At 69.0% G+C, this 57,352-nt stretch carries 56 protein-coding genes (2 of these 56 only partly in view); 14 read left to right on the top strand and 42 right to left on the bottom strand.

Features of this window, described 5'->3' with window-relative positions; all coding sequences use genetic code 11:
- Positions 1-275 carry the 5' portion of a malate dehydrogenase (quinone) gene (gene mqo, locus Q9R39_RS06740; protein WP_058250116.1) on the bottom strand. It extends 1,252 nt beyond the left edge of the window, so only the first 275 of its 1,527 coding nucleotides appear in the window; its start codon is at positions 273-275; its stop codon lies off the left edge, out of view.
- Positions 276-472: 197 nt separating this feature from the next.
- Here mqo and Q9R39_RS06735 point away from each other — a divergent pair, with 197 nt between their 5' ends.
- Together Q9R39_RS06735 and mtr are read left to right on the top strand one after the other, a co-directional pair.
- The gene (locus Q9R39_RS06735; protein WP_058250115.1) at positions 473-1,501 is read left to right on the top strand and encodes an alpha/beta hydrolase; all 1,029 of its coding nucleotides are present in this window, start codon (positions 473-475) and stop codon (positions 1,499-1,501) included.
- Positions 1,498-2,895, top strand: coding sequence for a mycothione reductase (gene mtr, locus Q9R39_RS06730; RefSeq protein WP_058250114.1), 1,398 nt, complete (start codon positions 1,498-1,500; stop codon positions 2,893-2,895). The genes Q9R39_RS06735 and mtr overlap by 4 nt, the downstream gene beginning before the upstream one ends.
- A 57-nt stretch (positions 2,896-2,952) precedes the next feature.
- Here the strand turns inward: mtr and Q9R39_RS06725 are convergent, their stop codons facing one another.
- A complete protein-coding gene (locus Q9R39_RS06725) occupies positions 2,953-3,756 on the bottom strand; it encodes an alpha/beta fold hydrolase (RefSeq protein WP_078112257.1) in 804 nt (267 codons plus the stop codon).
- Between the two features lie 75 nt (positions 3,757-3,831).
- A complete protein-coding gene (locus Q9R39_RS06720; RefSeq protein ID WP_058250300.1) occupies positions 3,832-5,427 on the bottom strand; it encodes a cobyric acid synthase in 1,596 nt (531 codons plus the stop codon).
- 163 nt (positions 5,428-5,590) lie between these two features.
- Between Q9R39_RS06720 and Q9R39_RS06715 the strand changes: the two genes are divergently transcribed.
- Positions 5,591-7,387, top strand: a complete 1,797-nt coding sequence (locus tag Q9R39_RS06715; protein WP_311277219.1) for a protein kinase domain-containing protein — start codon at positions 5,591-5,593, stop codon at positions 7,385-7,387.
- 43 nt (positions 7,388-7,430) lie between these two features.
- Here the strand turns inward: Q9R39_RS06715 and map are convergent, their stop codons facing one another.
- A complete protein-coding gene (map, locus tag Q9R39_RS06710) occupies positions 7,431-8,294 on the bottom strand; it encodes a type I methionyl aminopeptidase (RefSeq protein WP_058250111.1) in 864 nt (287 codons plus the stop codon).
- A gap of 120 nt (positions 8,295-8,414) precedes the next feature.
- On the opposite strand from map, the gene Q9R39_RS06705 reads away from it, so the two are divergent.
- Genes Q9R39_RS06705 through Q9R39_RS06695 form a run of 3 tightly spaced genes read left to right on the top strand, consistent with a single transcriptional unit; the run spans position 8,415 to position 11,370 of the window.
- On the top strand, positions 8,415-9,437 hold the full coding sequence (locus Q9R39_RS06705) for a hemin ABC transporter substrate-binding protein (RefSeq protein ID WP_058250110.1): 1,023 nt from the start codon (positions 8,415-8,417) through the stop codon (positions 9,435-9,437).
- A complete protein-coding gene (locus Q9R39_RS06700) occupies positions 9,434-10,570 on the top strand; it encodes an iron ABC transporter permease (protein ID WP_058250109.1) in 1,137 nt (378 codons plus the stop codon). Before Q9R39_RS06705 ends, Q9R39_RS06700 begins: the two co-directional genes overlap by 4 nt.
- A complete protein-coding gene (locus Q9R39_RS06695) occupies positions 10,564-11,370 on the top strand; it encodes a heme ABC transporter ATP-binding protein (RefSeq protein ID WP_058250108.1) in 807 nt (268 codons plus the stop codon). Before Q9R39_RS06700 ends, Q9R39_RS06695 begins: the two co-directional genes overlap by 7 nt.
- A 27-nt stretch (positions 11,371-11,397) precedes the next feature.
- Here the strand turns inward: Q9R39_RS06695 and Q9R39_RS06690 are convergent, their stop codons facing one another.
- From Q9R39_RS06690 to dxr, 5 genes are all read right to left on the bottom strand, one after another.
- Positions 11,398-13,239 (bottom strand): penicillin-binding transpeptidase domain-containing protein, encoded by a 1,842-nt coding sequence (locus tag Q9R39_RS06690; RefSeq protein WP_058250107.1) that lies wholly within the window; start codon positions 13,237-13,239, stop codon positions 11,398-11,400.
- Positions 13,240-13,297: 58 nt separating this feature from the next.
- Positions 13,298-14,134, bottom strand: coding sequence for a GNAT family N-acetyltransferase (locus Q9R39_RS06685; RefSeq protein ID WP_058250106.1), 837 nt, complete (start codon positions 14,132-14,134; stop codon positions 13,298-13,300).
- Between the two features lie 32 nt (positions 14,135-14,166).
- On the bottom strand, positions 14,167-15,354 hold the full coding sequence (ispG, locus tag Q9R39_RS06680; RefSeq protein ID WP_078112440.1) for a flavodoxin-dependent (E)-4-hydroxy-3-methylbut-2-enyl-diphosphate synthase: 1,188 nt from the start codon (positions 15,352-15,354) through the stop codon (positions 14,167-14,169).
- A gap of 70 nt (positions 15,355-15,424) precedes the next feature.
- Entirely contained in the window at positions 15,425-16,657 is a 1,233-nt protein-coding gene (locus Q9R39_RS06675; protein ID WP_078112253.1) for an RIP metalloprotease, read from the bottom strand.
- Positions 16,658-16,708: 51 nt separating this feature from the next.
- On the bottom strand, positions 16,709-17,884 hold the full coding sequence (gene dxr / locus Q9R39_RS06670) for a 1-deoxy-D-xylulose-5-phosphate reductoisomerase (protein ID WP_078112252.1): 1,176 nt from the start codon (positions 17,882-17,884) through the stop codon (positions 16,709-16,711).
- Between the two features lie 143 nt (positions 17,885-18,027).
- Between dxr and Q9R39_RS06665 the strand changes: the two genes are divergently transcribed.
- Positions 18,028-18,330 (top strand): DUF2631 domain-containing protein, encoded by a 303-nt coding sequence (locus Q9R39_RS06665; protein WP_078112251.1) that lies wholly within the window; start codon positions 18,028-18,030, stop codon positions 18,328-18,330.
- Positions 18,331-18,428: 98 nt separating this feature from the next.
- Here Q9R39_RS06665 and rlmN read toward each other — a convergent pair whose 3' ends face one another.
- On the bottom strand, positions 18,429-19,535 hold the full coding sequence (rlmN, locus tag Q9R39_RS06660; protein WP_211538796.1) for a 23S rRNA (adenine(2503)-C(2))-methyltransferase RlmN: 1,107 nt from the start codon (positions 19,533-19,535) through the stop codon (positions 18,429-18,431).
- Between the two features lie 30 nt (positions 19,536-19,565).
- Here rlmN and Q9R39_RS06655 point away from each other — a divergent pair, with 30 nt between their 5' ends.
- Entirely contained in the window at positions 19,566-19,979 is a 414-nt protein-coding gene (locus tag Q9R39_RS06655; RefSeq protein ID WP_211538788.1) for a lipopolysaccharide assembly LapA domain-containing protein, read from the top strand.
- Between the two features lie 25 nt (positions 19,980-20,004).
- Here the strand turns inward: Q9R39_RS06655 and Q9R39_RS06650 are convergent, their stop codons facing one another.
- From Q9R39_RS06650 to Q9R39_RS06635, 4 genes are all read right to left on the bottom strand, one after another.
- On the bottom strand, positions 20,005-20,856 hold the full coding sequence (locus tag Q9R39_RS06650; RefSeq protein ID WP_159370638.1) for a phosphatidate cytidylyltransferase: 852 nt from the start codon (positions 20,854-20,856) through the stop codon (positions 20,005-20,007).
- Positions 20,853-21,410, bottom strand: a complete 558-nt coding sequence (frr, locus tag Q9R39_RS06645) for a ribosome recycling factor (protein WP_058250099.1) — start codon at positions 21,408-21,410, stop codon at positions 20,853-20,855. Before frr ends, Q9R39_RS06650 begins: the two co-directional genes overlap by 4 nt.
- 57 nt (positions 21,411-21,467) lie before the next feature.
- Entirely contained in the window at positions 21,468-22,202 is a 735-nt protein-coding gene (pyrH, locus tag Q9R39_RS06640; RefSeq protein WP_058250098.1) for a UMP kinase, read from the bottom strand.
- A 99-nt stretch (positions 22,203-22,301) separates the two neighbouring features.
- Positions 22,302-23,333, bottom strand: coding sequence for an alpha/beta hydrolase family protein (locus tag Q9R39_RS06635; protein WP_211538786.1), 1,032 nt, complete (start codon positions 23,331-23,333; stop codon positions 22,302-22,304).
- 80 nt (positions 23,334-23,413) lie between these two features.
- Here Q9R39_RS06635 and Q9R39_RS06630 point away from each other — a divergent pair, with 80 nt between their 5' ends.
- The gene (locus tag Q9R39_RS06630) at positions 23,414-25,057 is read left to right on the top strand and encodes a condensation domain-containing protein (protein WP_374193903.1); all 1,644 of its coding nucleotides are present in this window, start codon (positions 23,414-23,416) and stop codon (positions 25,055-25,057) included.
- A gap of 95 nt (positions 25,058-25,152) precedes the next feature.
- The gene (locus Q9R39_RS06625) at positions 25,153-26,739 is read left to right on the top strand and encodes an MFS transporter (protein ID WP_211538887.1); all 1,587 of its coding nucleotides are present in this window, start codon (positions 25,153-25,155) and stop codon (positions 26,737-26,739) included.
- A 54-nt stretch (positions 26,740-26,793) separates the two neighbouring features.
- Here the strand turns inward: Q9R39_RS06625 and tsf are convergent, their stop codons facing one another.
- Together tsf and rpsB are read right to left on the bottom strand one after the other, a co-directional pair.
- Positions 26,794-27,618: a translation elongation factor Ts gene (tsf, locus tag Q9R39_RS06620; protein ID WP_211538783.1), complete on the bottom strand. Its 825-nt coding sequence runs from the start codon at positions 27,616-27,618 to the stop codon at positions 26,794-26,796.
- A gap of 54 nt (positions 27,619-27,672) precedes the next feature.
- Positions 27,673-28,494 carry a 30S ribosomal protein S2 gene (gene rpsB / locus Q9R39_RS06615; RefSeq protein ID WP_058250093.1) on the bottom strand — a complete coding sequence of 274 codons (822 nt, stop codon included), beginning with the start codon at positions 28,492-28,494 and terminating at the stop codon, positions 27,673-27,675.
- A 361-nt stretch (positions 28,495-28,855) separates the two neighbouring features.
- Between rpsB and Q9R39_RS06610 the strand changes: the two genes are divergently transcribed.
- Positions 28,856-29,365 carry a M23 family metallopeptidase gene (locus Q9R39_RS06610; protein ID WP_374193902.1) on the top strand — a complete coding sequence of 170 codons (510 nt, stop codon included), beginning with the start codon at positions 28,856-28,858 and terminating at the stop codon, positions 29,363-29,365.
- Positions 29,366-29,371: 6 nt separating this feature from the next.
- Here the strand turns inward: Q9R39_RS06610 and Q9R39_RS06605 are convergent, their stop codons facing one another.
- Together Q9R39_RS06605 and Q9R39_RS06600 are read right to left on the bottom strand one after the other, a co-directional pair.
- Positions 29,372-30,256, bottom strand: a complete 885-nt coding sequence (locus Q9R39_RS06605) for a tyrosine recombinase XerC (protein WP_211538883.1) — start codon at positions 30,254-30,256, stop codon at positions 29,372-29,374.
- 85 nt (positions 30,257-30,341) lie between these two features.
- Entirely contained in the window at positions 30,342-31,208 is an 867-nt protein-coding gene (locus Q9R39_RS06600) for a siderophore-interacting protein (protein WP_058250092.1), read from the bottom strand.
- A gap of 172 nt (positions 31,209-31,380) precedes the next feature.
- Between Q9R39_RS06600 and Q9R39_RS06595 the strand changes: the two genes are divergently transcribed.
- The gene (locus Q9R39_RS06595; RefSeq protein WP_058250091.1) at positions 31,381-31,959 is read left to right on the top strand and encodes a TetR/AcrR family transcriptional regulator; all 579 of its coding nucleotides are present in this window, start codon (positions 31,381-31,383) and stop codon (positions 31,957-31,959) included.
- A 2-nt stretch (positions 31,960-31,961) separates the two neighbouring features.
- Here Q9R39_RS06595 and dprA read toward each other — a convergent pair whose 3' ends face one another.
- From dprA to Q9R39_RS06580, 3 genes are all read right to left on the bottom strand, one after another.
- A complete protein-coding gene (gene dprA / locus Q9R39_RS06590; RefSeq protein WP_211538881.1) occupies positions 31,962-33,104 on the bottom strand; it encodes a DNA-processing protein DprA in 1,143 nt (380 codons plus the stop codon).
- Positions 33,104-34,612: a YifB family Mg chelatase-like AAA ATPase gene (locus tag Q9R39_RS06585; RefSeq protein ID WP_311277218.1), complete on the bottom strand. Its 1,509-nt coding sequence runs from the start codon at positions 34,610-34,612 to the stop codon at positions 33,104-33,106. The genes dprA and Q9R39_RS06585 overlap by 1 nt, the downstream gene beginning before the upstream one ends.
- A 131-nt stretch (positions 34,613-34,743) precedes the next feature.
- Positions 34,744-35,115: a hypothetical protein gene (locus Q9R39_RS06580; RefSeq protein ID WP_311277217.1), complete on the bottom strand. Its 372-nt coding sequence runs from the start codon at positions 35,113-35,115 to the stop codon at positions 34,744-34,746.
- Positions 35,116-35,306: 191 nt separating this feature from the next.
- On the opposite strand from Q9R39_RS06580, the gene bluB reads away from it, so the two are divergent.
- Together bluB and Q9R39_RS06570 are read left to right on the top strand one after the other, a co-directional pair.
- Positions 35,307-35,945, top strand: a complete 639-nt coding sequence (bluB, locus tag Q9R39_RS06575; protein ID WP_058250088.1) for a 5,6-dimethylbenzimidazole synthase — start codon at positions 35,307-35,309, stop codon at positions 35,943-35,945.
- 99 nt (positions 35,946-36,044) lie between these two features.
- Entirely contained in the window at positions 36,045-37,394 is a 1,350-nt protein-coding gene (locus Q9R39_RS06570; RefSeq protein ID WP_311277216.1) for a DUF4185 domain-containing protein, read from the top strand.
- Between the two features lie 9 nt (positions 37,395-37,403).
- Here Q9R39_RS06570 and Q9R39_RS06565 read toward each other — a convergent pair whose 3' ends face one another.
- The 21 genes from Q9R39_RS06565 to Q9R39_RS06465 all read right to left on the bottom strand — a co-directional run.
- A complete protein-coding gene (locus Q9R39_RS06565; RefSeq protein ID WP_058250086.1) occupies positions 37,404-37,808 on the bottom strand; it encodes a YraN family protein in 405 nt (134 codons plus the stop codon).
- Positions 37,809-37,908: 100 nt separating this feature from the next.
- Entirely contained in the window at positions 37,909-38,220 is a 312-nt protein-coding gene (locus tag Q9R39_RS06560; protein ID WP_004572292.1) for a DUF2469 domain-containing protein, read from the bottom strand.
- Complete coding sequence (locus tag Q9R39_RS06555; protein WP_058250085.1) at positions 38,217-38,906, bottom strand: ribonuclease HII; 690 nt, start codon at positions 38,904-38,906, stop codon at positions 38,217-38,219. Before Q9R39_RS06555 ends, Q9R39_RS06560 begins: the two co-directional genes overlap by 4 nt.
- Positions 38,907-38,913: 7 nt before the next feature.
- Positions 38,914-39,774 carry a signal peptidase I gene (gene lepB / locus Q9R39_RS06550; RefSeq protein ID WP_211538777.1) on the bottom strand — a complete coding sequence of 287 codons (861 nt, stop codon included), beginning with the start codon at positions 39,772-39,774 and terminating at the stop codon, positions 38,914-38,916.
- Positions 39,775-39,792: 18 nt separating this feature from the next.
- Entirely contained in the window at positions 39,793-40,134 is a 342-nt protein-coding gene (gene rplS, locus Q9R39_RS06545) for a 50S ribosomal protein L19 (protein ID WP_004572295.1), read from the bottom strand.
- A 195-nt stretch (positions 40,135-40,329) separates the two neighbouring features.
- Entirely contained in the window at positions 40,330-41,304 is a 975-nt protein-coding gene (locus Q9R39_RS06540; protein ID WP_311277215.1) for a hypothetical protein, read from the bottom strand.
- Positions 41,301-41,651, bottom strand: coding sequence for a hypothetical protein (locus Q9R39_RS06535; RefSeq protein WP_311277214.1), 351 nt, complete (start codon positions 41,649-41,651; stop codon positions 41,301-41,303). The genes Q9R39_RS06540 and Q9R39_RS06535 overlap by 4 nt, the downstream gene beginning before the upstream one ends.
- Positions 41,638-41,982, bottom strand: coding sequence for a YbaB/EbfC family nucleoid-associated protein (locus Q9R39_RS06530; protein ID WP_065628989.1), 345 nt, complete (start codon positions 41,980-41,982; stop codon positions 41,638-41,640). Before Q9R39_RS06530 ends, Q9R39_RS06535 begins: the two co-directional genes overlap by 14 nt.
- Positions 41,983-42,023: 41 nt before the next feature.
- Positions 42,024-42,743: a tRNA (guanosine(37)-N1)-methyltransferase TrmD gene (gene trmD / locus Q9R39_RS06525; RefSeq protein ID WP_065628990.1), complete on the bottom strand. Its 720-nt coding sequence runs from the start codon at positions 42,741-42,743 to the stop codon at positions 42,024-42,026.
- Positions 42,743-43,276, bottom strand: a complete 534-nt coding sequence (gene rimM / locus Q9R39_RS06520; RefSeq protein WP_065628991.1) for a ribosome maturation factor RimM — start codon at positions 43,274-43,276, stop codon at positions 42,743-42,745. Before rimM ends, trmD begins: the two co-directional genes overlap by 1 nt.
- A gap of 26 nt (positions 43,277-43,302) precedes the next feature.
- Entirely contained in the window at positions 43,303-43,545 is a 243-nt protein-coding gene (locus Q9R39_RS06515; protein ID WP_004572301.1) for an RNA-binding protein, read from the bottom strand.
- A complete protein-coding gene (gene rpsP / locus Q9R39_RS06510) occupies positions 43,542-43,979 on the bottom strand; it encodes a 30S ribosomal protein S16 (RefSeq protein WP_058250078.1) in 438 nt (145 codons plus the stop codon). Before rpsP ends, Q9R39_RS06515 begins: the two co-directional genes overlap by 4 nt.
- A gap of 457 nt (positions 43,980-44,436) precedes the next feature.
- Entirely contained in the window at positions 44,437-45,507 is a 1,071-nt protein-coding gene (locus tag Q9R39_RS06505; protein ID WP_065629085.1) for an amidohydrolase family protein, read from the bottom strand.
- A 26-nt stretch (positions 45,508-45,533) separates the two neighbouring features.
- Positions 45,534-47,096 carry a signal recognition particle protein gene (ffh, locus tag Q9R39_RS06500; RefSeq protein WP_311277213.1) on the bottom strand — a complete coding sequence of 521 codons (1,563 nt, stop codon included), beginning with the start codon at positions 47,094-47,096 and terminating at the stop codon, positions 45,534-45,536.
- Between the two features lie 37 nt (positions 47,097-47,133).
- Positions 47,134-49,674 carry a [protein-PII] uridylyltransferase gene (locus Q9R39_RS06495; RefSeq protein ID WP_265964521.1) on the bottom strand — a complete coding sequence of 847 codons (2,541 nt, stop codon included), beginning with the start codon at positions 49,672-49,674 and terminating at the stop codon, positions 47,134-47,136.
- A gap of 113 nt (positions 49,675-49,787) precedes the next feature.
- Positions 49,788-50,126: a P-II family nitrogen regulator gene (locus Q9R39_RS06490; RefSeq protein WP_004572306.1), complete on the bottom strand. Its 339-nt coding sequence runs from the start codon at positions 50,124-50,126 to the stop codon at positions 49,788-49,790.
- A 50-nt stretch (positions 50,127-50,176) separates the two neighbouring features.
- Positions 50,177-51,529, bottom strand: a complete 1,353-nt coding sequence (locus Q9R39_RS06485) for an ammonium transporter (RefSeq protein ID WP_189340149.1) — start codon at positions 51,527-51,529, stop codon at positions 50,177-50,179.
- 231 nt (positions 51,530-51,760) lie between these two features.
- The gene (ftsY, locus tag Q9R39_RS06480; RefSeq protein ID WP_068972343.1) at positions 51,761-53,332 is read right to left on the bottom strand and encodes a signal recognition particle-docking protein FtsY; all 1,572 of its coding nucleotides are present in this window, start codon (positions 53,330-53,332) and stop codon (positions 51,761-51,763) included.
- Positions 53,329-56,937 (bottom strand): chromosome segregation protein SMC, encoded by a 3,609-nt coding sequence (gene smc / locus Q9R39_RS06475; RefSeq protein ID WP_068972344.1) that lies wholly within the window; start codon positions 56,935-56,937, stop codon positions 53,329-53,331. Before smc ends, ftsY begins: the two co-directional genes overlap by 4 nt.
- Positions 56,938-56,980: 43 nt before the next feature.
- A complete protein-coding gene (locus Q9R39_RS06470) occupies positions 56,981-57,271 on the bottom strand; it encodes an acylphosphatase (RefSeq protein ID WP_137809334.1) in 291 nt (96 codons plus the stop codon).
- 4 nt (positions 57,272-57,275) lie between these two features.
- Positions 57,276-57,352, bottom strand: the end of a protein-coding gene (locus Q9R39_RS06465) for an OsmC family protein (RefSeq protein ID WP_058250071.1). It continues 382 nt past the right edge of the window; only the last 77 of its 459 coding nucleotides appear in the window; the start codon falls outside the window, past its right edge; its stop codon occupies positions 57,276-57,278.

Genomic DNA, 57,352 nt, shown 5'->3' with positions numbered 1-57,352 from the left:
CGCGACACCTGGAACTGCTCGTTGATGGTGAGCGCCTTGTCGATGTTGACGTCGCCGTCGGCGGTCTTCGGCGTGTAGTTCAGCTCGCAGAGTGCCGAGTGTCCGGTGCCGGCGTTGTTCCACGGGTCGCTGCTCTCGGCGGCGGCGGCGTCGAGCTGCTCGAACAGGCTGATCGACCAGTCGGGCTGAAGCTGTCGGAGCAGCGCTCCGAGGGTCGCACTCATGATTCCCGCACCCACCAACGCGACGTCGGTCGTGATCACCGTTTTCGACACCTGGACTCCACTTCACCTGGAGGGACACTGTGACCGGTGTTCGTCGCGGCACGTCGTCCCGGATGGCAACTTCTCGACCGGGCACTTCTCACCCGGTCCTTGTCGATCGTCATTGTCCAGCATGGCACGTCCAGCACGAGAATCGACCTTCGCAACTGTGTGCTGCACGACATCCGGGCAGTCGGTGACCTGTCACTATGCTGGTCGCCGTGAGCGCATCCGCAGCCGCCGACTGGCAGCCCGACCGATTTCTCGAGGACTACCGGCAACGCGTGCTCCCCCTGGGCCCCGATCCCGACGGTGAATCGCCGATCACCGCGACCCTGGTGCGACGCGCCGAGTCGTCACCCGCGCGCGGCGCCGTGCTCTACGTCCACGGTTTCACCGACTACTTCTTCCACGAGCCGCTCGCCGACTTCTTCGTCGACCGCGGGTACGCGTTCTATGCCGTCGACCTGCGAAAATGCGGGCGATCGCGGCAATCGCACCACACGCCGCACTTCACCACCGACCTCGCGATGTACGACGAAGAGCTCAACGCGTCGCTGCGGACCATCTTCGACGAGGTGGGACCCGACTGCCGGGTCGTGGTGGCCGGGCATTCGACGGGCGGCCTCATCACCGCACTCTGGCTCGACCGGTTGCGACAGCGCGAGCCGGCGCTGCACGCGGCAGTTGACGGACTCCTGCTCAACTCGCCCTGGTTCGATCTGCAGGGCGACGCGGTGCTCCGCACCCTCCCGGTCACGCTGCTCGTCAAGGCGATCGCCGCCGTCGCGCCGACCAGGGTGATACCGAAGGAACTCTCGCAGGCCTACGGCGAGAGCCTGCACGACAGCGCGCACGGCGAATGGAACTACGACCTGTCAGCGAAACCGCTGGGCGGATTCCCGGTCACCTTCGGTTTCCTCGACGCGGTGCGCAGCGGTCAGCGTCGCCTGCACCGCGGCATCGACGTCGGTGTTCCCGCGCTCGTGTTACGTTCGGACAAAACGCATTTCGCCAGGACCTACTCGGCGTCCACCGATCATGCCGATGCCGTCCTCGACGTCACCCACATCGCCCGCTGGAGCGGGTGCCTCGGCGGCCGCGTGACCGCGGTACCCATCCCCGACGCCCGGCACGACGTCTTCCTCTCCGTCGCACACGCCCGCGAGCACGCCTATCGCGAGGTCGACCACTGGCTGTCCGCCGTCCTCTCAACCGAAAGCGAGAATCCCCTATGACCGCCACGCAGGTCGTCGACCTGGCCATCATCGGCTCCGGCAGCGGCAACGCCATTCCCGATGACCGCTTCGCGGACAAGACCCTCGCGATCTTCGAGGAGGGCGTCTACGGCGGCACCTGCCTCAACGTGGGGTGCATCCCGACCAAGATGTTCGTCTACGCCTCCGAGGTGGCCGAGATCGCCACGCACGGTGCGCGCCTGGGCGTGCACTCGAAGGTGGACTCGGTCGACTGGCCCGGCATCGTCGAGCGCGTGTTCGGCCGCATCGACCCGCTGTCGCAGGGCGGCAAGGAGTACCGGGTCGACCGGTGCGAGAACATCACCGTGTACGACTCCCATGTCGAATTCGACGGCCGCGACGACGACGGCCGGTACCGGTTGGTCACGCGAGACGGCGACACGGTCCTCGCCGACGAGGTCGTGCTCGCCGCCGGATCGCGCGCGGTCATCCCCCAGATCGTCGCCGACTCGGGGGTCACCTACTACACCAACAACGACGTCATGCGTCTCCCCGAGCTGCCCGAACGCCTGATCATCGTCGGGAGCGGTTACATCGCAGCGGAATTCGCACACGTCTTCGGCGCGCTGGGCTCACATGTGTCGATCATCGCGCGCGGCCCGGGTCTGCTCCGCAAGCAGGATGCCGACATCTCCAACCGCTTCACCCAGGTGGCCCGGGAGAAGTGGGACGTGCGGCTGGAGACCACGATCACCGAGGCCGAGGACCTGCCCGACGGCGGTGTGCGGGTCGGGCTCTCCGACGGCGCGACACTCGAGGCCGACGTCCTGCTGATCGCGACCGGCCGGCAGCCGAACGGCGACCGGCTCAACCTCGACTCCGTCGGTATCGAGCTCGACGACGAAGGTCGCGTGCGCTGTGATCAGCACGGCCGCACCGCTGCCCGCGGAGTGTGGACGCTGGGCGACGTCAGCTCGCCGTACCAGCTCAAACACGTCGCCAACCACGAACAGCGGGTGGTGCAGGCCAATCTCCTGAAAGGCTGGGACGCAACCGATCTGGACGCCTTCGACCACCGGTACGTCCCGGCGGCCGTGTTCACCCACCCGCAGATCGCCGCGGTGGGCCTCACCGAGGACGAGGCTCGCGAGGCCGGCCGCGACTTCGCGGTCAAGGTCCAGGCCTATGGCGACGTCGCCTACGGCTGGGCGATGGAGGACACCACCGGATTCTGCAAGCTGATCGCCGAACGCGGCACCGGCCGGCTGCTGGGCGCACACCTCATCGGCCCGCAGGCACCGACGGTCATCCAGCCGGTCATCCAGGCGATGCACTTCGGCCAGACCGCACACGAACTCGCCCGCGGCCAGTACTGGATCCACCCGGCGATGCCCGAGGTCCTGGAGAACGCGATCCTCGGCCTGGACATCTGACCCCAGGCCCTCCGCGCGACCTCAGAAAATCGTTGACCCCAGGCCCTCCGCGCGACCTCAGAAAATCGTTGAGCGCAGGGCGATCTCGCTGGCGAGTGCCGGGGCCGCGCGCTGCGGGATCCAGTGGTCCACGCCCGCGAGTTCGCAGTAGCGGAAGTCGCCGTAGACGTACCGACCGCTGCCCTGCGCCTGTTCGCGACCCAGGGCGGTGTCGGCGTCGCTCCACAGCAGCGTGGTCGGGATCTCGACCGGCGGGCACGCCATGGTCGCCTTGATGTCGCCGGTGAAGTTCGCGCGGTACCAGTTCAGCGCGGCGGTCAGGGCGCCCGGTTCCCGCAGCGGGGCGAGTTCGTCCTCGGAGATCCCCACCGCCCGCAGCTCGGCGGCGTCGTCGGCGAGCAGCCTCTCCTCGGCCCCGTCGGCCACGAAATCGAGGATGTACGAAGAACGTTCACGCTGGTCGCTACCGACGAGCGCGTCGCGCATGGCCGACGGATGCCCGGTGCTGGCGACGACGAGACCGGTGAACCGGTCGGGGTACTTCCCGGCGAGATGCCACGCGACGATGCCGCCCCAGTCGTGCCCGACGAGGATCGCGTAGCCGATGCCGAGGGCGTCGAGAACCCCGATCACATCGGAGACGAGGTGGGTGAGCCGGTAGTCGTCCACCCCGGGCGGCCGCGCGCCGGGGCTGTACCCACGTTGATCGATGACCAGTGTCCGCAGCCCCGACTCGTGCAGGCGCGGCAGTACGTCGTCGTAGCAACTCCCGTTCACCGGGAACCCGTGCAGCAGCAGAACCCACGGACCGGTCTCCGGTCCCCCGATCCGGACGTCGAAGGTGAGGCCGCCCACGGTCACCTGACGTCGGTCGTCGATCATGGGGCGGTCTTCAGTCATGGCGCCCACGATAACCCGTCTCCACGACCCCGGCGTCTACAAGTCCTCGAGGTGGTGACGGATGACCTTGGGGTGGCGCGGCGGCCCTTGTTCGATGAGGCGCGTCACGGCGTCGAGGTCGAGGTGTTCGGTGACGAGATCGGCCATCGCGTCGACCTGTCGCCGACGTACGGCGTCGACGTCGGTGCCCGGCGCCACGCGGAATCCTCGGACACCGGCCTCGGCCGCCACGTCGGCCAGAAGTCGACGCCGGAAGTCGTTGCACGCCAGCAGTCCGTGCCAGTGGGTACCCCGGACCGCCCCCCGCACCGCGCCTTCCGGACCGTGCCGGTCGTCGACGATCCACGTGTTCTCGGCCGATCGGGTCACCCGGCCGTGATGGATCTCGTAGCCACTGATCGGCACCCCTGACATCGGAACACCGGACACCTCGCCGCCGGTCCCGGTCACCTCGCCGCCGGTCCCGGTCACCTGCCGCACGGTTTTTTCGGCGTAAAACTCGATGTCGAGGTCGAACAACCCCAGTCCGGGCACCCGCCCGCGACCGGACTCCACTCGGTCGTCGAGGGTGCGGCCCAGCATCTGGAATCCGCCGCACACGGCGACGATCGGACGTCCGCGGGCCGCGCGTTCGGTAAGTGCCTCCCCGAGACCGCGCGCCCGCAGCCACTCGAGGTCGGTGATGGTGGCGCGGGTGCCGGGCAGCACGACGAGGTCGGCGGCCGCCACCCCGGCCGGGTCGTCGACCCAGGTGACGTCGACACCGGGTTCGCAGGCCAGCGCCTCGACGTCGGTCGAGTTGGAGATCCGCGGCAGCCGGATGGCGGCGACCCGCAATCGAGGTACTCCGGTCGCGGAGGATTCGGTGAACGAGCGCGGTGGCCCGACCCGCCGCCCGACCGGCGCCGCGAGCGAGTCCTCGGCGTCGAGCCACAGGTCGTCGGCGAAGGGCACCACCCCGAGTGTCGGCCGTCCCGTGATCGCCTCGACCTGCCGCAGTCCCGGCTCGAGGATCGACGGGTCACCACGGAACTTGTTGACCACGAACCCCGCGATCAGCCGCTGATCGGCGTCGTCGAGGACCGCGGTGGTACCGAACAGATGGGCCAGCGACCCGCCGCGGTCGATGTCGGTGACCAGCACCACCGGGAGGTCCGCCGCCTGTGCGAGACCGAGATTCGCGATGTCGTTGGCGCGCAGATTGATCTCGGCGACCGAACCCGCACCTTCACAGATGACGACGTCGAAGTCGCGTCGGAGACCGGCCAACTCGTCGGCGACGACGGCACGCAGCCGCGCCCGCCAGTGCAGGTAGTCGGCGGCCCCGACGTCTCCGGCGGGCCGACCGCGGAGGATCACGTGCGAGCGACGGTCACTGCCCGGTTTCAACAGCACCGGGTTGAACCTGGTGGAGGGTTCGAGGCCACAGGCGAACGCCTGCAACGCCTGGGCACGACCGATCTCGCCGCCGTCGAGGGTGACCACCGAGTTGTTGGACATGTTCTGCGCCTTGAACGGTGCGACCCGCACACCGGTGCGCCGCAGCGCACGGCACAGCCCGGCGACGATGAGGCTCTTCCCGGCATCGCTGCTGGTACCGCCCACGAGCAATGCGCCACCGAGTCCGTCCACCCGGAACAGACTAGAGGCCGAACCCGAGGCCGCGACCACGGTGGCGTCGTTCACAAGTCCCACCGTTCACCTCGCGGTCGTGCGGGTCTGGATACAGTGACCCGGACGAACAGGTCGACAGCCGGTCGTTCGGAGTCAAGGGGGGTCATCGGACGTGGAGGTCGTGAAGCCCGGGTCCGTGTTCGCCGGATATCGCGTCCTCTCGATGCTCGGGCGCGGCGGCATGGGACAGGTCTGGCTCGTCGAACACCCCACCCTGGGCCGCCGCGAGGCCCTCAAGATCATCTCGCCGAACCCCGCCGATCCCAGTTTCGCCGAGCGGTTCCGCAACGAGGCCCGCACCGCCGCGGCCCTCGATCACCCCGGCATCGTCACGGTCTACACCCACGGCGTGGAGAACGGCAGCCCGTGGTTCTCGATGTCCTACCTCGAAGGCGAGGACCTCGCCGCCGCGTCGGCCCTGCCGGTCGACGACGTGGTGACGGTCGTCGGCAAGGTCGCCGACGCGCTCGACTATGCCCATACCCGGCGCGTCATCCACCGCGACATCAAACCCGCGAACATCGTGGTCGCCCGCGGCCCCGACGGCCGGATCACCCGGGTCACCGTGCTCGACTTCGGCATCGCCCGCCTGATGGACGGCGCGAAGATGACCGCGACCAACCTGTTCGTCGGCACCCTCGCCTACGCCGCACCCGAGATCCTCACCGGCGAACCGGCGATCCCGGCGTCGGACCAGTACGCGCTCGCGTGCACGACCTTCCAGCTGCTCACCGGATCGCAGCCCTATCCCGGGCAGACCCCGATGGCCCTGATCGCCGGCCACGTCAACACGCCCGCACCGCGGATCTCCGAGCGCCGCCCCGACCTCGTCCACGTCGACGCCGTGTTCGCGCGCGCCCTCGCCAAGAACCCCGCCGACCGGTTCGCGTCCTGCTCCGAGTTCGCCGCGGCGCTCGCCCGGGCGGTCGAGATCGCGTCGACGGCGCCCTCCGTCGTCGCGGCGCAGGCACCCGGCCGTCCGTTCTCACCACCGCTGCCCACCCAGCAGGCGCCGGTGCACCCGGTGGCCCACCGTGCCCAGCCACCTGGCGGTCACCCACCGTTCCCGGCGTACGGTCCCGGCGGGCCGCCGCCGGGTCCACCACCCGGATATGTGACCGGGCCCGGCGGACCCCACGGACCCGGCCCGGGGTCCCGGGGAACGGGCTCACGCACCGCCTGGATCGTCGCCGCGGTACTCGGCGTCGTCGTCCTCGTCGTCGGTGTCGTCGGCGCCGCGATCGCCCTCAGCGGATCGGGGTCGGGTCCAGGGACGGCGCCGGTCGCCGGGTCATCGACGACGCCGCCCAGCAGTTCCGGCGGATCCTCCACCGGCAGCGATGAGTTCGAGTCCATCGCCTCCAGCGGGGACAGTACGTGCGCGGTGCGCGGCAATCGACTGTACTGCTGGGGCGACAACGAACGGGGCACGCTGGGCGACGGTACGACCACCGACCGCCCGCGCCCGGTCGCGGTCACCAGCATCTCCGACGTCTCGGCGGTGAGCATGGGCGGCCTCGGGACGACCTGCGCGATCAGTTCCGGAGACCTCTACTGCTGGGGTTACGGGATCGGACCGCCCGGGCAGAACGTGCCGCTGCCGACGAAGGTGTCCGGCCTGTCCCGGGTGTCGGCGGTGTCGGTCGGGCTCACGATCTGCGCGATCAGCGACGGCGACGCCTACTGCTGGCGCAACAACGCGAGCGGCCAGGTCGGCAACGGCAGTACCGGGTCGGTGGACGTGCCCACCCGCGTCGCCGGTCTCTCGGACGTGACCGCCGTGTCCACGTCGCACACCACGAGTTGCGCCATCGCCGGCGGTTCGGCGTACTGCTGGGGCAACAACCGGGAAGGCCAGATCGGCAACGGGACGACCACGGCGAGCAGCGAACCGCAACCCGTCCGCTTCCCCGCCTGAACGTCTCGGCTGTCGGACCGAACCTCAGTTGTCGGGCCCGATGTCAGTTGTCCGGCACAGTGAGGATCTCGGCGCCGTCGTCGGTGACGACGAGGGTGTGCTCGAACTGCGCGGTCCACCGGCGGTCGGCGGTCACCACGGTCCAGCCGTCGTCCCACATCTCCCACGGCAGTGCGCCGAGGTTGATCATCGGCTCGATGGTGAAGACCATCCCGGGTTCGAGGACCGTGTCGACGTTCGGTTCGTCGTAGTGCAGCACGATCAGCCCGTTGTGAAAGGTCTCACCGATGCCGTGGCCGGTGAAATCGCGCACGACCGTGTAGCCGAACCTGTTCGCGTAGGACTCGATGACCCGACCGATGACATTCAGCTCGCGACCCGGTTTGACGGCCTTGATGGCCCGCTCGGTCGCGATCCGCGTCCGCTCGACGAGATCGGCGGCCTCCTGGTCGACGTCGCCGGCGAGGAAGGTCGCGTTGGTGTCGCCGTGCACGCCGTGGATGTAGGCGGTGACGTCGATGTTGACGATGTCCCCGTCCTCGATCACCGTCGAATCCGGGATGCCGTGGCAGATCACCTCGTTCAACGAGGTGCAGCACGACTTCGGAAAGTCCTTGTAGCCCAGGGTTGACGGGTAGGCACCGTGGTCGATCATGTACTCGTGCGCGATCGCGTCGAGTTCGTCGGTGGTCACGCCCGGGGCGACGGCCTTGCCCGCCTCGGCGAGTGCGTTGGCCGCGATCTTGCTCGCGATGCGCATCTTCTCGATCGTCTCGGCGGTCTGCACCCAGGGCTCATGGCCCTCGTTCACCGTCGGCTTCCACACGTATTCGGGACGTTCGATGGAGTCGGGCACGGACCGGATGGGCGACACGATCCCCGGCGTGAGGGCACTGCGAACTGGCATGCGACCAGACTATCCCGGCCCGTCGCGGCGAGGCCCGTGGGCGGACACCGCGGCGAACGTCACTAAGCTCGCCGGGAGGAGCCGATGGGAGGCCATCGGAGTCGACGATGGAGGTGTGCGGTGCGGACCAGGGGCTTACGGGCGGCGCTGGTGATGGTGCTGACCGTGCTGAGCCTGTCGGCGTGCTTCGTCACCCCGATCGAGCAGGAGCGGCACTCGCCGGGCGCACATCTGCGCGACGGCCCGCAGACTGCGACGCTCGCGGAGTCCGACGTCACGCCCGTCGTCGAGAATCCCGCTCCCCGGCTGCCCGCGACCGTGGACTCGCTGCGGTACGGCGACGTGACCGTCGACGACGCCGACCGGATCATCGCCGTAGACATCAACGGAACCCTCGGCAACATCGTGTACGCCCTCGGACTCGGGTCGCACGTGGTGGGGCGCGACACGTCCACCGCCTTCCCCTCGGCGAGATCGCGGCCGGTGGTGACCAACCGCGGACACAGCCTCAACGCCGAATCCGTTCTCGCCCTTGACCCGAGCGTCCTGCTCGTCAGCGAGTCCACTGTGCCCACCGCCGCCGTCGACCAGATCCGCGACTCCGGCGTCGCGGTCGTCGTGTTCCCGGCCGCCCGCAATCTGGAGTCGAACGACACCCTGATCCGCTCGGTCGCAGCCGCACTCGGTGTCGCCGATGCCGGCGAGAAGCTCGTCGCCCGGACCGACGCCCAGATTCAAGAGGCGCGCGCGCTGGTCCCGGATCCGTCCGGAGATCCCACCATGGCGTTCCTCTACATCCGCGGACGCAACCTGCTGCTGCTGGCCGGGCCCGGATCGGGTGCCGACGACCTCATCGAGGCGCTCGGTGGCCGGGATGCCGGCGCGGCAGCCGATCTCACCGGCGCGTTCACCGCGATCAGCGCCGAGGCCATGATCACGGCCAACCCGGACGTGATCCTCGTGATGACCCAGGGCGCGGCCACCGTCGGCGGACCCGAGGGGGTGCTGACCCTGCCGGGTGTGGCCGACACCGAGGCCGGCCGCAACGGACGGGTCGTGCAGATGGACGAGAGTCAGATCCTGGCGTTCGGCCCCGAGGTCGGACTGGTGCTGGGTGCGCTGGCGAGGTCGATCTACGCATGACCGACCCAGCGCGGACCACGACGGACCCGGCGACCGAGCCGACGACCCCGTCGGCCGTCGTCGCTCCCCCGGCCGGCACGTCGCATCGGGTCCGTGACCTCACGGTGGTGGCGGTGATGCTGGTCGCCTTGGTCGTGCTCGTCATCGTGTCCGCGGGCACCGGAAAGGTGTCGGTGCCGCCGCTCGAGGTGCTCGGCAGCCTCGCCCACCATTTCCACCTCGATCTCGGACCGCTCCCCTCCCACCCGAACGGCGAAGGCGCGCTGTGGAATGTGCGCTTCCCGCGCATCGTGCTCGGACTGTTCGTCGGAGCCGCGCTCGGCGCCGCGGGTTGCCTCCTGCAGGGAGTGCTGGCGAACCCGCTGGCCGAACCGGGGATCATCGGCGTCTCCTCCGGCGCCGCGGTCGGCGCCTGTCTGATGATCGTGCTCGCCGGCGGGACCGCCGGAGCCGGTGGCGCGGCGGGCAATTGGGCTCTCGCCGGGGCGGCCTTCGTGTTCGGCCTCATCACCGCGGCGGCGGTGTACGTGTTGTCCCTTCGCGACGGGTCGTCGTCGGCGATCATGCTGGTGCTCACCGGTATCGCGGTCAACGCGTTCGCGGCCGGGATCATCGCGTTCCTCACCTTCGTGGCCACCACCGCCGCCCGCGAGCAGATCATCTTCTGGCAGCTCGGCTCGCTCGCCGGACGCACCTGGAGCGAGATCTGGGTCGTCGCACCGCTCGTCGTCGTGGGTGTCGCGGCCTGCCTGTTCCTGGTCTCGAAGCTCGATCTGCTCGCGCTGGGCGACATCCAGGCCGCCTCCCTCGGCGTGAACGTGGAGGCCGTCCGCCGGCAGGCGATCGTGCTCACCGCGGTGCTGACCGCCGCGGCGGTCGCCTTCGCCGGGATCATCGCCTTCGTCGGCCTCATCGTGCCGCACGTGATGCGCCTCATCGTCGGACCGCGCCACGCGATCCTGTTACCCACCAGCGTGATCGGTGGAGCGCTGGTCATCACCGGTGCCGACCTCGCCGCCCGGACGATGCTCGGTGACGCCGACCTCCCGCTCGGCATGTTCACGTCCCTGATCGGTGGCCCGGTCTTCTTCATCCTGTTGCGTCGCAGCCGTCACGCGGGTGCCGGATGGTGACGACCGAAACCGCCGCGACGACGGCCCTGGGCATCCACGCCCGAGACGTCTCGGTCGTTCTCGGCGGACGCGAGGTGGTGAGCGAGGTGACCCTCGACGTCGGGCGCGGTGAACTCGTCGCCCTCGTCGGCCCCAACGGGTGTGGCAAGTCCACGCTGCTGTCGGCCCTGTCCGGCACCCGCACACCGCAGCGCGGTCACATCGAGGTCGACGGCCGGGACGTCGCGACGACCTCGATGCGCGAACTCGCCCGCCACCGCTCGCTGGTGACCCAGCAGAACCGGGTGGACACCCCCTTCACCGTGGCCCAGGTCGTCGCGATGGGCCGCTACCCGTGGCTGCGGACACCGCGCGCGGCGAACTCCCCCGCCGTGATCGCCGACGCGATGGCACTGTGCGAGCTCGGCGACATCGCCGACCGGCCGTTCGGACAGCTCTCCGGCGGCCAGCAGGCACGCGTCTCCCTGGGTCGTGCCCTTGCCCAGGACACCCCCGTCATGATGCTCGATGAGCCGACCGCGGCACTCGACATCCACCATCAGGAGCAGGTCCTCGACATCCTGCGCGTCCACCGCGATGCCGGGAACGCCGTGCTGCTGGTGGTGCACGACCTCACCCTCGCGGCCGCCTACGCCGACCGGGTGGCCGTGATGAAGGACGGCCGGCTGCTCGCGATCGGGCCGACGCCGGAGGTGATGACCGTCGATCTGCTCAGCCACACCTACGACCACCCCGTCGAGGTGATCGAACATGCCGGGCGACGGGTGATCCTCCCCGTCCGGACACCCGGTAGCGCCTAGAAGATGGTGCGCACTGGTGAGGGCGTCTCAGGAGAGAGGGCGCACCGCGTAGCCCGGTCCGAGACCGGCGAAGAAGTCGCGGGTGACGGCCACCGCGTTGTTCGAATCACCGCCACCTACGACGAGGGTGGCGAACGCGATGTCGCCACGGTAGCCGGCGAACCAGGCGTGTGACCCGCCGGCGAACTCCGCCTCACCGGTCTTGCCGAAGACCGCACCCTGGCCGTCGATCACCGACGCCGTACCGCTCGTGATGACCTCACGCATCATCGGGCGCAGCTGGGCGTAGACCTCGGGCGCCATCGTGGGCGTCGGACCCTCGACCTTCGTGGGCTTGTCCAGGATGAGTTGCGGCACCGGCGCCTTCCGACCGTTCGCAACGGTGGCGGCCACCAGGGACAGCCCCAGCGGCGAGACGAGGACCTTGCCCTGCCCGAAGCCGTCCTCACTGCGGGCGACGAGTTCGTTCTCGATCGGCACCGAGCCGGACACGGCGTCGAGGCCGGCGATCTCGTACTGTTGTCCGACGCCCATCGCGGCCGCGGCGTGCGCGAGATCCGACGGTCCCATCTCGCTGGCGAGTTTGGCGAACGTGGTGTTGCAGGACTGCGCGAACGCCCGCAGCATCGACACCGTCCCCAGCGAGAACCCGTCGTAGTTCGGGATCAGGCGCGGACCGATCTGGATGGCGCCGGGACATCCGACGGGAGTGTCGGGGGTGGCCATCCGATGGCTGATCGCGGCCGCGGCGGTCACCATCTTGAAGGTCGACCCGGGCGGGTACAGACCGGTCGTCGCGATGGGCCCCGACCGGTCGGCCGCGGGATTCTGGGCGACCGCGAGGATCCGACCGGTGGACGGCTGCACGACGACCAGCGCGATCTGGAACCGGTTGGTGGCGTTGACCGCTCGCTGGGCCGCGTTCTGCACCGTCCGCGACAGACTCAGCGAGACCGCCGGCGCGGGGTCCGGGTCGTGGTCGGCGAGGACGTCGGCGTCGAGGCCGTTGGGGTTGACCGTCACCACCCGCCAGCCCGCCCGCCCCGACACCTCGGAGTCGACGACCTTCTTGACCTCGGTCAGCAGGGCGGGCGCGAATCTCGGGTCCTCGGGGACCAGTTCGGCCTGTTCGTTGGTCACGACGCCGGGGATCGCCAGTTGGTCGCGCAAGCGGTCGAACTGGTCGTGGGACAGCCGGGCGAGCGGGTACTGCTGCCGGTTCGCGGTGACCTGTTCGATGATCGTCTGCTCGTTGAGCGAGGGACTGAACCGGCGCAGTACCGCGACCGCACCGGTCACCGACTCGGCGACCGACGCGCCCTGTTCGGCGGCGGCGGTCGCATCGAAGTTGACGCCCACGACGGTGCCGTTGACCATCACCTCCGAGCCGTCGGACTCATTGACCGTCGCGCGCGGCGCCTCGACGATCTGGAGCGAAAGGCGTTGATCGGCACCGAGTTTCGGATGGATGTTCGTCGACGCCCAGCGCACCGCCCAGCCGTCGTCGGACCGGCCCATCCGCAGGGTGGCGTCGTAGGCCCAGTCGCGGCCCCGCGGCAGCGCCCACGTGTAGTCGACGTCCACCTCGGCGGTGTCCCCGGTGACGCGGACCCGCCCGGCCTGCGACTCGAGCGCCTCGGCACCCAGCCCGGCCCAGGCCGACTCCATCGCGGACTCCGCGGCAGCGGGTGTGTCGGTCAGCGCCGCCGCGGACGCCACCTCACGATCGGCGTAGGCCTGCAGGAAGCGCTCCGCGGCGCGGCGCGGCCCGTCGTCCTCGGAAGCCGAACAACCGACCGTGGCCACCGTCACGGCAGCACACACCGCGACGATCACCGCCGGGGTCCATCGAGTTCGCATGCGCCACATCGCAGTCGAGTCTAGGGTGGCCCGGCCGGAATCCCGCGACGCCACGCGGGGCGGGCGCTCAGTCGACGAGGACGGTCGCGAAGGTGCCGACCTCGGTGAACCCGATGCGGTCGTACACCGCGCGCGCGGTCACGTTGAAGCTGTTGACGTACAGACTCGGAATGCGGCCGTGAGCGGCGACGGCCTCGGCGACGGCCGCGGTACCACCCAGTCCCAGTCCCTCACCGCGCCGGTCGGGATCCACCCAGACTCCCTGGATCTGGCCGACCCGGCGGGACAGCGAGCCGATCTCGGCCTTGAACACGACGTCGGGGCCGTCGAAGCGGGCGAACACCCGCTGCGCGGTGATGAGCGAGGCGAGGCGTCGTCGGTAGGAACGACCGCCGTCGCCGGCCGTCGGATCGACACCGACCTCGCCGATGAACATGTCGATGGCCGCGGGCATGTACGCGTCGAGGTCGTCGAGGGTCACCAGCCGCACGAGCGGGTCGGCGGGTACCGCCGCACAACACGTGAGGGCGAGCAGCGGTTGCACCGGCCGGACCTCACGCGCCGGACCCCACACCGGCTCGATCTGTTCCCACATCTGCATCACGAGGTCGGCGCGGCCGACGATGGAGGAGCATGCCCGCGGTCCGGCGATGGCGCGGTCGGAGAAGTAGTCGAGATCCTCGGGCGAACCGGTGAGCGGGATCAGGTTGGCGCCGGAGAAGCAGAGGGACGACGCGGGATTATGCGCGGTCCACAGCTCGCCGCCCAGCAGCCGAGGGTTGATCCCGTGCGTCTCGAAGCGGGCCGCGACCATGCACATCGCCACCGGGTCCGAGGTGAGGACACGTTCGACAGCGGCCGCATCACGAGCGCCGAGCGGCTTGTCGCCCAGTAGCTTCAGCAACGCCGCTCCTCCCTCTCGAGCCTGCCGCCGACCTAGGAAACGGTCACCACGGGCGGGCCCACGTGAGTACCGTCTCCAGTTTCTCCTGATTCCTCGGCGATCCGCAGCGCTTCTTCGATCAAGGTCTCCACTATCTGCGCCTCGGGAACCGTCTTGATGACCTCGCCCTTGACGAAGATCTGCCCCTTGCCGTTCCCGGAGGCCACGCCGAGGTCGGCCTCACGGGCCTCACCGGGGCCGTTGACGACGCACCCCATCACGGCCACGCGCAGCGGAACCTCCATGCCCTCGAGTCCGGCGGTGACCTCGTCGGCCAGCTTGTAGACGTCGACCTGGGCGCGGCCGCACGACGGGCACGAGACGATCTCGAGTTTGCGCGGGCGGAGATTCAGCGACTGCAGGATCTGGTCGCCGACCTTGATCTCCTCGGCCGGCGGGGCCGACAAGGACACCCGGATGGTGTCGCCGATGCCCTCGCTGAGCAGCGCGCCGAAGGCGACGGCGGACTTGATCGTGCCCTGGAAGGCGGGCCCAGCCTCGGTGACCCCGAGGTGCAGCGGGTAGTCACAGGCGGCGGCGAGCTGGCGGTAGGCCTCCACCATGATCACCGGGTCGTTGTGTTTCACCGAGATCTTGATGTCGCCGAAGCCGTGCTCCTCGAACAGCCCGGCCTCCCACAGCGCCGACTCGACGAGCGCCTCCGGGGTCGCCTTGCCGTACTTCTGCAGGATCCGCTTGTCGAGGGACCCGGCGTTGACGCCGATCCGGATGGGGATCCCGGCATCACCGGCCGCCTTGGCGACCTCCTTGACCCGGCCGTCGAACTCCTTGATGTTGCCCGGGTTGACACGCACGGCGGCACAGCCGGCGTCGATCGCGGCGAAGATGTACTTCGGCTGGAAGTGGATGTCGGCGATCACCGGGATCTTGGACTTCTTGGCGATGATCGGCAGCGCCTCGGCGTCTTCGGGACGCGGGCACGCGACGCGCACGATGTCGCACCCCGAGGCCGTCAACTCCGCGATCTGCTGCAGGGTGGCGTTGATGTCGTGGGTCTTGGTGGTCGTCATCGACTGCACCGAGATCGGGTGGTCGCTGCCGACGCCGACCGAGCCGACGAAGAACTGCCGGGTCTTCCGACGCGGGGCGAGCACCGGCGGTGGTCCAGCGGGCATGCCGAGTCCGATCGGCACGGCGGTCGCGGGAGTCGGGGCGTTCATCTCGTTCACCTCTGGGGGTTTCGGTTCTTCGGTGGTATTCGGAGCCGGACGGCGACCCGGATCGTCCGGGTCACTGCCACGGGTTGATCGGGTTGATGATGTCGGCGGTGAGCGTGAGCACCATGAAGCCGGCCATGATCACCACGGCGGCGTAGGTGATCGGGAGCAGTTTGTAGTAGTCGACGGCCCCACCGGGTGCCCGGCCGAACCAGCGCCGCACGGTGTCGCGGCCCTTCTCGTAGCCGACGATCGCCATGTGTCCGCCGTCGAGCGGGAGGAGCGGGACCAGGTTGAACAGTCCCAGGAAGAAGTTGATGCTGATCAGCAGCATCCAGAACAGGTCCCACAGCCCGCGCTCGACGGCCTGTCCGCCCAGAACCGAGGCGCCGTAGACGCTGACCGGGGTGTCGAGGGCGCGTTCGCCGCCGGTGACCGCGGTCCACAGCGCACCGATCTTCGACGGCAGGGACAGCAGCGCGTTCCAGGTCTCGACGAACAGGTCGCCGGTGAAGCCGATCGCGCCGGGCACGATCTCGAAGCCGCTGTAGGTGATGACGGTCGGCGGGACGTCGTAGGCGATCCCGACCATGTTGTAGGTCTGGGTCTCGCTGGTGCCGTCGGCGTTCGTCGTCGTCACAGTGGTGGGCTCGGGGGTCATCGTCAGGTCGAGTCGCTGACCGTCGCGGTCGACCGTCAGCGCGACCGGGCCGGCGGACTCGCGGATCACCGGGGTCAGATCCGACGCCCGGTCGACCGGCTGGCCGTTGATCGCCACGATGTCGTCGCCGGGGAGCAACCCGGCGACCTCCGCGGGACCGGTGCCGGCGGCACAGGGCGCGTCCTTCTTCTCACCGTCGACGATCGTGCTGGTCGCCGGCACGCACTGCGTCTCGGCGACGCGTGCCGGGGTCGGCCCCGGGTTGAGGTTCGGCAGTCCGAACGTCAGACCGACGATGATGATGAGAACGAAACCGAGGAGGAAGTTCTGGGCCGGTCCGGCGAACAGCACGACCAGGCGTTTCCAGGCCTTCTGCTTGTACATAGCCCGGTCCTTCTCGTCCCAGGCCAGCTCCTCGTGCGGGGTCATTCCGGCGATGTCGCAGAATCCGCCGAGCGGCAGCGCCTTGATCCCGTACTCGGTCTCGCCGCGACGGGTGGACCAGATCGTGGGACCGAAACCGACGAAGTATCGCCGCACCTTCATGCCCGTCGCCTGCGCGGCCCACATGTGACCACATTCATGCCAGGCGACCGACAGCAACAGCGCCACGGCGAACAGCGTGACGCCGATCGCGAAACTCACGTACCTACTCCATCCGGATCACGGGGCGCACCCGCTCACGAGGGCCGCCGATCAGACGGATGCGGCCGCGACCAGCTGCGCAGCACGATCCCGGGCCCACCGATCGGCGGCGAAGACCTCTTCCACAGTACCTGGCGTCCGGCGCCACTGATCTGCCTCGCCGAGCACCTCCTCGATGACCTCGACGATGCGCGGGAACCGGATCGCACCTGCGAAGAACCCTGCTGCGGCGGCCTCGTTGGCGGCGTTGTAGACGGCCGTCAGGCTGCCTCCCGCCGCACCGGCGCGTCGAGCCAGGTCGATCGCCGGGAACACCGCGTCGTCGACGGGCTCGAACGTCCACGACGACGCAGTCGAGAAGTCGCAGGCCGTCGACGAACCGGGCACCCGGTCCGGCCATCCCAGGGCCAGGGCGATGGGCAGCTTCATCGACGGCGGTGAGGCCTTCGCCACCGTCGCCCCGTCGACGAAGGTCACCATCGAGTGCACGATCGACTGCGGGTGGACGGTGACGTCGATGTGGTCGTAGTCGACGCCGAACAGCAGGTGCGCCTCGATGACCTCGAGGGCCTTGTTGACCAGGGTCGCGGAGTTGAGCGTGATCATCGGGCCCATCGACCATGTGGGATGTCGGCCGGCCTGCTCGGGGGTGACGTCCTCGAGTTGCGCACGGGTCCATCCGCGGAACGGGCCACCCGACGCGGTGAGGACCAGTCGATCCACCTCGGCGGCCGTTCCCGCGCGCAGGCATTGCGCGATCGCGGAGTGCTCGGAGTCGACCGGGACGATCTGCCCGGGAGCGGCGGCGTCGAGGACGAGCGCCCCGCCGGCGACGAGTGATTCCTTGTTGGCCAGCGCGAGCCGGGCACCCGATCGGAGTGCGGCGAGGCTGGGCGCCAGGCCGATCGAGCCGACGACGGCATTGAGGACGACATCGACCCCGGTGTCCGCGGCGACGGCGTCGACCAGGTCGCACATCGCATCGGCTCCGCCGAGGACCCGGCCGCCGAGGCGATCGGCGAGCTCGTCCGCTCGCGCGGTGTCGGCGACGGCGATCCGCGAGGCCGGCACGCCGAACGCGGCGGCCTGATCGGCGAGCAGATCGGGATTCGCCCCACCGGCACCGAGACCGGCGACCTCGAAGCGATCCGGATGCTCGGCGATCACCTCGAGAGCCTGGACGCCGATGGAACCGGTGGAGCCGAGGATCAGCACGCGTGTGGGCACGCACCCATTCTGGACCATCCACGTCGACGAACCGCCGCCGCCGGTGACACCGGACCGTCCTGCGGGCGGGGGGTGCCGCTATGCTGCTCGGAGAACTACTACCGATCGTCAGACATCTGACGTCCGCGCTGTGAGGAGTGGCTGTGGCAAGCACCGATGTTGAGCACACTGTGGGGCACGGCGATGGAGGGCATGGCGAAGTCGAGGTCATCGACACCGGCTGGCGCCGCGAGCCCGCCGATGCCCCGTCCGCCCGGTTCGGCTGGCACGGAGCGGCGACCAAGACCTTCTACGGTGCGGCCATCTTCTTCGCGCTGTTCCTCCTCGCGATGATCATCGGCAACCACACCGGTCACATCGAGGACCTGTACCTCATCGCCTTCGCCGCGGGCACCCTGTTCTTCGCCGTGCGCGGATGGTGGATGAACCGCGGAAAGTGGTCCTGACCAGACACATCGATTCATCGACGACGAACGCCGAGCGGTGATCCGCTCGGCGTTCGTCGTATCTGCTTCTCAACTCGCCCCGGGTCGACGCCCCGGGGTCAGCGCTCTTCGGCCGCCAGCTGACCACACGCGGCGGCGATCTCCTGCCCGCGCGTGTCGCGGACGGTGCACGAGACCCCCTGTTCGCGGACCCGGCGGACGAATTCGCGTTCCACCGGTTTGGGACTGGCGTCCCATTCCGATCCCGGCGTCGGGTTCAGCGGGATGAGGTTCACGTGCACCAGCGACCCGAGGGCGCGGTGCAGCTTCTCCCCCAGCAGGTCGGCCCGCCACGGCTGATCGTTGACGTCGCGGATGAGGGCGTACTCGATGGAGACGCGCCGTCCGGTGGTGTCGGCGTAGTAGCGGGCCGCCTCGAGCACCTCGGCGACCGACCACCGGTTGTTGACCGGGACGAGGGTGTCGCGGAGTTCGTCGTCGGGCGTGTGGAGGGAGACCGCGAGCGTCACCGCGAGCCCCTCGTCGGCGAGACGGCGGATCGACGGCGCGAGACCGACGGTCGACACGGTCACCGAGCGGGCGGAGATCCCGAGGCCCTCCGGCGCCGGCGAGGTGATCTGCCGGACGGCGCTGACCACTCGCTTGTAGTTGGCCAGCGGCTCACCCATGCCCATGAACACGACGTTCGACAGGCGTCCGGGCTCGCCGAGTTCTCCGTCGCGCAGCGCGCGGGCCGCGGCCCTCACCTGATCGACGATCTCGGCGGTCGACAGGTTGCGGTCCAGTCCGCCCTGCCCGGTGGCACAGAACGGGCAGGCCATGCCGCAGCCCGCCTGGCTCGAGATGCACAGCGTGTTGCGATCGGTGTAGCGCATGAGGACGCTCTCGAGGAGTGTGCCGTCGTGCAGGCGCCAGAGCGTCTTGCGGGTGGAGTCGTCGTCGCAGGAGATGTGCCGGACCGGGGTGAGCAGCTGCGGGAAGAGCTTGTCCCGCACCGATTCGCGCGACGCCGACGGCAGATCCGTCATCTCGTCGACGTCACCGTTGAGGCGCGCGTAGTACTGGCGGGCCAGTTGATCGGCCCGGAACTTCGGCAGCCCCAGGTCGGCCAACACCGCGACGCGACCGGCGGGGTCGAGGTCGGCGAAGTGTGTCGGCGGCCGCCCACGCTTGGGCGCGTCGAACACAAGTGGCAATGAGGTCATTTCGCCATTGTCGCATGTCATGATGAAGTGATGACGACACCCGAGGACCGACGGCACACGGGTTCGGTACCGGCGTGGGGCGAACAGCCCGCCGGGTCACCGCCACCGGCGACCGGCCATGCGCACACCCCGGAGCAGCACGCCCCCGACCCCGACCCCGACCATCGCGACCGTCTCCGCCGCACGGTCGCCGATGTGGAACACACGCGGACGCGCGCCACCTGGTTCGGCGTGGTGATCGGCGCGATCATCCTGGTCCTGCTGCTCGTCTTCATCGTGCAGAACCTCCAGTCGCAGAACATCGACTTGCTGTTCTGGGAGGTCAATCTGCCCCTCGGGGTCAGCCTGCTGATCGCGGCCATCGCCGGTGCGCTGGTCGTCGCGCTCGTGGGCGGCCTGCGGATGCTCCAACTGCGACGCGCGCTGAAGAAGGCAGCCAAGTAACGTCCGGCGGCGCGCTGGCCCGCGCTCAGAGCAGCGCGGTCAGCACGACCCACACCACGAACGCCGACGGCAGCAGGCTGTCGAGCCGGTCCATGATGCCACCGTGGCCGGGCAGCAGCGTGCCCATGTCCTTGATCCCGAGATCGCGCTTCACCTGGGATTCGACGAGATCACCAAGGGTCGCGCAGACCACCAGGACCGGTCCCAGGATGATGCCGATCCACCAGTGGCTCTCGAGCAGGAACACCACGCAGCCGACGGCACCGACAGTGCCGACGACGAGCGAGCCCACCATGCCTTCCCAGGACTTCTTCGGACTGATCGCCGGCGCCATCGGGTGCTTGCCGAACATCACGCCCGCGGCATAGCCGCCGACGTCGGAGCACACCACGACGACCATCAGCGTGGCCACTCGGGCCGCCCCGTCGTCCTGCACCACCAGGTGGGCGCCGAACGACGCGAGCAGCGGCAACCACGCCAGCACGAACACCGTGACGGCAAGGTCGCGGAGATAGTTGACCGGCGCCTTGTCGATGCCCTGCCCGAGGAGCTTCCACACCATCGACACCAGGGCCGTCGCCACGAACGCGACGAGAGCTCCGGTCGGACCCCAGGGCCAGCTCGCCCAGATGATGGCCTGGCCGCCGATGAGCAGCGGCCAGAGAGCGACGTCGTAGCCGCCGGTGCGGAGACGTTTGATGACCTCCCAGGTGGCGACCGCGAACGCGACCGCCACGAGGCCGTACCAGACCTTCGGGACGAAGATCAGGATCGCGATGATGCTGATGCCGAGTGTGCCGCCGACCGCGATCGCGGCCGGCAGGTCGCGGCCGGCGCGCGACTTCTTCTCACCGCCCCGTTGCGGAACCTCGTTCACACCTCGAGCAATTCGTCTTCTTTGTGCTTGACCAAGTCGTCGATCTGGTGCACGTAGGTCGCCGTGGTCTTGTCCAGTTCCTTCTCGGCGCGTGAGACCTCGTCCTCGCCGGCCTCGCCGTCCTTCTGGATGCGCTTGAGCTCGTCGGCAGCCTTGCGCCGCACGTTGCGGATCGCCACCTTCGCGTCCTCACCCTTGCCCTTGGCCTGCTTGACCAGATCGCGGCGACGCTCCTCGGTGAGCTGCGGGACGGCGACCCGGATGATCGTGCCGTCGTTGGTCGGATTGACCCCGAGGTCGGAGTTGCGGATCGCGGTCTCGATGTCGCGCAATGTCGACGCCTCATACGGCTTGATCACGACGAGTCGCGGTTCGGGCGTGTTGATGCTCGCGACCTGGGTCACGGGGGTCATCGAGCCGTAGTACTCGATGTTGACCTTGTTGAACATGGCCGGGTTCGCCCGCCCGGTGCGGATGGAGCCCATGTCCTCCTTGGCGACGTTGACCGCCTTCTCCATCTTCTCCTCGGCGTCGAGCAACGCGTCGTCGATCATCTTCGTCCTTGTTCCGTTCGGTCGGTGTTCTCGTCGATCTCGGGGTCAGGCGCCGGTTCAGGTGCTGACCAGGGTGCCGATGCGGTCACCCGCGACCGCACGGGCGATATTGCCCTGCTGGAGCAAATTGAACACCAAGATCGGCATCTTGTTGTCCATACACAGGCTGAAGGCCGTCGCGTCGGCGACCTTGAGCTCCTTGTCGAGCACCTCGCGGTGAGTGATCTCGGTGAAGAGGGTGGCGTCGGGGTTGGTACGCGGGTCGGCGTCGTACACGCCGTCGACCGCCTTGGCCATCAGGACCACCTCGGCCTTGATCTCCAGCGCACGCTGGGCCGCGGTGGTGTCGGTGGAGAAGTACGGCATCCCCATGCCGGCGCCGAAGATGACGACGCGGCCCTTCTCCAGGTGCCGCTGGGCGCGCAGCGGGAGATACGGCTCGGCGACCTGCCCCATCGTGATGGCGGTCTGCACCCGGGTCGAGATCCCGCGCTTCTCCAGGAAGTCCTGCAGCGCAAGGCAATTCATGACCGTGCCGAGCATGCCCATGTAGTCCGAGCGGCTGCGGTCGAGCCCTCGTTGCTGGAGTTCGGCGCCGCGGAAGAAGTTGCCGCCGCCGATCACGACGGCGACCTGGACACCGGAATTGACGACGTCGGCGATCTGGTCGGCGACGGTACCCACGACGTCGGGGTCGAGCCCGACTTCGCCGCCACCGAACATCTCGCCGCCCAACTTCAGCAAGACCCTACGGAATCCATCCCGCCGGATGGGGTCGGACGCTTCACTCATCGGCTTCCTCACTCGTCGGTTCGGTGAACTATCGTACGTCGTCACCGGAACGGACCCGCGACACGCGTCGTGCGCGCCGCGCGAGGGTGCCCTGGGGATTCAGCCGCGCAGGGCCGCCTCGAACTGCGGCCAGGCACGATGCAGTTCGTCCTGCCAGTACGGCCACGCATGGGTACCGCCCTCGTAGAGGTGGAACGTCGCCGGCACACCGATGTCGCGCATCCGGCGCTGGAAGTTCTTCGTGCACTGCGCCGTGGCGGTTTCGATCACCGCCCCGACCGCGATCTGGTCGAACAGCTTGGAGCCGTTGCCCTCGATGCCGGGGCCGTCGAGGGTGTCGTACCGGCCCGGCATCCCGGATCCGTTCGAGACGTAGATCGACGTTCCCCGGAACGCCTCGGCGTGCAGGTACGGATCGTTCGCACGCCACGCGGGGTCATCAGGCGGTCCCCACATGTTCAGGGTGTTCGCACCGCCGCGGCCCTCGACGACCATCCGGACGACGGCCTGCCCAAGCGGATCGCTGGTCTGCGCGCAGCCACTGAACGAGCCGATCGCCTGATAGACCGACGGCGCATGCAGGGCCAGCTGGAACACCGACGTGCCCGCCATCGAGATCCCGGCGATCGCATTGCGTCCGGTGCCGTCGAAGCGCTCGTCGATCGTTGCCGGCAACTCCTCGGTGAGGAAGGTCGCCCACTTCTGCCGCCCCAGCACGGGGTCGGACCGCTGCCAGTCGGTGAAGTAGCTCGCCGCGCCGCCCATCGGGACGACGATGTTGACGTTCTCGTCGGCGAAGAAGGTCCGGATGTCGGTCCGGTCGAACCAACTGCTCCCACCTTCCCCGCCGGCCGCGCCGTTGAGGAGGTAGAGCGTCGGGGCGGACCCCTGTCCGCGGGCCGGCCACACCTTGACCGGGACCACCCGACGCATCGCCACCGACCGGACGGCGACCTCGATCTCACCCCCGCGCTGTACCGTCTCGCCGACGATGCGAGCGGGCGCGGGTGTCGCGGCGGCGGGCGCCGCCAGTCCGAGTGTCGCAGCGAGCAGCGCGATCACGAGGGTCGCGGTCCGCACCGTCGTGTGCAGGTTCCCCGGTCGGTCACCGTTGGCAGACCCGTCGTCCATACCCCTCGCCTTCATTCGGGTGCGACCGCCGTCACACGCGCAACCCCGGCAGTGTGCCCGACGCACCGCCCGATGTCCACATGGGTCAATCGTCCAGCACCGCAACGGCATTCGATGAGACAGAGAGACAGGGACTGATACAACGTCTCATCGCACCACGGTTGTCCCGTTTCCCCGGCCGTCGAGGTTACCGTGCGGTAGGGTGCGTCCCGGTCGGCCGCTCCACCGTCGGGGACACCTCGGACATCTCTGGTGCGTCGGTCGCCGGATCCACTTTCCCGCAGGCGAATCGAGGAGCACACATGATGAAGTTCGGCCTCATCGAGGAATGGGAGCCCCGTCCCGGTCACCTGACCAGCTGGGTGGCCTCCCTCGCTTCGGTGACGAATGCCGATCGGGCTCCTGTGCATCCCTCCCCACCGTCCCACCAGCAGGAGGAGTACCTGCGTGTGGCGTGGCGCAACGAGTCCGCGGGTTTCCGTTTCGCGCGGCTCTGCCTGATGGCGTTCGACGTCTCGGCCCCACTCGACGTGTCCGCCATGACGAGCGCGGTCAACGAGTTCGTGCGGCGCCACGACAGTTTCCGGTCGTGGTTCTCGATGGAGGACGACGGTTCGATCCTCCGCCATCTCGTGCCCCCGGAGGTCGTCGAACTCATCCCGGTCGTATACGGAGACCGCGACGCCCCGCAGCTGCGGACGCACGTGCAGGACGAGACCTCGGGGCCGTTCAACTGGGACTGCTTCACCTTCGGAGCCATCGAGTGGGAGGGCGGGTTCACCCTCTACGCCGCGGCCGACCATCTCAACACCGACGGGATCTCCCAGGCCATCACCTGCGTGGACCTGTTGACCCTCTACATGAATGCGGCCTTCGGCGGCGACGCCGAGCTGCCCCCGGTCGGCAGCTACCTCGACTACTGCGCGCGCGAACGCGCCGTGTCGCGTCAGTTGACACGTCGTTCACCGCACGTCCAGCGCTGGATCGACCTGGTGCAGGCCAACGGCGGACGACTACCCGGTTTCCCGTTGCCGCTCGGCACCGGCGCGCAGACCTACACGCGCAGCGCGATCGTGAACTCGACCCTGTTCGACGAGCCCACCGCCGCGCGCTTCGAGCAGATCTGTCGCGATCTGGGCGCCAACATGATTGCCGGGATCATGACGGCGGCCGCCCTCGTGTACGCCGAATTCACCGGTCGAAGTGAGTATTTCGGGATGACGCCGAAGAGCACGAGATCGGGCACCGCGGAGTTGAAGTCGGTGGGCTGGTTCACGAGCCTGATCCCCGTTCCTCTCACCGTCGACGACGACACCACGTTCCGCTCCCTGGTACCGGAGGCTGCGCGCAGCTACGAGTCCGGAAAAGAACTGACCGACATCTCGTTTCACCGGGTTCTCGAACTCGTGGAACCCGCCGACGAGATCGCGGTCCGGTCCGGCTGGGCGGTGCCGATGGTGTCCTACATCGACGTCCGCAAACTACCCGGTGTCGAGATCTTCGAAGCCGGGAACGGGTGCCTCTTCGGCAATCGTGGTAGCAGCGAAGAGGTGTACATGTGGGTCAATCGGTTCTCCGGCCAGACCTCGATCACGTTGCTGTACCCCGACACCGAGATCGCGCGCGAGTCCGTCACGCAGTATGTCGAACGATTCGTCGCGGTGATGTCCGCGGTCGCCGACCTGGGCGACTACCGACCCTCGCTGCCGGCCCTCGCACCGTGACCGCCGGCCCCGCGGCGGGCCGGGAGACGACGGGCACTCTGCGCGATCGTCCGGGGGCCTGGGCGGCTCTCGCGGGATGCCTGCTCGGGGTGTTCATGCAGATGCTGGACACCACCATCGTCAACATCGCTCTGCCCGATCTCGCCCGGGATCTCGGCGCGTCGACGTCGCAGCAACTCCTGGTGCTGACGGTGTACACCCTGTCGTTCGCGTGCACCCTGCTGACCGCAGCGACACTGGGGGCGCGTGTCGGACGCCGGCGGATGTTCGTGGTCGGGATGGTGGCCTTCACCGTGACGTCGGTGCTGTGCGGTGTGGCGACCGGTCCTGCTGAACTCATCGCCTGTCGCGGAATACAAGGCGTGAGTGCGGCGCTCATGTCCGCGCAGACCCTGGCTCTCATCGCGGCCCTGTTCGACAAGAGGCGTCACGGACTGGTCTTCGGCGTCTACGGGGCCGTCGCCGGTATCGCCGCCATCCTCGGTCCGGTGATCGGCGGCTTCCTCGTCGACGCCGACGTTCTCGGATGGGGCTGGCGCGCGATCTTCTTCGTCAACGTGCCGCTCGGCCTGCTCTCGTGCCTGCTCGCCCACCGCCGCCTACCCGACGCGCGCGAACCGTCGCCGGGACGCGTGGACGTCCCGGGCGTGGTGCTGTCGGCAACGGCGCTGTTCCTGCTGCTGTACCCGCTGGCCCTCGGACGCGAGTTGGGGTGGCCCCCGATCCTGTGGGGGATGATCGGGACGGCCGGAATCCTGTTGACGCTGTTCGCTGTTCACGAGGTGCGTGTCGACGCCCGCGGTGGCACTCCCCTGTTACGACCACGGCTGTTCGCCTCGCGCCGCTTCGCGGTCGGGCTTCTCCTGTCGCTCCTGTTCTTCAGTGTGTTCGCCGGGTTCTTCTTCACCGTGTCGATCTCGGCTCAGTTCGGACTCGGCTACTCGGCCTTCGGGACCGGGATGCTGGCCCTGCCCTTCGCGATCGGCGCCGCGGTCGGCTCACTCGCCTCACCACGCGTGGTCGCCCGCATCACCGCCCCGCACACCCTGATGGCCGGATCCGTCGCCGTCGGAGCCGGATTCGTCTGGCTCGCGATGATCATCGAACCGGCTGCGGAGACCCTGCCGGTGCTTGGCATCCTCGGTCCCCTCGTACTCGGCGGTCTGGGGACGGGTGTGTTCATCGCACCGCTGCAGGCCGTGATCCTGTCCGACACGACCGAAGCCACGGTGGGCACGGCAACCGGGACGATCCCCACTGTTCAGCAGATCGGCGCCTCGATCGGGCTGGCGGTCGTCACCCTCTTCTTCTTCGGTCAGGTGGCCGGCCGGACAAGCGAGACGGTTCCGGCGGTGAGAGCCGAACTCGTTGCGTCGCTGTCGGAGTCACCGGTTCGCCCGGTGCTGCACGGGGCGGTCGCCGATCGTTTCGCATCCTGCGCGAGCGATCAGCTGCGGTCCGCACATCCGGAGCGACCGGCGCCCGCCTGCGCGGGCGGACCGACGTCGCCGGCGGTCGCCGCGGTCGCCGCGCAGGCACGGCCCTGGACTCAGGATGCGGCGCGGTCTGTGACCGCTCGGACTTTCCTGGCCGCGCTGAGGACGACCTTGGTGATGCTGGGTCTCGTCGCCGTGGCGATCGGGGCACTCGCCGCCGCTCTGCGGACGCGACGGACCCCATGAACGCACATCGCCCCGTCTCCTCGACGGAGACGGGGCGATGTGGAACGCGTTCGATCAGGCCTGGCCGACCTCGAACCGGGTGAAGGCCTTGACGGTCACACCGGCGTCGTCGAGCAGGGCCTTGACGGACTTCTTCGAGTCCTGAACCGAGGCCTGGTCGAGCAGCACGACGTCCTTGTAGAAGCCGTTGACGCGACCTTCGACGATCTTGGGCAGGGCCTGCTCGGGCTTGCCCTCCTCCTTGGCCGTCTGCTCGGCGATACGACGCTCGTTCTCGACGACGTCCGCGGGGACCTCGTCGCGGGTGGCGTAGCGCGCCTTGAGCGCGGCCACCTGCATCGCTGCGCCGCGAGCGGCCTCCTCGGCGACCTCGCCCTCACCGGTGTAGGACACCAGCACGCCGACGCCCGGAGGCAGGTCCGACGCGCGCTTGTGCAGGTACACGGCAACGGGACCGTCGTAGTAGGCCACGCGCCGGAGCTCGAGCTTCTCGCCGATCTTGGCCGAGAGAGCCGCCACGGCCTCGTCCACGGTGCCGTCGCCGAGCGGAGCCTTCTTCAGCTCGTCGAGGTCGTTGGTCTTCGCCGCGGCCGCCGCGTTCACGATGTCGTCGGCGAGCTGCTGGAACTCACCGTTCTTCGCGACGAAGTCGGTCTCGGAGTTGATCTCGATGAGCGCGCCGCCCTTGGCCGCGACCAGGCCCTCGGCCGTGGAGCGCTCGGCGCGCTTGCCCACGTCCTTGGCGCCCTTGATACGCAGCTCATCTACGGCCTTGTCGAAATCGCCGTCGTTGTTGGCCAGCGCGTTCTTGCAGTCGAGCATTCCAGAGCCGGTGAGCTCACGGAGACGCTTCACATCAGCTGCGGTGTAGTTCGCCATCGTCGGCGAGCCTCCTTAGAGAAAGTGTTGGGACCGGACTGCGAGCAGTCGGGACTACTGAGCAGCCGGGGCGTCGGTCGCGGCGGCGTCGCCGGCCGGTGCCGCAGCCTGGGTCAGCAGTTCCTGCTCCCACTCTGCCAGCGGTTCGCCACTGCCGGCCTCGGGCTTGGCGTCGCCACTGGCGGCGCCGGCACGGGCCTGGACGCCCTCGGCCACGGCCGAGGCCACGACGCGGGTGAGCAGTGCTGCGCTGCGGATGGCGTCGTCGTTGCCCGGGATCGGGTAGTCGACGAGGTCGGGATCGCAGTTGGTGTCCAGGATCGCGATGACCGGGATGTTCAGCTTGCGCGCCTCGCCGACGGCGATGTGCTCCTTGTTGGTGTCGACGACCCACACGGCCGACGGAACCTTGGCCATGTCGCGGATACCGCCGAGGGTGCGCTCGAGCTTGTTCTTCTCACGCGTGAGCATGAGGATTTCCTTCTTGGTGCGTCCCTCGAAACCGCCGGTCTGCTCCATGGTCTCGAGCTCCTTCAGGCGCTGCAGGCGCTTGTGGACGGTCGAGAAGTTGGTGAGCATGCCACCGAGCCAGCGCTGGTTGACGTACGGCATGCCGACACGGGTCGCCTCCGCGGCGATCGATTCCTGTGCCTGCTTCTTGGTGCCGACGAAGAGGATGGTGCCGCCGTGGGCGACGGTCTCCTTGACGAACTCGTACGCCTTGTCGATGTAGGTCAGCGTCTGCTGCAAATCGATGATGTAGATGCCGTTGCGGTCGGTGAAGATGAATCGCTTCATCTTCGGGTTCCAACGGCGGGTCTGGTGCCCGAAGTGTGCGCCGCTGTCCAGCAGCTGCTTCATGGTCACGACAGCCATGATCGTCCTTTTCTCGCAGTTGTCGTCGGTACCGTCGGTACCGACCCTGGCGCCTGCGGCCGAGTGCCACCCGAGACGGCATGGGCCGTTCCGGGACTGCTCACTTGGCGTGTGTTTCTCGACTGTGCTGGTCAGGGCGTCGAAGCCCGGAGCGTCACAGACCTGAGTGCAGGCGCGCGAAGTCACCTCATCAACGAGCGATGAGGTGCGTGGGAGAGTTTACGCCGCGGCGGATGGAACACCAAAACGCCTTCGCCCACGTCGGAGACGGTTGTGGTCATGCAGTCGGAGACGGTTGTGGTGATGCAGTCGGAGACGGTTGTGGGCGGATCCCATCCGGCTTCCGCTGCGTCCAATCACCGTGCCATCCCGATCACTGCGTGTCCTCGCCGCGTTCCTGCCGACTGTCCTCTGCGTCGTCGGTCCGGGCCCGGCCGCCGCGTCCGTCGGTGTGTACGCGGCGCCGTTGTCGCCCCGGCCCACCGTGGTCACCGCTTACGACGAGCCCGAGAAGCGATGGCAGCCCGGCCACCGGGGCGTCGACCTCGCGGCCGGGCCCGGCCAGACCGTCCGCGCGGCGGGGGCCGGTCGCGTGCGCTTTGCGGGAACGGTCGCCGGCCGGCCGGTGGTCTCGGTGTCCCATCCGGACGGCGTGACCACGACGTACGAGCCGGTGGAGGCGAGTGTCGACGCGGGTGATCACGTCTCGCGGGGTGAGGTCATCGGGACCGTGATGACCGGTCATCCGGGATGCCCGGTGCCCGCCTGCCTGCACTGGGGCGCCCGACGCGGTAGCGGACGTGCGGCGGACTACCTGGACCCGCTGGGCCTGCTCGGGGCCGTGCGCGTCCGGCTCAAACCGGTCGACTGACGGCGGTCACGCCCGCGGGTGCGCCTGTCGATGGACGGCCCGCAGACGTTCGACGCTCACATGCGTGTAGATCTGCGTCGTGGCGAGCGACGAGTGTCCGAGCAGTTCCTGGACGACACGCAGGTCGGCACCACCCTCGAGCAGATGAGTGGCGGCGCTGTGCCGGAGTCCGTGTGGCCCGGTCGCCGGGCCTCCGCTCGCCTCGACCGCGCGTGACACGACCGAGCGCGCCATCCGCTGGTCGAGCCGTCCGCCGCGGGCACCGAGCAGGAGGGCCGGCCCGGACGCGTCGGTCACCAGGGCCGGACGTCCGGAACGCAGCCAGGCGTCGATCGCGCGGGCGGCGGGCTCCCCGTAGGGGACCGACCGTTCCTTGTCGCCTTTGCCGATCACCCGCACCACCCGTCGCCCGGCGTCGACGTCGCCGACGTCCAGCCCGCACAACTCCCCCACTCGAACTCCGCTGGCGTACAACAACTCCAGGATGACCCGGTCCCGCAGGGCGATCGGGTCGTCGGGGGCACGATCCACTTCGGTGGCCGCGATCGCCGCCTCCGCCTGGGCGGGGGCCAGTACGGCGGGCAGGGTCCGATGTGCCTTGGGCGCCTTCAACCGCTGTGACGGGTCGGCCGCCAGGTAGCCCTCGCGGACCGCCCACGCGCAGAACGTCTTCGCCGCGGAGACCTGCCGGGCCACGGTCGTGCGCGCGGCGCCGCGCCGGGTCAGTTCCGCGAGCCAGGCCCGCAGCAGCGGGAGATCGATGTCGGCTACCGCGATTCCGCGGGCACCGGCGAACGAGACGAGGGCGCGAGCCCCACCGACATAGGCGCGGATCGTGTGCTCGCTGCGCCCTTTCTCCAGGCGCAGGTGGTCGGCGAAGTCGTCGAGCATGGTCACGACCTCACCGCGTCGGGCACCCGAGTGCAACCGCACACGCGGCGTCGTGGCCGAATCGGTGCCTGTCCGGCCGGTGGGCTCAGCCCTGGGCGCCGACGGCCTCCTCCTCGGCCCGCAGGTCGGCCTTCCACTGTCGGAAGCCCTCCTCGGTCCGGCCGCGCCGCCAGTACCCGGAGATCGAGGCGTTGGCCGCACTCACGCCGCGTTCCTTGCGGATGTAGGCCCGCAGGTTGTGCATGACCGCTTGCGCCTCGCCGTGGATGAACACGTGCGGTTCGCCCTCGAGCCATTCCGTCGCGCGCACGGCCGCGATGAGCGGGGCGTTGTCACCGGCGAGCGAATCGTCGACGTCCGCCGCGGGTCCGCCGCGGTGCACCCACGAGACCTGTGCCCCGGCGGGTGCGTCCAGGTCGAGTTCGTCGTCGGGGCCGGCGACCTCGATGAAGACCTTGGCGACGGCGTCGGCGGGAAGGGCTTCGAGTGCGGCGGCCACCGCGGGGAGACCCGCCTCGTCGCACGCCATGAGATGCCAGGGGGCATCGGATCGCGGACGGTAGCCACTACCCGGCCCGATGAAACGGATCGTCTCGCCCGGCTCCACCGAGGCCGCCCAGGGGCCGGCGATGCCCTCGGTGCCGTGCACGACGAAGTCGACGACGAGCTCGCGGGCCTCCGCGTCGACCCGGCGCACCGTGTAGGTACGCAAGACGGGTTGCCGCTCGGGCGCCTCGTTCGTACGGATCTCCTGGAGATCGAACGGTTCGGGATAGCTGACACCCGGCGGTGCGAAGACGAACTTCACATACATGTCGGTGTCGGGTTCCCCGGACTTGCCCAGAGCCGGTCGGAAGTCGTCGAACCCCTCCCCGCCCAGGTAAAGGCGTACGAAATGCGGGCTGATCCGCTCTCTTCGCAGCACCGTCATCGTGTTCACGCGTTTCGCCATCGAACCTCCCTTTCGGGTCAACCCTACGCCTACGAGATTAGGCCACCCTTAGCTTTAGAGCGGCGAACCACCCATCCGCGGTTGTAAGGTTTTCTATCGATCAAGCGATGTGAATTTGAGACTTTGTCATTCCTAAAGTCAGACGTCGCGAGACCCGACCAGAGGTGACTCCATGCCGGATCAGCCCGTGGACCAGTCCACCCCGCGCCGCGGCTCGCGGCTCAGTGTGGAGGACTGGCTGGAGGCCGCGACCCAGATCCTGGTCGACGACGGGATCGACGCCCTCAAGATCTCGCGCCTCAGTGCGCGCCTCGGTGTGACCAAGGGCAGCTTCTACTGGCACTTCACCGACATCGGGGCACTGAAGACCGCGCTCGCCGAACACTGCCGACGGGCACAGTCGGCGGCGGCCGACCGGATCGAGGCACTGGAAGCCCTACCACCGGTCGAACGGGTCGAGGGGATGGCGCGCCTGCTGTCGGACCCTCGCCGCTGGGCGATGGAGTCCGCCCTGCGCCGCTGGGCCCAGACGGACGAGTCGATCGCGAACTCCGTCGATGCACTCGACTGCCGGATCTTCTCGATCGCGATCTCGGCCATGCGCGAACTCGGGTTCTCGGAGGCCGAGGCGCACGCACGCGCGACGACGCTCCTGTACGCGGGAATCGGTTATGTCCACGCTCATGGCCGTCTGAACGAGGCGACGGTCGAGGATCTGCATGTCATCATCGACGTCCTCACCCGCCGCTGAGGTCACGCCAGCCGCCATCGTCCGTCCACGTTCTGCGCGTACCCCTTGATGTCGAGGTGCGCGAGCGCCGCGCGGACGGTTCCGATGTCGAGGCCGGCGGCGAACGCGATCTCGTCGATCCCCACTCCACCCCGGCCGGGAATGGCGTCGTGGACCCGTAGTTGCTCGGCGTCGAGCGCGTCGGTCGGTTTCGCGCGGCCGCGGCCGATGTCGCCCCCACCGTCGGGTCGTACCAGGTTGATCACCGACGCGACGTCGGACACCAGTACGGCGAGCTCGTCGGCGATCATCCGGTGACATCCGACCGAGGTCGCCGAGGTGACGGGACCTGGAACGGCTCCCAGCGGCCGGCCGAGCTTGCGCGCCCAGGCGGCGGTGTTCGCCGCGCCGGACCGTCGCCCTGCCTCGACCACGACGGTCGCGCCGCTCATCGCGGCGACCAATCGGTTCCGGGTGAGGAACCGATGTTTCGCCGCTGTCGTCCCGGGCGGGTACTCGCTGATCACCGCGCCCGTGCGCGCGATCGCGGTCAGCAGCGACGAGTGTGACGCCGGGTAGTCGCGGTCGATCCCACACGCCATCACCGCCGCGGTCACCCCGCCCGCCGCGACGACCGCGCGGTGAGCGGCGCCGTCGATGCCGAACGCCCCGCCGGACAGCACTGCGAAACCCTGGGCCGACAACCCCGACGCGAGCGTCTGCGTGACGTGTTCGCCATACGACGACGCGGCACGGGACCCGATCAACGCGATCGACGCAGCGGCGAGGTCGTCGAGCCGGGCCGGACCGCGCACCCACAGGGCGAGCGGTTCGCCTCCGCGCGCGGCCGTGTCGGCCTGCCCCAGCGCCAGCAACGACCAGGCCGGCCACTCCGGATCGGCACGGGTCACCAGGCGCGCACCGACCCGCTCGGCGGCGTCCAGATCGTCGACCGCACAGTCTGATTCACTCCGAGCCGCGGTGGCGGCAAGCACCGTCTCGTGGCCGCCGGGCACGGTGCGCCGACGGATCGCCGCGGCCGCCTCGACCGGACCGATGTCGTCGACGAGCGCGATGACCGCGGCGCACGGCGGTTCGGCGACCCGCGCCAGATAGGCCCAGGCGATGGATTCCGGCGACCGGGGTTCCGACGAATGGGCGGAGATCACCAGGTCGCTCCTCGGTCTCGGTACAGAAGTGACTGTGCGACATCGTCTTCGACGGGACGCCCGGACCCGCTCAGATCGCTGAGGGTCCATGCCAGCCGCAGAGCGCGATCGGCACCGCGGGCCGTCACGCGGCCGTCTCGGAGGAACAGTTCGATGGGCCGCAGCACGTCGGGCGGCAGCCGGAACCGCTGCCGCAGCGCGGACCCGGGAACCTCGGCATTGGTGCGCCACCCGAATTCCGACCACCGCTCGATCGCAGTGGCACGCGCCGCGGTGACGCGGGCCCGGACGTCGGCACTCGACTCCCCGGCACCGCTCATCAGCGCGGTGTTGCCCGGTGGGTCCATCCGCACGCGGATGTCCACGCGGTCCAGCAGCGGTCCGGACAACTTGCCCAGATAGCGCCGCCGCACGACGGCCGTGCAGACGCAGTCGACGTCGTGGGCGGGCGCGCACGGACACGGGTTCGCCGCGAGGATCAGCTGAAAGCGCGCGGGATAGACCGCCATGCCGTCACGCCGGGGCACCCGGACCTCGCCGTCCTCGAGGGGTTCCCGCAGGGATTCGAGCGACTTGACACTCATCTCGGCGCACTCGTCGAGGAACAGCACTCCTCGATGCGCCTTGGACGCCGCGCCCGGCCGGGCGAATCCGGTACCGCCACCGAGCAGGGCTGTGATCGATGAGCTGTGGTGCGGGGCGACGAACGGCGGTTCGGTGATCAGCGGACGTCCGGGCGACAACTCCCCCACCAGGGAATGGATCGCCGTCACCTCCAACGAGTCCTCCAGACCCAGCGACGGCAGAATGCCCGGCAGCCGCCGCGCGAGCATCGTCTTGCCGATCCCCGGCGATCCGGTCATCAGAACGTGATGCGCTCCCGCGGCGGCGATCTCCAGCGCGTGCCGGGCCTCGTGCTGCCCGACCACGTCGGCCATGTCGGGAACCGGCGGCGCCTGCGTCGCCGCCGCCGCATGCACCGTGTCGAGCACGTGGTCACCCGCCAGCCACTGCGTCACCTCTTTCAGACTGCTCGCTCCACCGACGTCCATCCCCTCGACGAGCGCCGCCTCGGCGACGGTCTCGATCGGCACCACCGCCCGTCGATACCCCTCCTGCCGCGCCGCAATCACCGCCGGCAACACCCCGCGGATCGGCCGCACGGTGCCATCCAGACCGAGCTCGCCCAGAAAAACCGTCGACGACAACTTCTCCGCCGACACCTGTTGCGTGGCAGCCAGAATGGACACGGCCATCGACAGATCGAATCCCGGACCGATCTTCGGCATGTCCGCCGGCGACAACGCCACCGTCACCTTCAACTCGGGAAAACTGAACCCGGAGTTCTTGATCGCAGCCCGCACCCGATCCCGCGCCTCCCGAACCGACGAATCCGGATTACCCGTCACCGCGAACCCCGGCAGACCCGAACTCACACTCGCCTGCACGTCGACGACCTGCGCGACAAAGGCATTGAGCCCCACCGCCTGTGTTTGCCCCAACATGGGCACAGTCTCGCCGGGAACACGCGTGGCGCGCGGCGCCGAACCACTCACACAGCCGATCTGTGGATGACCTCGCGGTTGTGCATGTCCTATACGAGCGCAGGTCGGCTCGTAACGTCAGTCGCGCCAAGCTACGTATCGGCGACCTTCCGATCTCCCACGAACACTTTCAACGTCCTCCCGTCGTCCTGGTAGCTCAACTCCGCCGACACGTCGTACTTCACGTAGGCGCGACCCTCACCACCGGTGGTGTGATCGATGACCTCGAAACGGGTGACAGTGCTCGAAGAGAGCGCAGATCGCGAGTCCTTCGGCGTAGCCGAGAGCCATTCCCTGAACTGGTCGGCTTCCTCCCACGCCACACAGACACCGCAACGCGATGACCTGTTTTCAGTCTCGAGCTCCGGGAAATCGTCCAGGTCGGTGGTTTCGCAGCGCTCGCCCCACATGTCGGTGACGTACTGCTCGAACAATGAAAGCGCGTGTGCGCTGTGTGCGTCCATCTGTCCCCCCTGACGACCAAGAGATTCAGAGTCCTCCCAGAGGCAAGGGTTGTCCAGTGATTTGCCATCGCCCATTCCGGCCACGCGTCGATCGACTCAGACCCAACAGCCCCACACCCGTGAGCGCCGTCGCTACGTGCATGAGGGACCCACTCCGTCCATGGAGGGCCCCGGACTACGCTCGACAACCGATGGACGACGGAACATTCGACGATGCGTTCGTCGGCGATCTCGACCGATTACTCCGATGGCGTCGCGACGTCCGTCGCTTCCGCCGCGAACCACTTGAACCCCACGTGCTACCCGAGATCCTCGACGCTGCCGAACTGGCTCCGTCCGTGGGCAACAGCCAGCCGTGGCGCTGGGTCGAGGTGCGTTCCGCCGCAGCCCGGCAAACGGTGCGCGACAGCTTCACTCGCTGCAATGCCGACGCGCTGGACGGTTATACGGGCGAACAAGCACGGCTGTATTCGTCGCTCAAGCTCGCCGGTCTCGACGACGCTCCCGTCCACCTCGCCGTGTTCTGCGAGCCCGGTGTCGAGCAGGGCCGGGGACTCGGCCGACAGACAGTGCCCGAGACGCTGGAGTATTCGGTCGTCACCGCGATCTCCACACTCTGGCTGGCTGCGCGGGCCCGAGGCGTCGGGGTGGGGTGGGTGTCCATCATCGAACCCGAGGAGGTTTCCGAGGCACTTGCCGTACCGCCGGCCTGGAAGCTGGTCGCCTACCTGTGTATCGGCTACCCCGCGCACGACTCTGAGACACCGGAACTCGAACGTGTCGGCTGGCAGTCACGGACGTCCGCCGGGGAACGCTTCTTCGTGCGCTGACACCAGATCGTGACCCCGCGGACCGCGCGATCCGCATGTAACTCCAGTAACAATAGTCACGTCAATAACTTCTGTCGCAAGAGTAACTGGAGGACGCGCGTGTCGAGCCGTCTCACCACGAGTGTCCGACTGGCCCTCGCCGGGGTCATCGCCTTCAGCGGCACCGCGGTCGCGCTGACGACCGGTGCCGGCGTCGCGCACGCCGCGCCGTGCGGCAACGCGAGCACAGGCTCGAGCTTCCTGGGCTTCGGGTCCAGCGGTTCCAGCGGCTCGAGTGGCTCCAGCGGGTCGGAGGGCTCGTCGGGCAGCTCGAGCATCCCGAACCCGGGACCGCAGCGGCCGTTGATCCCCTATGTCGGTTCCAAATCCCGCACCGTCGGGTGGGTGACGGGACCGCTCAGCGCCAACCGCACATTCAGCCGGTTCGGTATCGGCGGCACCGATCTCGGCGTCTCCTGGGACAACGGCCGCGGCCAGACGCTGATGGCTTTCGGAGACACCTTCGGCAACTGCAACGCGCCGGGACAGCAGTGGCGGCACAACGTGCTGCTCCGCACCGACGACGACAACCTCGCCAACGGACTCTCCGTCCCGGCCGGTCGCGAAGGCGACGTGACGTCGGGTTCGGTGATCGCGCCCGGTCAACCGAACTACGCGCAGGAACTGATCCCGTCGCTCGGCATCTCCAATGTCGAGGTCACCACGATCCCGACGGCGGCCATCTCTCTCCCGCACGGCGACGGCTTCCGCCAGTACATCAACTACATGTCGGTGCGCTCGTGGGGTTCGCCGGGCAACTGGGTCACCAACTTCTCGGCGATCGCCCATTCCGACGACAACGGCCAGACCTGGGTCACCGATCAGGACACGATCCTCATCAATGCTCCGGTCTCGCTCCGACTGCCCGGCGAGTTCCGGCCGATCGAGTTCAACAACGGCAAGTTCCAGCAGAACGCGTACGTCCGCGGCCGGCCCGGGACACCCGAAGCCGAGTACGTCTACCAGTTCGGCACCCCGAACGGACGATTCGGCGCCGCCTTCCTCGCGCGGTTCAAACCCACGGACATCCTCGACCTCGACGCGTACGAGTACTGGGCCGGGAAGAGTCGCGGCTGGGTGGACGACATCGCCGCGATCCCCGACGACGGCTCGGCGGTCGTCGTCCGACAACCGGTCACCGAACTATCGGTCGCCTGGAGCCCGTACCTCGAGAAGTACGTCATGCTCTATGGCGACAACGACATCACGCTGCGCACCGCCGATCATCCCGAAGGTCCGTGGAGTGCACCGAAGACCATCGTGCCCCGAGGTACGCTCGTCGTCTACGGACCGATGATGCTTCCCAACTCCCCCGCGCTGCAGGGGGATTCGAAGGAGCTCTACTTCAACGCGTCGCGGTGGAGCGACTACAACGTGATGCTGATCCGGACCGATCTGAGCAAGCTCTGACACCCGGGCTCACACGTGCACACCCTGGTGATGCCGCACCTGCGCGCGAGCCAGATCGTCGGGAGCGGCCTGGTCGAGGCGCACGCTGACGACGTCGAACCGGATCTGCGACCATCGCCGGTCCTGCGCCGCCAGCCACATCCCGGCGAGTCGGCGCATCCGGGCGAGCTTCGTCGGCGTGACCGCCATGACCGGATCGTCGTACGTGCGGCTCGCGCGGGTCTTGACCTCGACGATCACCAGGACCGACCCGTCCGCGGCCACCAGATCCAGTTCGCCATAGCGGGTACGCCAATTGCGCTCCAGGACAGTCCAGCCCAGCGATATCGCGTAATCCGCGGCCACGTCCTCACCGAGCCGGCCGATATGACCGCGGCGATCGGGGCGAGGATGGTCGCGCGCTTGTGCACTCATGCCGATCAGATTCGCGCAGAACCGATTTCGTCGACCGCCCGAAAGCGAGCAACGCCCTGATCTGTGCACGATCAGGGCGTTGTCAACAGATTGCGCGTGGTCAGGGCTCGTCGGGCAGGCGGAGTTCCGACTTCTCGAGTTCCTCGATGTTCACGTCCTTGAACGTGATCACGCGAACCTGCTTGACGAACCGCGCCGGGCGGTACATGTCCCACACCCAGGCATCGCTCATGCGGAGTTCGAAGTAGACCTCGCCGTCGGTGTTGCGCGGGATCATCTCGACCGCGTTGGCGAGGTAGAAGCGCCGCTCCGTCTCCACCACGTAGGTGAACTGCCCGACGATGTCCTTGTACTCGCGGTACAGAGAGAGTTCCATCTCGGTTTCGTACTTCTCGAGATCCTCAGCACTCATCCTGTCAGCCTATCCCTGTTGTCGTTTGCGCTGGTGACCACACGTGCCGCGACATTACGGTACGACATGCGGTGTTGTGGTGAGGGGCCGGCGGCGTCGATGCGCGACATGTGCAACGCCGTGCTGTAGCCCTTGTGGATGGCGAAGTCGTACCCGGGCAGGTCGTCGTCCATGGCGACCATGATGCGGTCTCGGGTGACCTTGGCGATGATGCTGGCGGCGGCGATGCACGCGGCCGCCCCGTCTCCCCCGATCACGGGCAGGGACGGCGCCGTCAGTCCCGGCACCGCGAAACCGTCGGACAGCACGTACCCCGGTTTCACGTCGAGGGCGGCCACCGCCCGGCGCATGCCCTCGATGTTCGCGACGTGGATGCCGATGCGATCGATCTCGGCGGCTTCGATGATCACCGCACTCCAGCTCTGCGCGTAGCGCGTCACCGAGCGGTACAGCTCCTCGCGGGTGCGCTCGGTCAATCGTTTGGAGTCATCGAGGTCGGCGAGGGAGACGAGCTGCGTCGGCTTCAAGACGCAGGCCGCCACGACCAGCGGGCCCGCGCACGCTCCGCGGCCGGCTTCGTCGACCCCCGCCACGGGCCCCAGACCCTGCCGGTGCAAGGCGAATTCGAACGTCCGCAGGCCCGCGGCACGGCGGACGGGTGAGCGGGGTGGCCATCGAGTCGTCACAGCTGTCTCACCCCTGCTGCGGATTGAACGAACCGACACCACCGATCCGCGAGAAGGGGTAGATGATGAACCGGACCTTGCCGCGGATATCGCTGACCGGGACGGTGCCCTGGTACTGGTCCTCGACGTGGTAGCGCGAGTCCTGCGAGTTCAGTCGATTGTCACCCATGACCCACACGTTGCCCTCGGGCACGGTGATCGGACCGAAGTCCGGCCCGAGACACGGAGGTACCTGGTCACCCGGCCCGGCGACACCGGGCCCGAACGACGCGACCGTCTCCTCCTGGAGCTTCATGTCGATGTAGGGCTCGCGCAGCGGGCGACCGTTGACCTTCACACCGACGCCCTCGTCGTTGCGACATTCCACCGTCTGACCGCCGGTCGCGATGACCCGCTTCACGAGGTTGTTCTCGTCCGGCGGCGCGAACCCGAACCACGACAGCGCATCCTGCGCCTTGTGCATCACCGGGTTCGTCGATCGGGGCGACACCCAGGCGCCGTTCCACGATTCCGACGGGCCCTTGAAGACGACGACGTCGCCGGGTTGCGGATCACCGAACCGGTACGTGAGCTTGTCGATCACGATGCGGTCGTTGGTGCAGCCGTCGCAGCCGATGAGGGTGGACTCCATCGACTCCGACGGGATGACGTACTGCCGACCGATGAAGGTCTGCAGCACCCACGTGAGGAGAAGGACGCACCCCACGATGATGACGACTTCGCGCAGGAGCGAACCCGAGCCGGACTTGCGCTTGCCGCGCTCGTCGGCATCGGGTTCGGCCGGGTCGGTCTTCAACCTCCACGGACGCTTGGCGTCGTCGGCGCGGTCGTCGTCGGGGGCATCGTGGGGTCGCTGTGTGTCGGCCACCTCGTCAGGTTAGACGCGTCAGCGCTTTTCCTTGATCTTGGCTGCCTTGCCGCGCAGATCGCGCAGGTAGTAGAGCTTGGCGCGACGGACGTCACCGCGGGTGAGGACGTCGATCTTGGCGATGTTCGGGCTGTGCACCGGGAAGGTGCGCTCGACGCCGACGCCGAAGGACACCTTGCGGACGGTGAAGGTCTCACGCACGCCGCCGCCCTGACGACGGATGACGACGCCCTTGAACACCTGCACGCGCTCCTTGCTGCCCTCGATGACCTTGACGTGGACGTCGAGGGTGTCACCGGGGCCGAAGTCCGGCACGTCGTCGCGGAGGGACTGCTTGTCGAGGAAGTCGAGCGTGTTCATGTGTCGTGGTCCTTGTCTGGCGGAGAACGTTGAGCAGAGGAACCTGGCGGCCCGTGGGCTCGACCGGTTCGTGCTCCGAGTCGTTGGCGTCGCAGCCGGCGGTCTCGGAGAGACAGCCCCGGACACGGGGCATCGTCGGCAGGCAACCCGACTATTGTGCCAGAGACACCCCGGGCCGACGAAATCGCGGAGCCGCTACATTCGTGGCGCCACGATCACGACGTCGTCGGCCTGCAATGCCGAGATGGTGGCGGGCTCCATCGGCGTCGCCGCGGCGATCGCTCTCGGCGTCACACCGGCATGCACCATGTGGTCGAGGATCGCGAGTTCGGGCGCCCGGCCGTTGGCGGTGAGTGCCTCGTCGTCGGCGAGTTCCACCCCCGCCCGCTGATAGGGCTGCGGGTCGTTGGTCCCGACGACGACCACCCGGGCTCCCCGCGGACCGGTCCCGACACCCACTGCGGTCCGGAACCAACCGGCGATCGATGCCGGAACCGTGGTCTGGAGTCGCTCGGCTCGCCCCCGCAACCAGGTCAGGTCGTTCGCGCCGATCCCGTCGCGGTCGGCGCGAGCCCGCGCGCCGGCCAGACCCCCGAGACCGGCGGCCATCGCACCCGCCGCACCCAGTGCCCCGAGCGGCATCATCGGCATCATCCCGCTCGTCGCCGCGGGTGCAGCGGCGCTCTGCCCGGCCTCACCCGACCGTTCGGTGTGATCGTCCCCCGCCGCGGTGAGGGCCATCCGGCCGGTGCTCGCGGCCTCGACCCGCCACGTGTCGTCACCGATCGCGGCGTTCACCTCGCCACGCCGGATATCGCGGTCGGCGATCAGTGCGACCACCGACATCTGCTGCTGCGTGTCGATCACCGTCCGGGCATACGCGTCCAGCGACGTCCCGAGCGCGCGCAGCCGTTCCGCCGCTCCGGGCAGATCGGCACCGGCGATCTGTCCGAGCCCGTCGACGACGGCATCGTGGAACCCGCCCGCGGTCGAGTCCCCCGTCGCGTACGAGTCGGTCACCGACGCCACCGCCTCGGCGAGGCCGGCCACCCTCTCGGCGAGTGCCCGCACGCGCTGGGCCGAGTCGCTCAGTGCCGCCGCGTCGGCGGTCGGCCACACCCCCGGGGCCAGTTCCTCGGCGATCCGCTCGGCCTCGCCACGCGCCGTCATGCGTCGGCCCGGCCGATACGCGCCGAGGCCTCGGCATCTCGGTCGAGGAGGTCGTCGATGCCGGCGACGAGGGCGCGGCGGTGTTGTCCGAGACGGTTCTCGACGTCGTGCAGACGATCCGTCGACGCCGCGGCCGCCGGCGAGAACCCCACTCGGAACGCACCCACCGATTTCCCGGTGCCTACTGCCATGTCGACGTCGATGAGCAGGGCGGCGAGCTCGGTCTGTATCGCCGTGAGTTCCGCCGCCGCTGCCTGCAGTCGCGTCGCCACGACGGCGGCGGCACCGGGGTCGGCGGCGACCCGGGGACCGGCGTGGGCCGCCGGCGAGAGGTCAGGGTCGGTCATCGGCGACCACACTGTCGAGGCGGGCGTCGGCGTAGTCGATCGGCAGATCCGGTGCGCCGGAGAGGATGTCGGCGGATCTGGTGCGCAGCGCGGTGTCCGCCTCGGCGATCAGCGTGGTCAGCAGGGCGGACAGTTGATCCGCGCGGTATCGACGCATTGCGGAGGGTTCGATCGTGATGTCCACCGCACGGCCGCGCGCGTCGACCGTCACCGCGACGAGCCGGTCGTGACTGGTCGCCCGGGAGGTCAGCTGCGACAACGACTTCCGGACCCGTTCGAGTTCGGTGCGCTGCCTGTCGAGTTCCTCGACCATGGCCGAATACCCCTGCATCGTCTGCTGGACCCCCGTCCGAGTCGAACCTCTGCCGAATCCTAGTCGGTATCGCCCGGATGGTCCGCGGAGGAGTCCACAGGGTCCGGGAGGAGATCAGGCCGGCGCGCGCGCGTCCGTTCGAGGGCCTGTTCGGTACGCCAGCGTGCCACCTTCGCGTGGTCGCCGCTGAGGAGTACGGGCGGGACGTCCAGACCGCGCCAGGACACCGGCCGCGTGTAACTCGGACCTTCGAGCAGCCCGTCGGAGAACGAATCCTCTTGATGCGAGCGGGGATTGCCGAGTACGCCGTCGAGCAGCCGGACGGTCGCCTCGATCATGGCCATGACCGCGACCTCTCCCCCGATGAGGACGAAGTCGCCGAGGGAGACCTCTTCGACGCGCACCCGTCGGGCCGCGTCGTCGAAGACACGCTGGTCGATACCCTCATACCGGCCGCAGGCGAACACCAGATGCTGCTCGGTGCTCCAGCGACGCGCGGTCTCCTGGGTGAACGGCACACCGGCAGGGGTCGGCACGATCAGCAGCGCGTCGTCGGGGCACACCTCGTCCAGGCACGGCCCCCAGACGTCGGGTTTCATCACCATGCCGGGCCCGCCGCCGTACGGCGAGTCGTCCACGCTGCGATGGACGTCGTGCGTCCAGTTGCGTAGGTCGTGGACCGCCACGGTGATCCGTCCGGCGTCGATCGCCTTGCCCAGCAAGGCAACTCGGAGCGGATCGAGGTACTCGGGGAAGATCGACACGACGTCGAGGCGCATCACGGCGCCTCGTCGAGCGAATCCGGATCCAGCAGCCCCTCCGGGGGGTCGATCACGATCAGCTCGCGACCGACACTCGGCACGATCTCGCGCACGAACGGCACGAGCACCTCACGGTCGTCGGTGGTGCGTACCGACAGCAACTCGCCGCCGGGCAGATGCAGGACCGATTCGACGACGCCGACCGCGGAGCCGTCGGTGAGCTGCACGGGCACGCCCTCGAGTTCGTGGTCGTAGAATTCGTCCGGGTCGTCGGAGGGCTCCACCTGCGAACTGTCGATGAGGAACAGGGTGCCGCGCAGGGCGTCGGCGGAATCCCGGTCCGCGATGCCGGCCAGGGACACCAACAGCCGCCCGGAATGATCCCGGGCGGCTGTGACGGTGAAATCCCGTTCCCCGGCACCGCGCGGCAGACGGCCACGCAGCACCGAGTTCGGGGCGAAACGCATCTCGGGCTCGTCGGTGCGGACGTCCACGACGACCTCACCACGGATTCCGTGTGACTTGACCACACGGCCTACGACGAGATCCACGATGCGCTCGGTGTTCGGGTTCTCGGTCAGCGGTCGGTGTCGACGATGTCGACACGCATCCCGCGGCCGCCGATCCCGGAGACCAGGGTGCGCAGCGCGGTGGCGGTACGACCGTTGCGACCGATCACCTTGCCGAGGTCGTCGGGGTTCACGTGGACCTCGACGAGCCGGCCGCGACGGCCGGTGACGAGGTCGACCCGGACGTCATCGGGGTTGGAGACGATTCCGCGGACCAGGTGCTCGACCGCGTCGGCGACGACTGCGCTCACGCGTCACCCTCGGCGGCGGGAGCCTCGGCAGCCTCGTCGTCCTTCTTGGCGGCCTTCTTCTTGGGGGTGGTCGCGGCGGCGACCGGCTCGTTGTCGGCGGCGGCGAGCGCGGCGTTGAACAGGTCGAGCTTCGACGGCTTGGGCTCGGCGGTCTTCAGGGTGCCCTCGGCGCCCGGCAGGCCCTTGAACTTCTGCCAGTCACCGGTCACCTTGAGGATCGCGGCCACGGGCTCGGTCGGCTGCGCACCGACTCCCAGCCAGTACTGCGCGCGCTCGGAGTCGACCTCGATCAGCGAGGGCTCTTCCTTGGGGTGGTACTTGCCGATGGTCTCGATGACCCGGCCGTTGCGGCGGGTGCGGGCGTCGGCGACAACGATGCGGTACTGCGGGTTGCGGATCTTGCCGAGCCGCGTGAGCTTGATCTTGACAGCCATGTCTACTTCTCTTTCGTGTGGTCACTGCGCAATTCAGCAATCCGCCCGGAGTGGCGGACCCGGTTTTGCGTCTGTAGTGGTGTGACCGTCGGGCGGCCGTGACCGGATCCGACGAACCAGCGAATCATTGTGCCAGACCGGGCGGTGAGTACCGAATCCGGTGATCGGCCTGCACAGGGAACAGCCGATGGACCGGCATGTGGTCACCCACCCCGCGAGGACGACCACATGCCGAACGTCACTTCCGTCACTCTGTCGGTGTCGGCTCATCCGCGTCCTGATGCGCGACACCGCCGGAGCCTCCCTCGACCCCCGGCTCCGACGGGCCCGCGCTCTCGGATCCGGGCCGCGGATCCGAGGTGGACTGATCCGGTTCGTCCTGGCCGAACCGTTGCAACGCCGTTGCTACGTTACGCGGCGGTAAGGAAGGCAACCAGCCACTACCGTGTGGCTTTGCTCACACGAGGTGGCGACCAGACGAGACCACTGCTACCGGGTGTCGCAACGTGCCCAGGTCGTCGCACGGGTTGTCCGCGTACACGACGAAGTCGGCGCGGTGCCCGTCCTCCAGGAGGTCGGCGCCCAGCCAGGCGCGCGCATTCGTCGACGCCGCCGCGATCGCACCCGCCGGGCCCAGGCCCACGTCCGAGAGCGCCTCGATCTCGTCGACGATGCGTCCGTGCTCGACGAATCCGCCCGCGTCGGTCCCGGCGAAGATCGCGACGCCGGCCTCACGCGCGGCGGCGAACACCGCCGGGGCGCCCGCATGCAGGGCGCGCATGTGGGCGGCGTAGGTCGGGAAGCGTTCGGCGCCGTCGGCGATCCCGGGAAAGTTCTCGACCTGGATCATTGTGGGCACCAACGCGATCGAGCGGTCGACGAGCTGGTCGACGAGATCGGGAGTCAGCCCGGTGCCGTGCTCGATGCAATCGACACCGGCCCCGATCAGGTCGACGAGAGCATCGGTTCCGAAGACATGGGCGGTGATTCGCGCGCCGTGCTCGTGGGCCACCGCCACCGCCGACTCGATCTGCGCGCGGGTCCACAGCGGGGCCAGGTCCCCGACCTCGCGATCGATCCAGTCCCCGACGATCTTCACCCAGCCGTCGCCTGCCTGCGCCTGCCGAGCCACCTCGGCCGCCAGTTCGTCCGGATCGTCGAGGTCGACGCCGTAGTCGCGCAGGTACCGCTTGGGCCGGGCGATGTGTTTGCCGGAGCGGATCAACCGTGGGCACGCCGGATCGTCGTCGAGCGGGTGGGTGTCGAGCGGCGACCCGACCTCGCGGATCAGCAGGGTGCCGGTGCGCGCGTCGGCGTAGGCGTAGCCACGGGCCTGCTCGATGTCGACCCCGAGGCCCGGCGCGATCCCCACGTGGTTGTGGGCATCGACGAGGCCCGGCAGGATCCAGCCGCCGTCGACGGCCGTCTCGGCGTCGGGAACCGCGGTGAGGCTGATGGTGTCGTCGGACACCCAGAACTCGACCGGTTCGGACGTGAGCGGATCGGTGCCCCGGTAGTGGCGGGCCATTGCACCCTGTTCCGGGCCACCCACCGTCATTTCTTCTTGGGCTGCTGGAACTGCGACACGTCGATGCCCTCGAGACCCGGGGGCAGCTGATCGAGACTGGCCGGCATGTTCGACAGGTCCGGGAACCCGGCCGGCATGCCTCCGGGCATACCAGGGAAGCCGCCGCGCGCCGCCTTCGGCGGGGTGGGGCCGCGGCTCTTGCCCTTCTTGCCCTTCTTGCCCTTGCGGTTGGACTTGCGGTTCATCGCGCCCATGCCCATGCGACCCGACATCTGCGCCATCATCTTGCGGGCCTCGAAGAACCGGTCGACGAGCTGGTTGACCTCGCTGACGGTCACACCCGACCCGTTGGCGATCCGGATGCGGCGAGAGGCGTTGATGATCTTCGGGTTGTCGCGCTCGGCGGGGGTCATGCCGCGGATGATCGCCTGCACGCGGTCGAGCTGCTTGTCGTCGACCTGCGACAGCACGTCCTTCATCTGGCCGGCGCCGGGCAGCATCCCCAGGATGTTGCCGATGGGACCCATCTTGCGGATCATCAGCATCTGCTCGAGGAAGTCCTCGAGGGTCAGCTCGCCCTGGGTGATCTTGGCGGCCGCGGCCTCGGCCTGCTGCGCATCCCAGTGCTGTTCGGCCTGCTCGATGAGCGACAACACGTCGCCCATGCCGAGGATGCGGCTGGCCATGCGGTCGGGATGGAAGACGTCGAAGTCCTCGAGCTTCTCGCCCGAGGACGCGAACATGATCGGTTGGCCGGTCACCTCGCGTACCGACAACGCCGCACCGCCGCGCGCATCGCCGTCGAGCTTGGTCAGCACGACGCCGGTGAAGCCCACACCCTCCTGGAAGGCCTCGGCGGTGGTGACGGCGTCCTGACCGATCATCGCGTCGACGACGAACAGCACCTCGTCGGGCGAGGTGGCGTTGCGGATGTCGGAGGCCTGCTTCATCAGTTCGGCGTCGATGCCGAGCCGGCCGGCGGTGTCGATGACCACCACGTCGTAGTGCTTGCTCCGCGCCTCGTCGACACCGGCCTGCGCGACCGAGACCGGATCGCCCGAGGTCACACCGAGCACACCCTCGCCGCCGACGCTCGTGCCCGGATGCGGCGCGAAGACCGGCACGCCGGCGCGCTCGCCGACGATCTGCAGCTGGGAGACCGCGCCCGGACGCTGCAGGTCACAGGCGACGAGCAGCGGCGTATGACCCTGCTGCTTGAGCCAGTTGCCCAGCTTTCCGGCAAGTGTCGTCTTACCGGCACCCTGGAGGCCGGCCAACATGATGACGGTCGGGGGGTTCTTGGCGAACCGCACCCGCCGGGTCTCCCCGCCGAGGATTCCGATGAGTTCCTCGTTGACGATCTTGACGACCGTCTGCGCCGGGTTGAGTGCCGCGGAGACCTCGGCACCCTTGGCGCGCTCCTTGATCCGGGCGATGAAGGACCGGACCACCGCGAGCGAGACGTCCGCCTCGAGCAGGGCGAGCCGGATCTCGCGACAGGTGCGGTCGATGTCGGCGTCGGACAGCCGCCCCTTGCCACGCAGATCCTTCAGGGCACCGGTCAACCGGTCGGAGAGGGAATCGAACATGGTCCCATCCTTCCATGCGGGTCCCGGGACGGAACATCTAGGAGATCGGCACTCCGGACCGTCCCGTTCCGCCATAGGACTGCGGTCCGTCACCGTCCTCCTCGCGCGCCGGCTGCGGCGGCGGGCAGACCGCGACGACGGCCTCGGCCAGCTTTGCCCGTGCGTCCTCGGTGTCGGTCGCCAGCCGCAGGCCGAAGATGTCGACCCCGGTGGCGCCCAGGGTCGCCACCTTGGCCCACCGGATGTCGGCGCCGTGGCGTTCCAGGACCGCACTGACCCGGCTGAGCAGGCCGATCCTGTCGTCCGAGCGGACCTCCAGCACCGCCTCACCCACCGGGGCGTCCAGCCACGTCACCCGCGGTGGCGCCACGGCGAAGAGCGCGGGTACCGCGTTCTTCGGATGCCCGGCCCCGTCGACCTCGGGATCGGTGCTCCCGGCGCTGGCGCCGATGGTCACCACGGTGCCGGGAATCGTGGTGACGGTGCCGATCGTCGGAATCGGCGAGTCCCGCTCGCGCGCGTCGAGCCGCGCGAGGACATCGATCTTGCCGTCGACGGCCGCGATCAGCTGCTGGCGCAACAGGCCGGCATCGGGCGGACTGCCGAACATCGGGACGACAAGGAACGAGTTGATCGCCTTCCCGTCGGCGCTCTGGGCACACGCCGAGTGGGACCGCAACCCGCCCAGGGCGAGGACCCCGGCCATCTTCGACAGCAGGCCGGGTTGATCAGGCGCCACCATGGTGACGCGGTACGTGTGTTGCCCGTCGGCCCGGACGAGCCGGACCGCGTAGTCCCCTTCCGCCGCCGTGGCCAGGTCCTCGGCCGTCAGCGGCTCGGGCGCGCTCGGCTCTTCGCCGTCGATGAGTCGCATCGACCGGCGGACGAGGTCGTGGATGAGCGAGGCCTTCCACTCCCCCCACACCCCCGGGCCGGTGGCCAGCGAATCCGCTTCGGCAAGTGCGGCAAGCAGTTCCAACAGCACCCGGTTGTGTCCCAGGGTGTCGGCGACCGACTCGGCGGTGGCCGGGTCGTCGAGGTCCCGGCGGGTGGCGACCTGCGGCAGCAGGAGGTGGTGCCGCACCATGTCGGAGAGGATCGCCACATCCTGCGGCCAGAGCCCGAACCGGTTGCCGACCTGAACCGCCAGATCGGCGCCGACGATGCTGTGGTCGGCACCCCGGCCCTTGCCGAGGTCGTGGATCAACGCACCGAGGACGAGCAGGTCGGGCCGGGACACCCGGGTGGTCATCGCACTCGCGTACGCCGCGGTCTCCACGAGATGCCGGTCGACGGTCCAGGTGTGGATGGCATCGCGCGGCGGGAGGTCGCGCACCGCACCCCATTCCGGCAGGAGCCGGCCCCACAGGCCGGTACGGTCGAGTGCCTCGATCGGGTCGACCATGTGATGTCCCGAACTGAGCAGGACCAGCAAGTCGCTGAGCGCCTCGGCCGGCCACGGCTCACGCAGTTCCGGCGCGTAATCGGCCAGCCGGCTCAGCGTCGACGCGCTGATCGGCAGGCCGGTTCGGGCCGACGCGGCGGCCACCCGCAGGATGAGTCCCGGGTCTTTGCTCGGAATCGCGTTGCGCGCCAACACGATCTCCCCGCTGTGCTCGACGACGCCCTCGTCGAGCGGGCGGCGCAGCGGCGAACGCCGCAGCTTGGCCAGACCGCGACGCGGCAGGGCGTTGCCCGCGGTCCGCAGGCCGGCGTCGATGGAGTAGCTGATGGTGCGGGCCGAGTCGCTGATGACGCGGGCGAGATCGAACCGGTCCCCGATCCGGAGGGCCGCCCCGATCTCGTCGGCGTCCTGGGCCTGCACGTGCTCGCGGGGACGCCCGGCGATGCGGTGCAGTTCGGTACGGATGTCGAGGAGCCGCGTGTAGGCGACCTGCGGTCCGGCACCGGGCGAATCGGGTCGTAAGCTCGCCATCCCGCTGGTGAGCTGGGCGATCGCCAGCGCCCCCAGGAGCTGGACGTCACGCAGACCTCCCCGGCCGCTCTTGAGGTCGGGTTCGGCGCGATGTGCGATGTCGCCGGCGCGCCGCCAGCGGTCCTGCGCGTGCGTGACCACCTCGGGGAACCGATTGCGGATGTCGTTGCGCCACTGCTGGCGGACCCCGCCGATCAGCAACGTGGACAGATCCTCGTCGCCGGCTATGTGGCGCGCCTCGAGGAGGCCGAGGGCCGCGGTGACGTCGTCGCCGGCGACCTGCAGCGCCTGCGGCACCGTCCGCACACTGTGGTCGAGCGGGATGTTGGCGTCCCACAACGGGTACCAGAGTCCGTCGGCGACCTCGGACACCCGCTCAGCGGGCACGTCGTCGTGCAGCAGGATCAGATCGAGGTCGGAATACGGGAGCATCTCACCGCGACCGAGTCCGCCCACGGCGACGATCGCGAACCCGCTGTGCGGCTTGATGCCGAGTTCGGCGCCCTTGCTGGTCAGCCAGAATTCGTGCAGGTCGACGAGCACCTGGCGCAGTGCCGGTGCGTCGAGTTTTCCCGATCGGCCGGATTCGGTGAGTTGCCGTCGGGTCTTGGCCAGGTCTGCGGCGCTTACGACTGCCTCCAAAGTGTGTGGGAGAGAAGGGAACAAGAGGTGTGGAACTCCGACGGCCCCGCGCCCGACTGGTCGTCGGGCACGGGGCCGTTCACCGGGATTTCGTCGACGCCTCGGCGGGCTCGCTACAGTGCGTCGCCACCGCGCTCGCCGGTTCGGACGCGAACCACGGACTCGACCGGCGAGACCCAGACCTTGCCGTCACCGATCTTGCCGGTCCGGGCGGCCTCGACGATCACGTCGACGACCTTGTCCACGGCGGCGTCGTCCACCACGACCTCGACGCGGACCTTGGGTACGAAGTCGACCGAGTACTCGGCGCCGCGATAGACCTCGGTGTGACCCTTCTGGCGGCCGTAGCCCTGGACCTCACTCACGGTCATGCCCAGGATGCCGGCCTGCTCCAACCCGGCTTTGACATCCTCGAGCGTGAACGGCTTGACGATTGCAGTGATCAGCTTCATTAGTTATCCCTCTCCACAGGATTCAGCGTAGTAGCGAATGGCTTCGAGCGTCATGCCAGCTCATAGGCCGTCTCGGCGTGTTCTGCCTCGTCGATGCCGCTCTTCTCGTCCTCGTCGCTGACGCGCCAACCCAGCGGCTTGAGCACCAGGGCGATGATCGCGGTGAGAACACCGGTGAACACGAGGGCGAACAAGGCGATCACGACCTGGACCACCAGCTGCTTGTAATCTCCGCCCCAGAAAAGGCCCACGTCCTCGCCGATCAGGCCGATGGCCACCGTGCCCCAGAGGCCGGCGACGAGGTGGACACCGACGACGTCGAGCGAGTCGTCGTAGCCGAACTTGTTCTTCAGGCCGATCGCGACGGCGGCGAGAGCACCCGCGATGACACCGAGGATGAGCGAGCCGACCGGGGTCAGCGAACCACACGCGGGGGTGATGGCGACCAGACCGGCGACCACACCCGAGGCGGCGCCGACGCTGGTGGCGTGCTTGTCGCGGATGAGTTCCACCGCGAGCCAGCCGAGGATCGCCGCGGCGGTGGCAGCGGTGGTGTTGACCCACACCTGACCGGCGAGCAGGTCGGCGCCCAGCTCGGAGCCGACGTTGAACCCGAACCAGCCGAACCAGAGGAGTGCTGCGCCCAGCATCACGAACGGGATGTTGTGCGGACGGTAGGCGGTGCGGCCGAAGCCGACGCGCTTGCCGATGATGAGGACCAGGACCAGCGCCGCGATACCGGCGTTGATGTGCACGACCGTGCCGCCGGCGAAGTCGATCGGCGCGACGTTGGCCGCACCTTCCTCGTCGGTCCCGAACATCTTGGCCGCCAGACCGTCCTCACCGCCGCCGAGGAGGCCGCCGCCACCGACGAGCCCGCCCCAGACCATGTGGGACAGCGGGAAGTACACGATCGTCGCCCACAGGACGGTGAAGACCATCCAGGTGGAGAACTTGACGCGTTCGGCGAGTGCACCGCTGATGAGGGCGACGGTGATGACCGCGAAGGTCAGCTGGAACCCCATGAAGACGATCGCCGGGATGGTCAGGCCGCCGGTGACGTACATCTCGGTGTCGCCCTCGCCGATGGTGCTCATCAGCTGGTCGGACCCGAAGAGCGCGAACGGGTTCGCGAAGATGCCGCCGATGTCGCTGCTGCCGGTGATCCCGTCGCTGAACGACATCGAGAAGCCCCACAGCACGTACACGACGCTGATCGACGCGAGTGCTCCGAAGGACATCATCATCATGTTCAGGACGGACTTGCCTCGCGCCAACCCCCCGTAGAAGAACGCGAGGCCTGGGGTCATCAGCAACACGAGCGCGGCCGACACGAGCATGAATGCCGTGTTACCCGTGTCGATCGGGCCAAACGATTCGTTTGGCAACTGAGCCAACTCCACTACGAAACCTCCTCAGGATGCGCCGACGGCTCGGCGCCTCCAAAGAGATTGTCGGCAGTCGGTTTCGGCCGTGGTGCCCTGACGTTTCGGGCGCGTAACCCCCTGGGCGGTTTGTATTTCGCCCATGTAACATCCCAGTTCGGCTCTGAGCTGTCTCTCAGACTCCGCGGCCGATGTCTGACCCGACATTTCCGATCACAGATCCCGACTTCACGGCAGCGTCCGCCGGCGTCAGAGGAGGGCGTCGACGAATGCGTCCGGTTCGAAGGGCGCGAGGTCGTCCGCGCCCTCCCCCAGTCCGACGAGCTTGACCGGCACGCCGAGTTCCTTCTGGACGTGGAACACGATGCCGCCCTTGGCGGTGCCGTCCAGCTTGGTCAGCACCACGCCGGTGATGTTGACGACCTCGGCGAACACCCGGGCCTGCATCAGGCCGTTCTGTCCGACGGTCGCGTCGAGCACCAGCAGTACCTCGTCGACCGGCGCCTTCTTCTCCACGACGCGCTTGACCTTGCCCAGCTCGTCCATCAGGCCGGTCTTGGTGTGCAGCCGGCCGGCGGTGTCGATCATGACCACGTCGACGCCGCTCTCGATGCCCCGGTCGACGGCGTCGAATGCGACGGCGGCGGGATCGGCCTGTTCCTTGCCGCGCACGATCTCGGCGCCGACCCGCTCGCCCCACGTCTGCAGCTGGTCGGCGGCGGCCGCGCGGAACGTGTCCGCCGCGCCGAGCAGGACACGACGCCCGTCGGCGACCAGGACGCGTGCCAGCTTGCCGGTCGTGGTGGTCTTGCCGGTGCCGTTGACGCCGACGACTAGGACGACGGCGGGACGGCCCGCGTGTGGCAGCGCCCGGATCGACCGGTCGAGCGTCGGGTCGAGCTGCTCGACCAGGACCCGCTTGAGCAACGCCCGGGCCTCACCCGCGGTGCGGACCGGGTTGGCCGCGAGCTCGGTGCGCAGGGTCTCGACGACGGTGGCCGTCGTGGACGCACCGAGATCGGCCATCACCAGCGTGTCCTCGATCTCCTCCCAGCTGTCCTCGTCGAGATCGCCGGCGCCCAGCAGGCCCAGCACACCCTTGCCGATCGCGCCCTGTGACCGGGACAGCCGGCCGCGCAGCCGACCGATCCGGCCCGCCGTCGGCGCGATCTCGTCCAGCGGCGGCGCGGTGGTCGCCTCCGCGACATCGTCGGGTACCCGGGTCCCGGGCTCGGTCGTTGCCGGCTCGGTCGTTGCCGGCTCGGCGGTGGCCGGTTCGGGTTCGGTGACCTCGGGTGCGGCGGTTGCGGCTGTGGCGGACGCGGGCTCGGCCACGTCCGGCTTCGCCGTCTCGGGCTCGACGGTTTCGGGGCGGGCGGTGGCAGGTTCTGCGGTCTCGGGTTCGGTGGTGTCCGGCTCGGGCAGCGACACCTCGGTGACGCCGCGCCGGATCGAATCCCGCGGCACCGCGGAGTCGTCACCGACGCCCGGCTGACCGTCGACATCGGTGCGCTCTCCGGGCGGCCGGATCACCTCGGGTGCCGGCGTCGCAGACTCCGGAGCCGGGGGTTCCGGCCTCCGTCGCGGCGGTTCCGCGAGGGCGGTGTCACCCGCGGCCTCCCCGCGACTGAAGCTGAACCCCGATCCGGCCTGGTAGCCCCCGGACCGGTCGACCTGGCGGGTCGTCCCGTCGACGATCTCCGGTTGCCGCTCGTCGGTCAGCGAGATGCGCCGGCGGCGCGACAGCACCAGCCCCAGCACGATCAGCGCGATCACGACGAGCACCGCAACGACGATGCCGATGATGATTCCGGTGTTCACTGGCTGGTGTCCTCCTGTTGACCGACGGGCATGTTCACTCCGCGCATGCGTTGCGAGATGACCGTCGTGATGCCGTCGCCGCGCATGCTGACTCCGTAAAGCGCATCCGCGACCTCCATCGTGGGCTTCTGGTGGGTGATGACGATGAGCTGCGACTTCTCCCGCAATTGGGCGAACAACGTGATCAGTCGCCGCAGGTTGGTGTCGTCGAGCGCGGCCTCGACCTCGTCCATGACGTAGAACGGCGACGGGCGGGCGCGGAAGATCGCCACCAGCATCGCGACCGCGGTCAGCGACTTCTCCCCGCCCGAGAGCAGCGAGAGCCTCTTGACCTTCTTACCGGGCGGACGCGCCTCGACCTCGATGCCCGTCGTGAGCATGTCGCCGGGTTCGGTCAGGACGAGCCGGCCCTCGCCGCCGGGGAACAAGGTCTGGAAGACCTGGCCGAACTCGCGTTCCACGTCGGCGTACGCCTCGGTGAACACCTGCAGAATCCGGGCGTCGACCTCTTCCACGACGTCGAGGAGGTCCTTGCGGGCCGCCTTGACGTCCTCGAGCTGCGACGACAGGAAGTTGTATCGCTCTTCGAGAGCGGCGAACTCCTCGAGCGCCAGCGGGTTCACCTTGCCGAGCGTGTTGAGATCCTTCTGTGCCTTCTTGGCGCGGGCCTCCTGCGTCGCCCGGTTGTAGGGCATCGGGGCCGGTGCGACGACCTGCTCGCCGCGTTCCCGGGCCTGCTCGTACTCGGCCATCTCCAGCGCCGACGGGGGCATCGGCACGTCGGGACCGTATTCGGCGATCAGATCGTCGGGCGCCATCGCGAAGGTCTCGAGGACCTGCTCTTCGAGCTGTTCGATCCGCAGCGCGACCTGGGCCCGCGCCACCTCGTCGCGGTGGACGGTGTCGCGCAGCGAATTGAGGGTGGTCGTCAGTTCGCCCGCCCGGACCCGGAGCGCGTCGAGGGTCGCGGTGCGGGCGGTCCGGATCTCCTCGAGTTCGTCGCGCCCGGCCTGCGCCGAGGCCACCGCCGCGGCGAGACGCTCACTGACCTGTGCACCGGCGCGTTCGACGGCTGCCGCCACGCCCGCGGCCTGGCGTCGGATCTCGTCCTGCCGACGAGCCCGCTCGCGTGCCTCGCGCTCGCGCTGTGCGGCCCGCCGCAGCGAGTCCGCCTTGCCCCGGACGGATGCCAGGCGTTCCTCGGCTGTCCGCAAGGTCAGGCGCGCCTCCATCTCGGCGCTGCGTGCCACGCCGACGGCGGTCGCGGCGTTCGCGCGGTCGGTGTCGTCGGCGGACATCTCGGTCCCCACCTCGGACTCATCGCGGGCGAGACGCAATCGCTCGGTGAGTTCCTGCAGGTTCTCGAGGGTTTCCTCGCGACCCTTCTCGAGCAGATTCCGCTGTCGGGTCAGCTTGTCGGCCTCGGCACGCGAGGCTCTGATCTCCTGGCCCAGCCGGGCCATCTGCTCATAAGCGGCGCCGACGCCGGCGTCGGACTCGTGCAGCGCCGCGAGCGCCTCCTCGGCCGCCTCCCGCCGATCGTGCTGCTCGGTGAGCGCACCGGCGAGCGCCGCCTCGAGTTCTTCGACGCGCCTGCGGGTCGAGGCGAGTTCGGCGGTCGCCGCATCGATCGCCGACTGGACCTCCAGCGTGGAGGGGCGGCGTGACGAACCGCCCTCGACCGACGCCGCCGAGATGCGGTCGCCGGCGGGCGTCACCGCGCGCACCCCAAGACGGCGGGCGAGTTCGAGCCCCTGCGCGGGGTCGTCGACGATGACGGTGTCGGCCAGGACGGTGTCGATCGCACCGCGGATCTCCGGCCGGGTGTCGACCACCGAGGCCGCCCACCTCGCCCCGTCGGGCAGCGCCACGTCGGTCGATCGGTCCGGGCCGGTGAGTCCGCCGCAGATCAGCGCGGCCCGTCCCCCGTCGCCCGACTTCAGGGCCGCCAACGCCCGCACCGCGGCGATCCCGTCCACGGTGACGATGCCGTCCACGGCGGGTCCGAGCGCCCCGGCGATGGCCGTCTCGAAACCCGCTTCGACCGTGACCAGCTCCGACATCGGTCCGAGCAGGCCGTCGGGCGCGTTCTCCAGGAGCCATGCGCCGCCGTCGCCCCGCTCGAGTCCCATGGCGAGTGCGTCCACCCGGGCCGACAAGGAGGCGATGGCGTGCTCGGCGTCGCGGTGTGCGGCCTGCAAGGTGGCCACGCGCTCGTTGGACAGGTTCAGCGCGGCCACGCATCGTTCGTGGTGTTCGTCGAGCGCCTGTTCGGCGGCTTCCAGCTGTGCCAGCTCGCTTGCCGCCGAATCCTGTTGCGTGACTGCGACTTCGGCGCGTTCGGTGGCGGCCGAGATGGCCGCGGTGAGGCGTTGCGCCTCGGCGTCGACCGACTCCGAACGCGTCCGCAGGTTGTCCACCTGCCCTTCGAGGCGCGCCAGACCCTCGCGACGGTCGGCGATGGCGCGGACAGCCGCGAGGTGAGCCGCCTCCGCGGCCTCCGCAATCGACTCGCGTTCGCCAAGCACCTCGCGGGCGCTCTCGAGCTGTTCGGCGGCGATCTCGACACCCTCGGTCAGCTCGGCTTCGAGTTCGGCGGCCTCGAGGGCCTGCTCGTCGAGCTCCTCCGGGTCGGGCCCGGACGCCTCGCTCGACGGCTCGCTGAGGTACCGGCTGCGTTCGGCGGCCACCCGGCGGGTCGCGTCGACGCGCTCGGCGAGCGCCGACAACCGGAACCAGGCGCGGTTGGCCGCGGCCGCGGCGGGCGTGATCTCGGCGAGATGCTGTTCGTGTTCGGTCACTTCCGCGTTCGCACGGTCGAGTTCGGCGGCCACCTCGTCCTGCCGACGCCGGACCTCGTCCTCGACGGCGGCGTGTTCGGCCATCTCGGCGCGGCGGGTGACGAGGTCGTCGGCGGCCAGACGCAACCGTGCGTCGCGGAGATCGGCCTGGACGGTCTGGGCCCGGCGGGCGACCTCGGCCTGGCGTCCCAGCGGTTTGAGCTGACGACGGAGTTCGGCCGTCAGATCGTTCAGACGCGCCAGGTTGGCCTGCATCGCGTCGAGCTTGCGGACCGCTTTTTCCTTGCGCTTGCGGTGTTTGAGGACCCCGGCCGCCTCTTCGATGAACGCGCGGCGGTCCTCGGGCCGGGACTCGAGGATCGCCGACAACCGTCCCTGGCCGACGATCACGTGCATCTCGCGACCGATACCGGAGTCCGACAGCAGCTCCTGCACGTCCATCAGGCGACAGGAACTGCCGTTGATCTCGTACTCGCCGGCGCCGTCGCGGAACATCCGGCGCGTGATGGACACCTCGGAGTACTCGATCGGCAGCGCACCGTCGGCGTTGTCGATGGTGAGGGTGACCTCGGCGCGGCCCAGCGGAGGACGGCCCGAGGTGCCGGCGAAGATGACGTCCTGCATCTTCCCGCCGCGCAGTGCTTTGGCGCCCTGCTCGCCCATCACCCAGGTCAGGGCGTCGACGACGTTCGACTTACCGGAGCCGTTGGGGCCGACGACGCACGTGATACCCGGCTCGAAGCGCAGGGTCGTCGCCGAGGCGAACGACTTGAAGCCCTTCAGGGTCAGGCTTTTGAGGTGCACGACGGTACAGACTACTCACCATCGCGACGTGTTTCGGCTCTCCTCACCGTTCGACGAAGCCGTCGAGGTCCCCGCGCGGTTCATCCACACGCTCGACCACCAGGTCCACCCGTCCGGGCGTGGTTCCCGACCGGAGCGCGTCGAGCAGGGCGAGGGCCTTGTCCCGTGGCCCCTCGGCAACGACCAGCACCCGGCCGTCGGCCTGGTTCGACGCGTAGCCGACGAGCCCGAGTTCGAGAGCACGCGCTCTGGTCCACCAGCGGAAGCCCACGCCCTGCACGTGCCCGTGGACGTGCGCGGTGAGCCGGACGCGGTCGGTGCCGTCCTCGCTCATGCGGTCACTCCGTCTCGATCCGCAGATCCACCTCGGCGCCGGCCTTCACCGTGCGCCCGACCGTGCACACCGCGTCGATGG

Origin of the sequence: Gordonia sp. AC31, assembly GCF_031844505.1 — a bacterium.
Classification (GTDB): Bacteria; Actinomycetota; Actinomycetes; order Mycobacteriales; family Mycobacteriaceae; genus Gordonia; species Gordonia hongkongensis.
The sequence above is the reverse complement of the archived record's forward strand: the minus strand, read 5'-3'. Positions and strand labels throughout refer to the sequence as shown.

Bases quoted from the DNA above. Each gene is read 5' to 3' on its own strand.
- Q9R39_RS06735 (WP_058250115.1), top strand. From the start codon at position 473: ATGCTGGTCGCCGTGAGCGCATCCGCAGCCGCCGACTGGCAGCCCGAC.
- mtr (WP_058250114.1), top strand. From the start codon at position 1,498: ATGACCGCCACGCAGGTCGTCGACCTGGCCATCATCGGCTCCGGCAGC.
- map (WP_058250111.1), bottom strand. From the start codon at position 8,294: ATGCCAGTTCGCAGTGCCCTCACGCCGGGGATCGTGTCGCCCATCCGG.
- Q9R39_RS06700 (WP_058250109.1), top strand. From the start codon at position 9,434: ATGACCGACCCAGCGCGGACCACGACGGACCCGGCGACCGAGCCGACG.
- Q9R39_RS06695 (WP_058250108.1), top strand. From the start codon at position 10,564: ATGGTGACGACCGAAACCGCCGCGACGACGGCCCTGGGCATCCACGCC.
- Q9R39_RS06690 (WP_058250107.1), bottom strand. From the start codon at position 13,239: ATGTGGCGCATGCGAACTCGATGGACCCCGGCGGTGATCGTCGCGGTG.
- ispG (WP_078112440.1), bottom strand. From the start codon at position 15,354: ATGAACGCCCCGACTCCCGCGACCGCCGTGCCGATCGGACTCGGCATG.
- rlmN (WP_211538796.1), bottom strand. From the start codon at position 19,535: ATGACCTCATTGCCACTTGTGTTCGACGCGCCCAAGCGTGGGCGGCCG.
- Q9R39_RS06655 (WP_211538788.1), top strand. From the start codon at position 19,566: ATGACGACACCCGAGGACCGACGGCACACGGGTTCGGTACCGGCGTGG.
- frr (WP_058250099.1), bottom strand. From the start codon at position 21,410: ATGATCGACGACGCGTTGCTCGACGCCGAGGAGAAGATGGAGAAGGCG.
- pyrH (WP_058250098.1), bottom strand. From the start codon at position 22,202: ATGAGTGAAGCGTCCGACCCCATCCGGCGGGATGGATTCCGTAGGGTC.
- Q9R39_RS06635 (WP_211538786.1), bottom strand. From the start codon at position 23,333: ATGGACGACGGGTCTGCCAACGGTGACCGACCGGGGAACCTGCACACG.
- Q9R39_RS06630 (WP_374193903.1), top strand. From the start codon at position 23,414: ATGGGTCAATCGTCCAGCACCGCAACGGCATTCGATGAGACAGAGAGA.
- Q9R39_RS06625 (WP_211538887.1), top strand. From the start codon at position 25,153: ATGCAGATGCTGGACACCACCATCGTCAACATCGCTCTGCCCGATCTC.
- tsf (WP_211538783.1), bottom strand. From the start codon at position 27,618: ATGGCGAACTACACCGCAGCTGATGTGAAGCGTCTCCGTGAGCTCACC.
- rpsB (WP_058250093.1), bottom strand. From the start codon at position 28,494: ATGGCTGTCGTGACCATGAAGCAGCTGCTGGACAGCGGCGCACACTTC.
- Q9R39_RS06605 (WP_211538883.1), bottom strand. From the start codon at position 30,256: ATGCTCGACGACTTCGCCGACCACCTGCGCCTGGAGAAAGGGCGCAGC.
- Q9R39_RS06600 (WP_058250092.1), bottom strand. From the start codon at position 31,208: ATGGCGAAACGCGTGAACACGATGACGGTGCTGCGAAGAGAGCGGATC.
- Q9R39_RS06595 (WP_058250091.1), top strand. From the start codon at position 31,381: ATGCCGGATCAGCCCGTGGACCAGTCCACCCCGCGCCGCGGCTCGCGG.
- Q9R39_RS06585 (WP_311277218.1), bottom strand. From the start codon at position 34,612: ATGTTGGGGCAAACACAGGCGGTGGGGCTCAATGCCTTTGTCGCGCAG.
- Q9R39_RS06580 (WP_311277217.1), bottom strand. From the start codon at position 35,115: ATGGACGCACACAGCGCACACGCGCTTTCATTGTTCGAGCAGTACGTC.
- bluB (WP_058250088.1), top strand. From the start codon at position 35,307: ATGGACGACGGAACATTCGACGATGCGTTCGTCGGCGATCTCGACCGA.
- Q9R39_RS06565 (WP_058250086.1), bottom strand. From the start codon at position 37,808: ATGAGTGCACAAGCGCGCGACCATCCTCGCCCCGATCGCCGCGGTCAT.
- Q9R39_RS06560 (WP_004572292.1), bottom strand. From the start codon at position 38,220: ATGAGTGCTGAGGATCTCGAGAAGTACGAAACCGAGATGGAACTCTCT.
- rplS (WP_004572295.1), bottom strand. From the start codon at position 40,134: ATGAACACGCTCGACTTCCTCGACAAGCAGTCCCTCCGCGACGACGTG.
- Q9R39_RS06540 (WP_311277215.1), bottom strand. From the start codon at position 41,304: ATGACGGCGCGTGGCGAGGCCGAGCGGATCGCCGAGGAACTGGCCCCG.
- Q9R39_RS06535 (WP_311277214.1), bottom strand. From the start codon at position 41,651: ATGACCGACCCTGACCTCTCGCCGGCGGCCCACGCCGGTCCCCGGGTC.
- Q9R39_RS06530 (WP_065628989.1), bottom strand. From the start codon at position 41,982: ATGCAGGGGTATTCGGCCATGGTCGAGGAACTCGACAGGCAGCGCACC.
- trmD (WP_065628990.1), bottom strand. From the start codon at position 42,743: ATGCGCCTCGACGTCGTGTCGATCTTCCCCGAGTACCTCGATCCGCTC.
- rpsP (WP_058250078.1), bottom strand. From the start codon at position 43,979: ATGGCTGTCAAGATCAAGCTCACGCGGCTCGGCAAGATCCGCAACCCG.
- Q9R39_RS06505 (WP_065629085.1), bottom strand. From the start codon at position 45,507: ATGGCCCGCCACTACCGGGGCACCGATCCGCTCACGTCCGAACCGGTC.
- ffh (WP_311277213.1), bottom strand. From the start codon at position 47,096: ATGTTCGATTCCCTCTCCGACCGGTTGACCGGTGCCCTGAAGGATCTG.
- Q9R39_RS06490 (WP_004572306.1), bottom strand. From the start codon at position 50,126: ATGAAGCTGATCACTGCAATCGTCAAGCCGTTCACGCTCGAGGATGTC.
- Q9R39_RS06470 (WP_137809334.1), bottom strand. From the start codon at position 57,271: ATGAGCGAGGACGGCACCGACCGCGTCCGGCTCACCGCGCACGTCCAC.